The sequence below is a fragment of the Ructibacterium sp. SJQ-7 genome (assembly GCF_054696575.1).
The window spans coordinates 1,730,143-1,787,813 of the sequence record NZ_CP195193.1 but is presented as its reverse complement, the minus strand read 5'-3'; the positions used below and the strand labels follow the sequence as shown (position 1 = coordinate 1,787,813).

Annotated in this window: 44 protein-coding genes, 1 tRNA gene, 1 other RNA gene and 1 riboswitch (2 of these 47 only partly in view); of the genes, 29 read left to right on the top strand and 17 right to left on the bottom strand. The window is 36.5% G+C overall.

Going from position 1 to position 57,671, the window contains the following annotated elements; genetic code table 11:
* A protein-coding gene (locus ACSAMO_RS08180) for an RCC1 domain-containing protein (RefSeq protein WP_499209084.1) crosses the window boundary here: on the bottom strand, window positions 1-7,896 show its beginning. It extends 80,142 nt beyond the left edge of the window; only the first 7,896 of its 88,038 coding nucleotides appear in the window; it begins with the start codon at window positions 7,894-7,896; the stop codon falls past the left edge of the window.
* Between the two features lie 597 nt (window positions 7,897-8,493).
* Between ACSAMO_RS08180 and ACSAMO_RS08175 the strand changes: the two genes are divergently transcribed.
* The 5 genes from ACSAMO_RS08175 to tuf all read left to right on the top strand — a co-directional run bounded on the left by ACSAMO_RS08175 (window position 8,494) and on the right by tuf (window position 13,643).
* Window positions 8,494-8,736, top strand: a complete 243-nt coding sequence (locus ACSAMO_RS08175) for a ribosomal L7Ae/L30e/S12e/Gadd45 family protein (RefSeq protein ID WP_022229807.1) — start codon at window positions 8,494-8,496, stop codon at window positions 8,734-8,736.
* Window positions 8,737-8,801: 65 nt separating this feature from the next.
* Window positions 8,802-9,221: a 30S ribosomal protein S12 gene (rpsL, locus tag ACSAMO_RS08170; RefSeq protein ID WP_022229808.1), complete on the top strand. Its 420-nt coding sequence runs from the start codon at window positions 8,802-8,804 to the stop codon at window positions 9,219-9,221.
* 340 nt (window positions 9,222-9,561) lie between these two features.
* Window positions 9,562-10,032: a 30S ribosomal protein S7 gene (rpsG, locus tag ACSAMO_RS08165; protein WP_022229809.1), complete on the top strand. Its 471-nt coding sequence runs from the start codon at window positions 9,562-9,564 to the stop codon at window positions 10,030-10,032.
* 185 nt (window positions 10,033-10,217) lie between these two features.
* Complete coding sequence (fusA, locus tag ACSAMO_RS08160) at window positions 10,218-12,281, top strand: elongation factor G (RefSeq protein ID WP_412332142.1); 2,064 nt, start codon at window positions 10,218-10,220, stop codon at window positions 12,279-12,281.
* Window positions 12,282-12,437: 156 nt separating this feature from the next.
* Complete coding sequence (gene tuf / locus ACSAMO_RS08155) at window positions 12,438-13,643, top strand: elongation factor Tu (RefSeq protein WP_499209083.1); 1,206 nt, start codon at window positions 12,438-12,440, stop codon at window positions 13,641-13,643.
* A gap of 532 nt (window positions 13,644-14,175) precedes the next feature.
* Here the strand turns inward: tuf and ACSAMO_RS08150 are convergent.
* The 3 genes from ACSAMO_RS08150 to coaBC all read right to left on the bottom strand — a co-directional run bounded on the left by ACSAMO_RS08150 (window position 14,176) and on the right by coaBC (window position 16,721).
* A complete protein-coding gene (locus ACSAMO_RS08150) occupies window positions 14,176-14,427 on the bottom strand; it encodes an AbrB/MazE/SpoVT family DNA-binding domain-containing protein (RefSeq protein WP_022229814.1) in 252 nt (83 codons plus the stop codon).
* A gap of 124 nt (window positions 14,428-14,551) precedes the next feature.
* Entirely contained in the window at window positions 14,552-15,526 is a 975-nt protein-coding gene (locus tag ACSAMO_RS08145; protein WP_499209082.1) for a DNA polymerase III subunit, read from the bottom strand.
* 10 nt (window positions 15,527-15,536) lie between these two features.
* Entirely contained in the window at window positions 15,537-16,721 is a 1,185-nt protein-coding gene (gene coaBC / locus ACSAMO_RS08140; protein WP_412332124.1) for a bifunctional phosphopantothenoylcysteine decarboxylase/phosphopantothenate--cysteine ligase CoaBC, read from the bottom strand.
* A 100-nt stretch (window positions 16,722-16,821) separates the two neighbouring features.
* Here coaBC and ACSAMO_RS08135 point away from each other — a divergent pair, with 100 nt between their 5' ends.
* The 5 genes from ACSAMO_RS08135 (at window position 16,822) to gpmI (ending at window position 21,616) form a co-directional block, all read left to right on the top strand.
* A complete protein-coding gene (locus ACSAMO_RS08135) occupies window positions 16,822-17,385 on the top strand; it encodes a nucleoside recognition domain-containing protein (protein ID WP_337599393.1) in 564 nt (187 codons plus the stop codon).
* 3 nt (window positions 17,386-17,388) lie between these two features.
* A complete protein-coding gene (locus ACSAMO_RS08130) occupies window positions 17,389-17,892 on the top strand; it encodes a spore maturation protein (RefSeq protein ID WP_337599392.1) in 504 nt (167 codons plus the stop codon).
* Between the two features lie 100 nt (window positions 17,893-17,992).
* Window positions 17,993-19,177: a phosphoglycerate kinase gene (locus tag ACSAMO_RS08125; protein ID WP_117964819.1), complete on the top strand. Its 1,185-nt coding sequence runs from the start codon at window positions 17,993-17,995 to the stop codon at window positions 19,175-19,177.
* Window positions 19,178-19,281: 104 nt separating this feature from the next.
* Window positions 19,282-20,034, top strand: coding sequence for a triose-phosphate isomerase (tpiA, locus tag ACSAMO_RS08120; RefSeq protein ID WP_022229820.1), 753 nt, complete (start codon window positions 19,282-19,284; stop codon window positions 20,032-20,034).
* A gap of 64 nt (window positions 20,035-20,098) precedes the next feature.
* A complete protein-coding gene (gpmI, locus tag ACSAMO_RS08115; protein ID WP_308456007.1) occupies window positions 20,099-21,616 on the top strand; it encodes a 2,3-bisphosphoglycerate-independent phosphoglycerate mutase in 1,518 nt (505 codons plus the stop codon).
* Between the two features lie 50 nt (window positions 21,617-21,666).
* Here gpmI and ACSAMO_RS08110 read toward each other — a convergent pair whose 3' ends face one another.
* Window positions 21,667-22,050 (bottom strand): hypothetical protein, encoded by a 384-nt coding sequence (locus ACSAMO_RS08110; protein ID WP_499209081.1) that lies wholly within the window; start codon window positions 22,048-22,050, stop codon window positions 21,667-21,669.
* A 127-nt stretch (window positions 22,051-22,177) separates the two neighbouring features.
* Here ACSAMO_RS08110 and ACSAMO_RS08105 point away from each other — a divergent pair, with 127 nt between their 5' ends.
* The 4 genes from ACSAMO_RS08105 (at window position 22,178) to dapB (ending at window position 26,104) form a co-directional block, all read left to right on the top strand.
* Window positions 22,178-22,990: a stalk domain-containing protein gene (locus tag ACSAMO_RS08105; protein ID WP_022229822.1), complete on the top strand. Its 813-nt coding sequence runs from the start codon at window positions 22,178-22,180 to the stop codon at window positions 22,988-22,990.
* Between the two features lie 66 nt (window positions 22,991-23,056).
* A riboswitch (Lysine riboswitch) is annotated at window positions 23,057-23,230 on the top strand.
* Between the two features lie 73 nt (window positions 23,231-23,303).
* Window positions 23,304-24,407, top strand: a complete 1,104-nt coding sequence (gene asd / locus ACSAMO_RS08100) for an aspartate-semialdehyde dehydrogenase (RefSeq protein WP_022229823.1) — start codon at window positions 23,304-23,306, stop codon at window positions 24,405-24,407.
* 32 nt (window positions 24,408-24,439) lie between these two features.
* Window positions 24,440-25,330 carry a 4-hydroxy-tetrahydrodipicolinate synthase gene (gene dapA, locus ACSAMO_RS08095; protein ID WP_022229824.1) on the top strand — a complete coding sequence of 297 codons (891 nt, stop codon included), beginning with the start codon at window positions 24,440-24,442 and terminating at the stop codon, window positions 25,328-25,330.
* Window positions 25,331-25,345: 15 nt separating this feature from the next.
* Window positions 25,346-26,104, top strand: a complete 759-nt coding sequence (dapB, locus tag ACSAMO_RS08090) for a 4-hydroxy-tetrahydrodipicolinate reductase (RefSeq protein WP_022229825.1) — start codon at window positions 25,346-25,348, stop codon at window positions 26,102-26,104.
* 55 nt (window positions 26,105-26,159) lie between these two features.
* Here the strand turns inward: dapB and ACSAMO_RS08085 are convergent, their stop codons facing one another.
* Genes ACSAMO_RS08085 through ACSAMO_RS08065 form a run of 5 tightly spaced genes read right to left on the bottom strand, consistent with a single transcriptional unit; the run spans window position 26,160 to window position 30,976 of the window.
* Entirely contained in the window at window positions 26,160-26,648 is a 489-nt protein-coding gene (locus ACSAMO_RS08085; protein WP_118446754.1) for an SLOG family protein, read from the bottom strand.
* Window positions 26,649-26,697: 49 nt separating this feature from the next.
* Window positions 26,698-26,862, bottom strand: coding sequence for a hypothetical protein (locus tag ACSAMO_RS08080; RefSeq protein WP_499209080.1), 165 nt, complete (start codon window positions 26,860-26,862; stop codon window positions 26,698-26,700).
* Between the two features lies 1 nt (window position 26,863).
* Entirely contained in the window at window positions 26,864-28,216 is a 1,353-nt protein-coding gene (locus ACSAMO_RS08075) for a Ger(x)C family spore germination protein (RefSeq protein WP_499209079.1), read from the bottom strand.
* Window positions 28,209-29,300 (bottom strand): GerAB/ArcD/ProY family transporter, encoded by a 1,092-nt coding sequence (locus ACSAMO_RS08070; protein WP_118446755.1) that lies wholly within the window; start codon window positions 29,298-29,300, stop codon window positions 28,209-28,211. Before ACSAMO_RS08070 ends, ACSAMO_RS08075 begins: the two co-directional genes overlap by 8 nt.
* A gap of 32 nt (window positions 29,301-29,332) precedes the next feature.
* Window positions 29,333-30,976, bottom strand: a complete 1,644-nt coding sequence (locus ACSAMO_RS08065; protein WP_499209078.1) for a spore germination protein — start codon at window positions 30,974-30,976, stop codon at window positions 29,333-29,335.
* A 181-nt stretch (window positions 30,977-31,157) separates the two neighbouring features.
* On the opposite strand from ACSAMO_RS08065, the gene ACSAMO_RS08060 reads away from it, so the two are divergent.
* From ACSAMO_RS08060 to rnpB, 8 genes are all read left to right on the top strand, one after another.
* Window positions 31,158-31,922 (top strand): ParA family protein, encoded by a 765-nt coding sequence (locus tag ACSAMO_RS08060; RefSeq protein WP_499209077.1) that lies wholly within the window; start codon window positions 31,158-31,160, stop codon window positions 31,920-31,922.
* Between the two features lie 30 nt (window positions 31,923-31,952).
* Window positions 31,953-32,837 (top strand): ParB/RepB/Spo0J family partition protein, encoded by an 885-nt coding sequence (locus ACSAMO_RS08055; RefSeq protein ID WP_022229832.1) that lies wholly within the window; start codon window positions 31,953-31,955, stop codon window positions 32,835-32,837.
* A 2-nt stretch (window positions 32,838-32,839) separates the two neighbouring features.
* Complete coding sequence (locus ACSAMO_RS08050; protein ID WP_117968865.1) at window positions 32,840-33,346, top strand: DUF4446 family protein; 507 nt, start codon at window positions 32,840-32,842, stop codon at window positions 33,344-33,346.
* A complete protein-coding gene (locus ACSAMO_RS08045; protein ID WP_147514764.1) occupies window positions 33,339-33,782 on the top strand; it encodes a hypothetical protein in 444 nt (147 codons plus the stop codon). Before ACSAMO_RS08050 ends, ACSAMO_RS08045 begins: the two co-directional genes overlap by 8 nt.
* Before the next feature lie 18 nt (window positions 33,783-33,800).
* Window positions 33,801-35,072, top strand: coding sequence for a serine--tRNA ligase (gene serS, locus ACSAMO_RS08040; protein ID WP_499209076.1), 1,272 nt, complete (start codon window positions 33,801-33,803; stop codon window positions 35,070-35,072).
* Between the two features lie 789 nt (window positions 35,073-35,861).
* On the top strand, window positions 35,862-36,530 hold the full coding sequence (locus tag ACSAMO_RS08035; RefSeq protein ID WP_499209075.1) for a tRNA (adenine(22)-N(1))-methyltransferase: 669 nt from the start codon (window positions 35,862-35,864) through the stop codon (window positions 36,528-36,530).
* A complete protein-coding gene (locus tag ACSAMO_RS08030; protein WP_499209074.1) occupies window positions 36,520-37,296 on the top strand; it encodes a Nif3-like dinuclear metal center hexameric protein in 777 nt (258 codons plus the stop codon). Before ACSAMO_RS08035 ends, ACSAMO_RS08030 begins: the two co-directional genes overlap by 11 nt.
* Before the next feature lie 31 nt (window positions 37,297-37,327).
* Window positions 37,328-37,655: RNase P RNA component class A (gene rnpB, locus ACSAMO_RS08025), an RNA gene on the top strand.
* Window positions 37,656-38,110: 455 nt separating this feature from the next.
* Here the strand turns inward: rnpB and ymfI are convergent.
* The 3 genes from ymfI to ACSAMO_RS08010 are packed head-to-tail and all read right to left on the bottom strand — an operon-like array spanning window position 38,111 to window position 42,474.
* Entirely contained in the window at window positions 38,111-38,827 is a 717-nt protein-coding gene (gene ymfI / locus ACSAMO_RS08020; RefSeq protein WP_499209073.1) for an elongation factor P 5-aminopentanone reductase, read from the bottom strand.
* 12 nt (window positions 38,828-38,839) lie between these two features.
* Window positions 38,840-40,951 carry an RNA degradosome polyphosphate kinase gene (locus ACSAMO_RS08015; RefSeq protein ID WP_499209072.1) on the bottom strand — a complete coding sequence of 704 codons (2,112 nt, stop codon included), beginning with the start codon at window positions 40,949-40,951 and terminating at the stop codon, window positions 38,840-38,842.
* Window positions 40,948-42,474: a Ppx/GppA phosphatase family protein gene (locus tag ACSAMO_RS08010; protein WP_499209071.1), complete on the bottom strand. Its 1,527-nt coding sequence runs from the start codon at window positions 42,472-42,474 to the stop codon at window positions 40,948-40,950. The genes ACSAMO_RS08015 and ACSAMO_RS08010 overlap by 4 nt, the downstream gene beginning before the upstream one ends.
* Before the next feature lie 189 nt (window positions 42,475-42,663).
* Here ACSAMO_RS08010 and dnaA point away from each other — a divergent pair, with 189 nt between their 5' ends.
* The 5 genes from dnaA (at window position 42,664) to ACSAMO_RS07985 (ending at window position 48,477) form a co-directional block, all read left to right on the top strand.
* Window positions 42,664-43,998, top strand: coding sequence for a chromosomal replication initiator protein DnaA (dnaA, locus tag ACSAMO_RS08005; RefSeq protein ID WP_022229282.1), 1,335 nt, complete (start codon window positions 42,664-42,666; stop codon window positions 43,996-43,998).
* Window positions 43,999-44,272: 274 nt separating this feature from the next.
* Window positions 44,273-45,406 (top strand): DNA polymerase III subunit beta, encoded by a 1,134-nt coding sequence (dnaN, locus tag ACSAMO_RS08000; protein ID WP_022229281.1) that lies wholly within the window; start codon window positions 44,273-44,275, stop codon window positions 45,404-45,406.
* A 10-nt stretch (window positions 45,407-45,416) separates the two neighbouring features.
* On the top strand, window positions 45,417-46,046 hold the full coding sequence (locus tag ACSAMO_RS07995) for an MBL fold metallo-hydrolase (RefSeq protein WP_412644591.1): 630 nt from the start codon (window positions 45,417-45,419) through the stop codon (window positions 46,044-46,046).
* A gap of 3 nt (window positions 46,047-46,049) precedes the next feature.
* Window positions 46,050-47,501, top strand: a complete 1,452-nt coding sequence (hemZ, locus tag ACSAMO_RS07990; protein WP_499209070.1) for a coproporphyrinogen dehydrogenase HemZ — start codon at window positions 46,050-46,052, stop codon at window positions 47,499-47,501.
* Complete coding sequence (locus tag ACSAMO_RS07985) at window positions 47,494-48,477, top strand: ATP-binding protein (protein ID WP_499209069.1); 984 nt, start codon at window positions 47,494-47,496, stop codon at window positions 48,475-48,477. Before hemZ ends, ACSAMO_RS07985 begins: the two co-directional genes overlap by 8 nt.
* A gap of 82 nt (window positions 48,478-48,559) precedes the next feature.
* On the opposite strand, the gene ACSAMO_RS07980 is transcribed toward ACSAMO_RS07985, so the two are convergent.
* Both ACSAMO_RS07980 and ACSAMO_RS07975 read right to left on the bottom strand, forming a co-directional pair.
* Window positions 48,560-49,980, bottom strand: a protein-coding gene (locus ACSAMO_RS07980; protein WP_303693311.1) for an IS3 family transposase whose coding sequence is annotated in 2 segments (ribosomal slippage) — window positions 48,560-49,458 and window positions 49,458-49,980 — 1,422 coding nt in all. Because the reading frame shifts where the segments join, the coding sequence is not laid out codon by codon here.
* A gap of 75 nt (window positions 49,981-50,055) precedes the next feature.
* Window positions 50,056-50,370: a hypothetical protein gene (locus tag ACSAMO_RS07975; RefSeq protein WP_117968698.1), complete on the bottom strand. Its 315-nt coding sequence runs from the start codon at window positions 50,368-50,370 to the stop codon at window positions 50,056-50,058.
* Between the two features lie 168 nt (window positions 50,371-50,538).
* Here ACSAMO_RS07975 and ACSAMO_RS07970 point away from each other — a divergent pair, with 168 nt between their 5' ends.
* Window positions 50,539-51,687, top strand: coding sequence for a copper amine oxidase N-terminal domain-containing protein (locus ACSAMO_RS07970; protein ID WP_499209068.1), 1,149 nt, complete (start codon window positions 50,539-50,541; stop codon window positions 51,685-51,687).
* 888 nt (window positions 51,688-52,575) lie between these two features.
* Here the strand turns inward: ACSAMO_RS07970 and ACSAMO_RS07965 are convergent.
* Window positions 52,576-52,651 (bottom strand) — tRNA-Thr (locus ACSAMO_RS07965).
* A gap of 134 nt (window positions 52,652-52,785) precedes the next feature.
* Window positions 52,786-53,772: a DnaD domain protein gene (locus ACSAMO_RS07960; protein ID WP_499209067.1), complete on the bottom strand. Its 987-nt coding sequence runs from the start codon at window positions 53,770-53,772 to the stop codon at window positions 52,786-52,788.
* A gap of 338 nt (window positions 53,773-54,110) precedes the next feature.
* Here ACSAMO_RS07960 and rpoB point away from each other — a divergent pair, with 338 nt between their 5' ends.
* Window positions 54,111-57,671, top strand: partial view of a DNA-directed RNA polymerase subunit beta gene (rpoB, locus tag ACSAMO_RS07955; RefSeq protein ID WP_499209066.1) — the 5' portion only. The gene runs 228 nt beyond the window's last position; only the first 3,561 of its 3,789 coding nucleotides appear in the window; its start codon is at window positions 54,111-54,113; its stop codon lies off the right edge, out of view.

The following is a 57,671-nucleotide window of genomic DNA, read 5'->3' as shown; positions in this document are numbered from 1 at the left end:
TGTTTCATTTGAAATATCACCGATTTGTCCGCTTTCATTCAAACCCCACGAATATACATATCCATCGTCCTTGATTACAACAGTATGTGAACCGCCTGTACTTAAACCGATTACGTTAATCAAATAATCGTCTGTACTATCAACAGTTATACCTTTATTTACACGAGTCGGTGTCGCATTTCTTGATATATCGTTATTAGCATCTTTGATACCAAGTTGACCGTATTCATTATCACCCCATGTCAAAACGGCAGTGTCTTCACTTCCGTCAAGAGTTGTCATAATTGCAGAATGTTGTCCGCCGGCAGCTATAGTTTTGATTTTTCCCGAAATTGTTATTTTTTCAGGAACAGGAACTATATCCTTTGTGCTTGAAGCAAGTTGTCTGCGATCATTTGCACCCCACGCATATAATGAGTTGTCAAATGCAAGTGCAAGAACATGATTTGCACCCAATGAAATATCTGTTATATTTTCAAGAGGATTACTATTGTTTGTTATAACTTTGACCGGTTGATTTCTTAATCCATTTACATTAATACCAAGTTGACCATTATCATTATTACCCCATGTAACAACCATACCGTTCGACTTTAATGCCGAGCTGAATTCTTTTCCGGCTGAAATTCTTATAATATTTGACAAATATATGTCACTGCTTGCACTACGACCGCCTAAAACTTTTGTAGCTTTTGTTTTATACTTAGCAAGAGATGTAGTTGAATCATATCCATTGCTACCCACGCCAAGTTGACCGTTACCGTTACTACCAAATGAGTAAACATAACCGTCTTCTGTCAAAACTAATGTATGATTGCCACCTGCCGCGATTGCAGAAATTTTTCCGATTTCTTTTCCGTCTTCTGACACGATTGTAACAGGTACACCACTATCCTTAGTTGTGTAATCTGTTTCTGCCGGTGCTGCCGGTGGACCTTGTTCAATTTGCAATATTGGCAATTTGTCATTTTCATCATACTTATTTGTAAATGACCATACACCACTGCCATCTTCAAAATTCCAACCTGCATATATTGAAGAATCTGTCAAATCAGCATTTGCTAAAGATGCGGCAGCCTCATTACCAACACCTACTACTGTTCCATTATTTGTATATGTGTAAGCAATACCATATTCCACACCTGCCTGAGCATCTGCCGATGACTCTGCCATATTAGACGCAGAAATACCTGCAACACCTGATATGTCAGATGTTCCGCTTACACTTCCTGAATTATAAGCACGGAAAATATTGCCAAGGTTTACGGCTGTAATACCACCGGCATATTTTATGCTTACACTTGTTTCACTGTTTACAACTCTAACATCAGCTCTGTTATATACATTTGAAATCGTGCCGTGTTCACCATTATAAGCAACTAAACCACCACTCAAGTTATATGAAGATATTTGACCTAAAACTATACCCGAATTTGAAACAGTTCCGTCATTAAATCCAACAAGACCTGCTGAAATTGAATATGCCGGCACTGACATGTCATTATCTTCCACCTCTAAAGTGGTATTGCTTACTGAAATACTATTAAGAATTACATTTTGAATTGTACCGTTATTTACAGCAAACATTGCTGATACTGATGTTTTATTATCACCAATATTTGTTCCTGTAGCTGATGAAGATACATTTAGATTGTTTATTCTATATCCGTTACCATCGAAAATACCTGTAAATGGTTTGTCAGCGTCACCTATAGGAGCGAAAGCGCTTGATAGTGTTATATCTTTACCAAGAATAAATTTTCCATCAAGAACTTCGCGTACTTTTTCTAATCCTTCTGCCGCATAAATTGTATAGTAACCTGTATTTTCATCAAATTCAACAGCATCATGAACTTCTTCTTCGTCACCTTCGATTGCTGATTCGATACCGCTTGTACCATTACCAAGTTGACCATACATATTGCCGCCCCATGTATACACTTCACCATTTACACTAAGTGCAACTGCGTGAGTATCTCCGGCAGCTACTGCAACAATATTTTTAAGTACACTGTCGCTTGTTCCGCTTACACCTACTACCTGAACAGGTGAATATTGGCTTGTTCCGTCGCCTTTTGTACCATTACCAAGTTGACCGTTCTTATTTTCACCCCATGTCCAAACAGTACCGTCTGATTTTAATGCAACTGAGAAGTTTTCTCCGGCAGAAACCATTGGTTCTGTATAGAAAGCATCTTCTGAAAGGTCATTTACATGTACAACAAACATTCCTACTACACCTGTAGAAGAAACCGCTTTAATTACAGCAATCCCCTTGGAAACTGCTGTAATTGTAGTTCCGTTTACAGAAACTACACTATCATCTGATGATGAATATGTTATTGATGTTGCTTTCTTAACTTCATCGTCATTGACAATAAGATTAAAGCCTCTAAGTGAAATAATGTTTCCGCCATTAGCTTTAATTGTCTGGTTTTTATTTACAGTTACAGTGTTTGGATTTACTATATCTTTAGTGCCACCATCAGAAGTCGGAACTGTTACAGATAATTGAAGAACATCTTCTGCGCCCGATCCAACCAAAACAGGTACACTGCTATCTTCACGAGATAAGTCACCCAACTGACCGTCACTATTATATCCGAACGCCCAAACATAACCATCTTTTTTCATTACAAATCCACTTTGTGAACCTGCGGCTATTGCCTGACCATTCTCTGAGAAATTGTTATTTGATACGGCAACATTTTTACTTCCGCCTACGCTACCCATACCAAGTTGTCCGTGACGATTATCACCAAAATTATAAACATTGCCTTCTGCATCTATAATTATTGTATTATTACCACCGGCAGCAATTCCTGTTACAGTTGTAATACTATCCTTTTTCTCGTCAACAACGTTGTCTGTTACATCACTTGATGCTAAAGGAGTAACGTCTGACAAAAATTTACTTGTGCTGTTACGTCCAAGTTGACCGTATTCATTTGAACCAACTGTATAAACTTTGCCACCTGTACCGTCAACAGAATATTCCAATAGTACAGAATGGTTTTTACCGGCAGCTATTGCTCCGATATTTGTTATGATTGTACCATCGGCTGACAATTCAGTCGGAACAAGTTGATTCCAAGCCTCATCAGAAGGTTCGCTTGAAACTTCACCATCGCCAACTATAATGTCACTACCCATTTGACCATAATTGTTTGCACCCCATGTCAAAACAACACGATCCATATCAGGTACTTCTGTATTTGCTCCAAGTAAAGCCAATGAATGATTTTCACCGGCAGCTACTGCTACTGCACTGTCTATATATGCACTTGAGCCATCTTCTGCCGACGCGCCCTGGATAACTCTTACAGGTGTTAATTCCTTAGACGTACTTGTAATATCATTTTCATCTCTTGTATTACCAAGCTGAGCATGATTGTTAGCACCCCAAGCATAAACCGCACCTGTTGACAAAGCTACCAACGAGTGCTTACCGCCTGCAGCTATATCATTTGCAAGAGTTATAAAACCGTTAACACTACTATGTTCACCACCAAAAACCTTAACAGGTACATTTTGGTTTGTTGTACTGTTATTACCAAGTTGACCGTTATCGTTCAAGCCCCAAGCCAAAACTGCACCATCACTTGTCATAGCAAGTGCATGATATTTTCCTGCTGCAATCTTAAATACACCACTAAGTTTTTTAGTTGCGTCTACTGCCAAAACCGGAATAGGTCCTTGTGAACTTTCAAAGTTACCGTTACCAAGTTGACCATATGTATTATCACCCCAAGCCCAAACACTACCATCTGATTTCAATGCAATTGTGAAATTTTCACCTGACGCAATCATAGGAGTTGTAAATTCATTAGGTGCTTTAACATGAACTTTTAATATTCCATAGAAACCTTCATTTTCAGCTTTGATTTCTACTATTCCTCTTTCTCCACCATTTTCCAAAGATACCGGTGAAACAGTTTCCCAATTAATCTCAACTGTATCAGCAGATACTCCGGCAATTTTTTCATTTGAAGATGAAAAAATTGTAGCTGAAGTAATATCAAATTTTTGATCGTTTTCTATTAGGTTAAATCCTGACTTATAATATTTTTTAATTTCAGGAATTTCAATTTTTACTTTTTGAGCATCAGTGATTGTTATGATTTCAGGCATTGATTCACTGCTCTCATACTCACCGGCAATTTCATTTGTATCAGCAGACACTACTTTTACATGATCCATTATTAGTGAGTTGCTTGCAGCTGTACCTGTAAGAACCGGCAAATCTACTTTTTCATATTCGTAACCGTTACGTCCGTCACCCAACTGACCTAACATATCAGTACCCCATGAATAAACTTTACCGTCTAATCTCAATGCAGTCATATGGTTTGCGCCGATTGCAATAGCAACTATATTTTCAAGTGAGCTTTCTTCATCTTCAGAATTTGTTGCTCCAGCCATTACATTCATCGGCTCGTTAGTTCTCGATGCAACATTTACATTACCAATCTGACCTTCGTCATTTCTACCCCAAGTATAAACTTTACCATCTGATGTTATTGCAGATGAATTATATCTTGCGGCATTGATGCTGATAACATTTTTTATAGATTCAAGTTTTTCTATTTCACTTGAATTGTTATTGTCATCTTTACCTAATGTATTTTCTTCATTATGACCCCAAACATATACACTTCCTGTATTTGTCAAAATCATTGAATGGAATCTTAATTGTTGTTTACCTTCGTCACCTGATGAACCTGATGAATTAGTACCACCGCCGGCTGCTACATCAAGAACTTGTCCGTCAACACTAAGTTCCATTTTGGAAGGTAATGGTAACACATCTTCTGTTGAAGTGCTTACAAGTAATGAGTCACTGTTTGTTCCCCATACATATAAATTACCATCATTTTTCAATGCAAGTACATGAGAAATGCCTGCCGCTATTTTTATGATGTTTGAAAAATCATTTCCGTCAGCGTCAACCGAAATTTCTGTTGCATATACAACGTCACTGTCATATCCATTATTTTCTATTTCATTTCCGCCGTATTGACCGTTACCAAGTTGTCCGTAAATATTTGAACCCCATGAATAAATTTTACCGTCTGCGCTGATAGCATATGAACTAAAATTTCCAGCTGCTACATATTTGATATTTTCAAGCGGAGTATTTGCAGCGGTCAAAACATAAGCCGGATTTGAACCTGTAATTTTATAACCGCTACCTAATTGACCGTTACGGTTAAGACCCCAAGCATAAACTCGTCCGTCACCATTTACTGCAAGTGCATGTGCATCACCGACAGCGATATGTTTGATATTTGTCAACGGTGACAATTTTCCGTTTTCCTTGATTTCAATTTTATACGGAGTATTTTGAGTATCGCCTGTAACTTTCAAGTTACCAAGTTGATGGTCACCTGCAAGACCCCAACCCCAAACTGTACCGTCACTCTTTAATGCCAAAGTGAAACTTCCGTTTGCCACAACCATTGGAACTGCAGTAGGAAGTACGACGTTATTTCTACTTCCATAAACTTCAAGATTGAATATTCTGAACTTACCGCCGATTTGAGCTGTAATTCTTGTACGTCCTTCTTGTACGCCGGTAATTGTAACACCTGATGCGTATGAACCTTCTTGAAGAACTGTTGCCAATCTTGAATCAAGAATTGTCGTGTTTGTTGCTGTAAGTGATGACTGCAATCCTTTGTCCGGTAAAATGTCACCCAAGGTTCTCTTTTCTCCGACACGAATTTCAATCGTATCTATTCCTTCAAGATCGCTTACCGCTGAACCATTGATTATTTCATTTGGATCACTCACCGCTGAAGTTCCACCGCTGTCACTCAAAACTGAAATGTTATAATTTGCAACAAGCTTTTCATTTATTTCTGTTATATCAACTTTTGCTAACGACTCCGAAGTTTCAGATGTCTGTTTCGGCTCGATTGCATACATTGTTGTTGATGAATTGCTTGTTGATGTAACTTCTGTTGTTGATTCAGCCGGTGTGATTGTTTCTGTTGTTTGTGAATTATCATTTGCATTATCGTCTGACGCAAATTCAATAATTTCATCAACATTAATCTTGTCATTTGAATTTACGTTTTCAGTGTTTTCTGAAATTGTTTCATTCTTATTGACTGATTCATTATTTGCTGAGTCAACTGTAACTTCTTTTTCGACAACATTTGTTACTGTTTTTTCAACTTCTTTTCCTGTAACATTTTCAACAGTATCTGACGATGAAGAAGTTGATGTTGATGTCTTTGTTTCTGTGCTCGGCATTTCTGTTGTTGTATAATCTCTTGAAGATGTTGATGTTGAATTATCAACTACCTTTGATGAAATTACATTGCCTTTTTCATCTGTAACAGTTTCTGTTGTTGTTGTTTCTGTTGTTGTTGTTTCTCTTACTGTATATTGAGTTTCGATTGGTGTTTCTTCTTCAACCGTTTCTTCTACTGTTTCATAAACAGTTTCAACAACAGGAGTTGTGATTGTATCTTCGATTGTTTCTGTAACAGTTTCTGTTTCTCCGTTTTCGTTAACTATTTCACGCTCGACCTCACGCTCAACAGTTTCCTCAACGTTCTTAGTTACTTGTTTAGGAACTTGTTTTTCAACAGTCTTTGTAACCGTACCGCCTGTTTGCTCTGTGCTAAGTATTTCTGTTGATACAGTTTGCTTAACAACAGTTTCGCGATTAACATTTTGTGTGCTCTTTTCTTGAACAGTTTCTGTTACTGTTTTTGTTTCAACTGATGTTTCTGTTTTAGTCTGTTTTTCTTCACTATCAGAAGTGCTATTATAATAGGAAGAAACTCTGTCATTTTCGTTTTGATTTTCTGATTTTTCATCATCAGAAGTTGTTGTATTTTCTACATTTTCTGTTGTTTTTTCTTCTGAATTTGATTCATCATTTTTTACTTCATTATTTTCTGTGTTGTTTTCTTCCGATAATTGATTTTCTTCTAACTTTTGTGAAATTTTTTCTGAATCAAATAATTCCAATGATGTACTATTTTTTCGCTCTGTTTCTTCACTGTTATTTTCTTTATTTTCATCACTTAGTTTTGAAAGGTCGTAATCCGAATTTTCTTGTGAAAGACCTTCTTTTTGCATTTCTCTTAGGAATTCTTCTACTTCCGGCGATTCAAACTCTCTCTTTAATTCTTTATTTTCGTTTGTATCGCTTTGCTCACTGCTTGAATTATTATCAAACAGCATAGCTGTACCTTCTGTGTATTCGTCAGGATCCGATTTTAATCCTGCAAAGAATTTTGTTGTTTCTGTACCGCCAATCCATTCAATTTGAGCTGTACTGTTTTTTCCGTCAACAGATGTTGATTTTATAAGCAATATTGTAGGATCTGCAACTCTCCAAACTATCTCGTCATCCTTATTTTCTGCAAGCGACGCTGTAACAGATACAACATCACCCACTTTAGTAAATCCTATCGCTTGCTTATCCAATGTTATAAAATCACTAACTCTGTTTCCGGCAGTAAGCGGATTTTCAGTTATAGAAGTCTCTGAACTGTCATAATCACCATTGTATGAAGAATAACCATTATTATATGAAGTTTCTCGGAAAGAATTTGAGTTGGCAGCATTATTTTGTGATGAACCACTTGTGTTATTTGATGTTTGTTCTTCAGAATTTTCCTGAACACCACTATTAGACGCAGCCCCTGTCTCTTCATTTTGAACAGGTTCTGCGCCTTCTGATTGTTCTGATTCATCCGGGACGGTATTTTCAGTCCCTTCTTTATTATTGTTTCCATCCTTATCTGTATATGATACGGATAAGAACATTCCGTTTTTCACCGCAGCAATTACATCCACTTGCGGTAATGATGTCGATGCCATTGCTGCCAGCAATGCTATTGATATAGCTCTGCTTGTTTTTTTGCCAAGTCTCATTATTTTCTCCCCTAACTTCATGATGTGACTTTATGCAATTTTCATAATAGAATTTACCTTTATGGTAAAATTACTCAGTTTTATTTTAAGTCATTATGACAAAATAGTCAATAGTTTTTTTCAAAATTGTTTCAAACCGCTTATAATTATGTCAAAAATCATAGTTTTTCGTCTTTTTTGCTCAATATTTTGATTGTTTTACCCTTCTTTGTACCAAATATTGTATTGTGCAAGTTAACCAAAGATTACAAGTACATTACAAGCAAGTAACGGTTCTGAAACATTCTTTAAACGTATGTAACATTTCTACTCAAAATCGATTTCGACAGATTTACAATAATAATACTAAAACCTATTTGTTATCTTTTTTTAATATTATCAAAATAAAAACGACATTTTTACAGTTTTCTTGTCACATTTTGTAATAAAGTTACAAATATTACAGACTCATTTAAAACACTTTGTAAAATCAACGATTTTCTTTTAAAAAACTATTGACAAATGTAGTTTTTTTATATATAATCTGATAAGTTGAGTGTGTCATAAATAATACACTTGACAAAGTACAATTTTTCAGATACGGAGTGTGACAAAACCATGATTGGTGATGCCGAAAGGTCAAAGTTGCAGGTTGGTTATAAACAAGCTGTAAGAGCTTTAAATGAAAACAAAGCCTCTAAAGTCTTTGTTGCCGAAGACTGTGACGACCATATTAAAGACGGAGTAAGCAAAATTGCTATGCAAAGCAATACTCCTGTGTTCTTCATTTCTACAATGAAGGAATTGGGGAATATGTGCAAAATTGAAGTCGGTGCAAGCTGTGCCGTCGTATTAAAGTAGTTTATTACATATCTTAATGATATGCGATAATATATAAAATTTTATGAAAGGAAGTGTAACACGATATGCCTACATTTAATCAATTGGTTAGAACAGGTAGAAAGACATCAAAGAAGAAATCTACTGCTCCAGCTCTTCAAAAGAGTCTAAACTCTCTAAAGAAGAAGACTACTGACAAGAGTTCACCTCAAAAAAGAGGCGTATGTACAGCTGTAAGAACTGCTACACCTAAGAAGCCTAACTCAGCTCTAAGAAAGATTGCCAGAGTTAAGCTTACAAACGGTATCGAAGTAACAGCTTACATTCCGGGTATAGGTCACAACCTACAAGAACATAGCGTTGTGCTTATCAGAGGTGGAAGAGTACGTGACCTTCCTGGTACAAGATACCACATTATCAGAGGTACTCTTGATGCTCAGGGTGTAAACGGACGTCTTCAGTCAAGAAGTAAGTATGGTGCCAAGAAGCCAAAGGAAAAGAAATAATGTCGCGTAATTAACTAATACGCGCATATCACAAGTGCATATCGAGTTATATTATTATATATTCGAATAGCACCACGGGGTTTTGAAAGAATAAACTCCGAGTACCTGTGATGTCATTAAGGGGAAAACATATATTATATTTGTTTTCTGTCACAGTAGTTTTCCGTCGGAAAATATCGCTGAAAAGACGCAGATGAAATTTGATAAATATTAAAGCATAAAACGCAGGACTACTTTGTGTATTCCGAGTATTTGTAACGCCGATATTTGCAAATTGCATCAAGTATTTGCAGTGAGATTTGACAGAGGAAAACGCTAATTTATGAAGGAGGGAAGTAAAGTGCCAAGAAAAGGTTTTATAGCAAAAAGAGAAGTGCTACCTGATCCGATATACAATAACGTTGTTGTAACAAAGCTTATAAACAACATTATGCTTGACGGTAAAAAGGGTGTTGCTCAGAAAATAGTTTATGATGCATTCAATATCGTAGCAGAAAAGACAGGTAAGGACGCACTTGAAGCATTCCAGGAAGCTATGGATAACATCATGCCGGTTCTTGAAGTAAAAGCAAGACGTGTGGGTGGTGCAACATACCAAGTTCCTATGGAAGTTCGTCCGGAAAGACGCCAAACATTGGGTCTAAGATGGCTTACTCGTTACTCAAGAGAACGTAACGAAAAGACAATGAAGGAAAGACTTGCAAACGAAATCGTTGACGCTATCAACGGTACAGGCGGTTCAGTTAAGAAACGTGAAGATACTCACAAGATGGCTGAAGCTAACAAGGCTTTCGCTCACTACAGATGGTAATTTGTTTTTTAAACAAATCGCTTAACTTTGAAATTTAACCCGAAAATCGCATATAATAGGGGACAAGCAGTTTTGCATTGCCCCTATGCGGATTTCGACAGATACACTATTTTTACCTTTGTTGAAAGGAGGAAATTATTTTGGGTAGACAATATTCACTTGAAAATACAAGAAATATCGGTATCATGGCTCATATCGATGCCGGTAAAACTACTACAACAGAAAGAATTCTGTACTACACAGGTATCAACCACAAAATCGGTGAAACACACGATGGCGGTGCTACTATGGACTGGATGGCTCAGGAACAAGAGCGTGGTATTACAATTACGTCAGCTGCTACAACATGTTTCTGGCAACCAAAAGAAGGTCCTTTTAAGGGTATAAAGAACAGAATTAATATCATTGATACCCCTGGACACGTTGACTTTACAGTTGAAGTTCAAAGATCTCTAAGAGTTTTGGACGGTTCGGTAACAGTTATGTGTGCTAAGGGCGGTGTTGAGCCTCAGTCAGAAACTGTTTGGCGTCAAGCTGATGATTACAACGTACCTCGTATGATTTTCGTTAATAAGATGGACATCATGGGTGCTGACTTCTATAATGTTGTAAACATGGTACACGAAAGACTAAACGCTAACGGTGTGCCAATCCAGCTTCCAATCGGTGCCGAAGATACTTTCGTAGGTATCATCGACCTTATGAACATGGACGCTGAAATTTATGATGATGAACTTGGAACAAAGTTCCATAAGGACGCTATTCCGGCTGATATGCAGGAAAAAGCTGAAGAATATCATCAGGCAATGGTTGAAGCAATCTGTGAAACAGATGAAGCTTTACTTGAAAAGTTCCTTAGCGATGAGGAAATTTCAGTTAACGAATTAAAGGCAGCTTTGAGAAAAGCTACTATCAATAATGAAATCGTTCCTATGCTTTGCGGAACAGCTTACAGAAACAAGGGTGTTCAAATGCTTCTTGACGCAGTTATTGAGTACATGCCTTCACCGGTAGATGTACCTGCTATCAAGGGTGTAAATCCTGATACAGACGAAGAGGACGAAAGACCGTCATCAGACGACGCTCCGTTCGCTGCTCTTGCATTCAAGATTGCAACTGACCCATTCGTTGGTAAGATTTGTTTCTTCAGAGTATACTCAGGTACTCTTGAAAAGGGTTCATATGTATTGAACTCATGCAAGGGTAAGAGAGAAAGAATGGGTAGAATTCTACAAATGCACGCTAACCACAGAGAAGACCTTGATATAGTTTACTCAGGTGATATAGCTGCAGCTGTTGGTCTACAAAATACAACAACAGGTGAAACACTTTGTGATGAAAAGCACCCAATTATCCTTGAGTCTATGGACTTCCCTGAACCGGTTATCCGTGTTGCTATCGAGCCTAAGACTAAGGCAGGTCAAGAAAAGATGGGTATCGCTCTTGCAAAACTTGCAGAAGAAGATCCAACATTCAAGACTTACACAGATGAGGAAACAGGTCAAACAATCATCGCAGGTATGGGTGAACTTCACCTTGAAATTATCGTTGACAGACTTCTTCGTGAGTTTAAGGTTGAGGCTAACGTTGGTGAACCTCAGGTTTCTTACAGAGAGGCTATCAGAAAAGCAGTTAATATCGAACATAAATATGCTCGTCAATCAGGTGGTAAAGGTCAGTACGGTCACGTACTTCTTAAACTTGAGCCGCTTGAAGAAGGTGCTGGTTATGAATTCGTTAATGCAATCGTCGGCGGTGCTATTCCTAAGGAATATATCCCTGCTGTTGACGCAGGTATCCAAGGTGCTATGCAGTCTGGTGTACTTGCAGGTTACAACGTAGTTGACGTTAAGGCAACTCTATATGACGGTTCATACCATGAAGTCGACTCATCAGAAATGGCATTTAAGATTGCCGCTTCTATGGCGTTCAAGGAAGGTATGAAGAAGGCTGATCCTGTTATTAAGGAGCCTATCATGCTTGTTAATGTTATCGTTCCTGACGAATACCTTGGTTTCGTTATCGGTGACCTTTCATCAAGACGTGGTATGGTTAAACAGCAAGAATCACGCAGCGGCGGTGTTACTCAGGTAACAGCTGACGTGCCACTTGCAGAAATGTTTGGTTATGCTACAGTTCTTCGTTCAGGTACACAGGGACGTGGACAGTACTCAATGGAACCTTCACACTACAGCGAAGTTCCGAAGTCTGTTCAAGAAAAGATTATGAACGAACGTGCAAAGAACTAATTGAATTTTATACGGTAAGTAGGATCTTTTCCTACTTTCGCCGTTTAAATTTTAACAATTTATAAATTTATTGAAAAAATACTTGATTTTTTCACCAAAAGATTGTACAATAAGTTTATTAATGTATATAAAATATTTTAAGGAGGAATTTCTACAATGGCAAAAGAGAAATTTGAAAGAACTAAGCCGCATGTTAACATTGGTACTATCGGTCACGTTGACCATGGTAAGACAACTCTAACAGCTGCTATCACAAAGGTATTGGCTCTTAAGGGTCAGGCTCAATTCGAAGCTTACGACATGATCGATAAGGCTCCGGAAGAAGGAGAAAGAGGTATCACTATCTCAACAGCTCACGTTGAGTACGAAACAGACACACGTCACTATGCTCACGTTGACTGCCCGGGACACGCTGACTACGTAAAGAACATGATCACAGGTGCTGCTCAGATGGACGGCGCTATCCTTGTTGTTTCAGCTGCTGACGGTCCAATGCCTCAGACAAGAGAACACATCCTTCTATCAAGACAGGTTGGCGTTCCTTATATCGTTGTATTCATGAACAAGGCTGACCAGGTTGACGATCCTGAACTTATGGAACTTGTTGAAATGGAAATCAGAGAACTTCTTAACGAATATGACTTCCCTGGCGACGATACTCCAATCATTTCAGGTTCAGCTCTTCAGGTACTTGAATGTGATTCAACAGATCCTAACGCTCCTGAATACAAGTGTATTCTTGACCTTATGGACGAAGTTGACAGATATATCCCAACTCCTGAAAGAAAGTCAGACCTTCCATTCCTAATGCCTATCGAAGACATTTTCTCAATCACAGGTCGTGGTACAGTTGCTACAGGTAGAGTTGAAAGAGGTCAGCTAAACCTTAACGACGAAGTTGAAATCGTTGGTCTTACAGACGAAAAGAGAAAAGTTGTTGTTACAGGTATCGAAATGTTCAGAAAGCTTCTTGACTACGCTGAAGCCGGCGACAACATCGGTGCACTACTTCGTGGTGTTCAGAGAAACGAAATCGAAAGAGGTCAGGTTCTTTCTAAGCCTGGTACAATTCACCCACACACAAAGTTTAAGGGCGAAGTTTACGTACTAACAAAGGACGAAGGTGGCCGTCATACACCATTCTTCAACAACTACAGACCTCAGTTCTATTTCAGAACAACTGACGTTACTGGCGTTATCACACTTCCAGAAGGCACAGAAATGTGTATGCCTGGCGATAACGTAAAGATGGAAGTTGAACTTATCACTCCAATCGCTATCGAAAAGGGTCTACGTTTCGCTATCCGTGAAGGTGGTAGAACAGTAGGTTCAGGTGTCGTTTCTGAAATCGAAGAAGCGTAAGCTTTACTGATTTGATTATTCAAAAAGATGTTACTTCGGTAACATCTTTTTTTGTGTTCTTTTATTATTGATGTCAAGATAGGGGAGAGTATCTGCTTTACAGACTCATAGGATTTTAAAACAAGAGATTATATAAGAGCCACCCCTCAGTCGCAATGCGACAGCTCCCTTGTGTATTGAGGTAATGTGTGCGTAGGGGCGACCATTGGTCACCAGCTTTGTATATCTTATATAAAGCCACCCCTCTGTCGTAATGCGACAGCTCCCCTCAAGGGGAGCCTTATGTATTGAGATAACATTTGTAGAGGCGACCATTGGTCGACAGCTTTATATATTTTATAAGAGCCACCACTCAGTCGCGAAGCGACAGCTCCCCTCAAGGGGAGCCTTTTGTATGTTGGTATGGAATGTTGTATTTTAACGTTTTATCAACATTAAACCGTACTAAAAAATACTTTATCCACAATTTAAAGTTATTATCAACACAAAAAAAGAACCGCATCAGACTAAGCGGTTCTTTTTTCTGATATGATTATTCAGCTACATAGCCGTTAATCTTTTTAGCACACTCAGGGCAAATATTCTTACCGTTGAATTGGAATATATTCTTTGCATCGCCACAGAATATGCATGAAGGTTCATACTTCTTTAGGATTATACAGTTATCTTCTGTATAAATTTCCATTGAATCCTTAATGTCGATTCCAAACTTTCTCCTTAGTTCTACCGGAATGACAATACGGCCAAGTTCATCAACCTTTCTAACGATTCCTACAGATTTCATTAAAATTTTCCTCCTTATCTAATATTCTTTTAAACGGTAAATTTATTATACCACATATGTAATAAATTGTCAACAAAAACAGAAAAAATACTAACAAAAATAATTTTTATAGAAATACCGCGTTTTATGCGGATTTTAGCGACAACCACAGCGAAATGGCTTTTAAACTCACATATCGTGCCAACATATTTTTTGCTTTTATTACACGCTTTGACATATTCATCAAATAATCGGTATCATACTTAGCCGCAAGCTGTCTTAATGTATCTTTTTTATCAATATTAATAATCATATTCGGTGCTTGCGATTGCATAAGAATTATATCACGCAGATATGCAAGCCAAAAAACGAATATATTTTCAGCCTTATCTTTATTTTCATCAAGATACTTCTTCACAACGAATGCCGAACTTCTGTCTGTTGACAATACCGAAAATAAATTTTCAAGTGAGGATGTTCTCACTGTTTCAAAGTTTTCATCATTTATAATATTATCAGCCACTCCCGGCACACCTGCACAATACTTAATCAAAAACGGCAAGCGTTCCTTTTCTTCGGGATATTTTCCGCTTATATACTTCTCCATAATCGCGTCAGACACAGACGGAAAATGCACAAGCGTAAAACGTGATAAAATTGTCTGCAATAGGGAAGCGGAGTTTTCTGTTATCAAGATGAATACTGCGTATTCCGGCGGTTCTTCAAACGTTTTTAAAAACGTGTTTTGTGCCTCCTCGGTAAGCAAAGATGCGTCCTCAAATATATAAACCTTATGCTTTGAATTAAACGGCTTTACAGCCACATCCTCCTCAAGTTTACGCATATCTTTTGCACCGATACTTTTTTTATCGGCTTTCGGTCGAACATAAATTATATCGGGGTTTGTGTCCGCTTTTGATTCCACGCAATTTTGACAACTTCCGCAAGGTGCGACACCCGTATTTTCGCACGTCAATGCCGCCGCAAAAAGTCGAGCGGAATTGAGTACACCCAAGCCTTTTTCACCCTCAAATATATACGCGTGTGAGCTTACGCCGTTATGCACCGATTCTATTAAATTTTTCATCAAATCCTCGTGGAACGTTTCGTATCCGTACATAATCTACTTCCTATCTACTCAAAATGAAATCAAATATCTTTTCCGCAACTTCATCTTTTGTCATCTTTTCAAGCTGAACTTCATCATCTTTTGTTATAAGCGTCACGATATTTGTATTACCGCCAAAACCTGCACCGTCTTGTTTAAGATTATTTGCGACAATCATATCACAATTTTTCTTTTCAAGTTTTTTTCTTGAATTTTCAAGCATATTTTCTGTTTCCATAGAGAAACCGCAGATAAATTGACCGTTTTTTCTTTCACCGAGAGTTTTTAATATATCGTCCGTACGTTCAAGCTCAATCGACATATTACCGTCCTGTTTTTTTACCTTTTCACTGCTTACGTTCTTAGGTCTGTAATCAGCCACTGCCGCCGCCTTAACGATTATATCCATACTGTCGGCACGTTCTATTACCGCGTCATACATATCTTTCGCACTCTGCACCTTAACCGTATTCACAAACACAGGAGGCTCACTGTCGCATTTACCCATAACAAGCGTCACATCCGCACCTCTTAGCATTGCGTTCTTTGCAAGTGCAAAACCCATTTTTCCGCTCGAATGGTTTGTTATGAATCTCACAGGGTCGATAGCCTCTACAGTTGCACCGGCTGTAACAAGCACTTTTTTACCTGTCATATCTTTTTCAAATGCAATCTCTTTAACAATGTATTCAAACAAAAGCTCTTCATCAGGCATTCTGCCGTCACCCATATCACCGTTTGCAAGCATACCGTGCGCCGGTTCAACTATTTCATAGCCGTAATGCTTCAGCTTTTCAATGTTATCCTGCACGATAGGGTTATGGAACATATTATGATTCATAGCAGGTGACACAATTTTCTTGCAAGGACAAGCCATAACAGTGGTTGTAAGCATATCGTCGGCGATACCGTTTGCAATCTTGCCGATTACATTTGCACTCGCCGGTGCAATCATAACCACGTCCGCCGCTTTTGCAAGTGCAACGTGTTCAACGCTGAATTCAAAATTACGGTCAAATGTATCTATAAGGCATTTATGCTTTGTCAATGTTTCAAAAGTTATGGGATTTATAAAATTAGTTGCGTTCTGCGTCATAAGCACGTGTACTTCACAATGCTGTTTTACAAGCATTCTTGCAAGATTTGCGATTTTGTACGCCGCAATACTTCCCGTAACTCCAAGCACGACTGTTTTTCCTTTGAGCATACTAATCCTCCGTTCAAATTATATTTATATACATTCTTCTATTATAGCACAATTTTTCATATAAATAAATATCAAATTCACAAGAAACGGAGGAAAGTATATGAATTATATTTGGTGCTTGATGATTATTGTGTCGATAGTTGTGTCAATTTTTAACGGCACTGTCGACCAAACTATAAACGGTGCGTTTGAGGGTGCGAAAAGTGCCGTTTTTACGGTATTGTCATTTGCGGGAGTTATGTGCTTTTGGACGGGTATTATGAAAATTGCCGAAAATGCGGGATTGTCACAGAAATTAGAGAAATTATTAAAACCTATAATAAACTTCCTGTTTCCCAATGCAGGTCAAAACGCAAAAAAATATATTGCCGTGAATATGAGTGCCAACATGCTCGGAATGGGCAACGCCGCAACGCCTATGGGCATAAAGGCTATGCAATGTCTTGACAAGGAAAACAACAATCCGCTTTATACGTCAAAAAATATGTGTATGCTTGTCGTTTTGAACACCACGTCCGTACAGCTTATACCCACAACAATAATCGCTCTGCGTGTTGCGGCAGGCTCTGTAAATCCGTTTTCGGTTATTCTGCCGATTTGGATTTCTTCATTCACCGCCGCATTTATTGCTTTAACACTGACAAAATTACTATATAGGGAGTAAAATATGATTTATGTAATACCGCTCATAATTGCACTTTTTCTTATAACCGCAATGATAAAAAAACTTCCGTCATACGAACTTTTTATAGATGGGGCAGAGGAGGGAATGAAAATAGTATCAGGCATATTTCCGCCGCTTGTAGCGGTGCTTACCGCCGCATATATGCTCCGTGCGTCAGGCACGCTTGACCTTATAGTATCACTTCTTTCACCTATCACAAATTTAATTTCTGCCGAAGTTATGCCTTTGGCACTTATCCGTCCAATATCGGGCAGCGGTGCAACGGGCATACTTACCGAAATTTTAAACAATTACGGTGCCGACAGCGAAGTCGGTCGAATTGCCTCCGTTATAATGGGTTCGACTGAAACAACTTTCTACTGTCTTTGCGTATATTTTGCGAAAACAAGGGTAAAACATAACTTGAAAGCTGTTCCTTTTGCGGCTGTCGGTGACATAGTTGGCATATTGACGGCGGCTATTTTGATTAAGTTGGTAAAATTTTAACGAATTTTAATTATATACTTGAAAAACAGATAATTTTTATATATAATATAATCAAGAAAAATCGGATAATTTTGTCCGCATAAAAAAGGAGAAATTGACTATGTACAACAAATTAACAGTTGAAGATGTTGACGTAAAAGGCAAAAAGGTTTTAGTACGTTGTGACTTTAACGTGCCGCTTGACGCTGACGGTAATATCACAGACGAAAACCGTATTGTAGGTGCACTTCCTACAATTAAGTATCTTATAGATAACGGAGCAAGAGTTATTCTTTGCTCACATATGGGTAAGCCAAAGGGTGAGCCTGTTCCATCACTTTCTCTTGCACCTGTTGCAAAGAGTCTTTCAGAAAAGCTTGGCAAAGAAGTTGTTTTTGCCGCTGACGATAACGTAGTAGGCGACAACGCTAAAAAGGCTGTTGCAGAAATGAATGACGGTGATGTTGTTCTTCTTCAAAACACTCGTTACAGAAAAGAAGAAACAAAGAACGAAGAAGCTTTCTCAAAAGAACTTGCTTCACTTGCTGATTTGTTTGTAAATGACGCATTCGGTACAGCTCACAGAGCTCACTGCTCAAACGTAGGTGTATCTTCAATTCTTAAGCCGGCTGTTGCAGGTTACCTAATCGAAAAGGAAATCAACTTCCTAGGTAACGCAGTAAACAATCCTGTAAGACCGCTTGTAGCTATTCTTGGCGGAAGTAAGGTTTCTTCAAAGATTTCAGTTATTGAAAATCTTCTAAAGAAAGTAGACAAGCTAATCATCGGCGGCGGTATGGCTTACACATTCTTCGCAGCACAAGGCAAGACAACAGGTACATCACTTCTTGAACCTGATTACATCGACTATGCTAAGAAAATGCTTGACGAGGCAGGCGACAAGCTACTTCTTCCTGTTGATACAGTAGTTGCTAAAGAATTTGCAAACGACGCTGAATCACAAGTTGTTGAAGGTGACATTCCTGACGGCTGGATGGGTCTTGACATCGGTCCTAAGACAATCGAACTTTACAAGAATGCTCTTAAAGACGCAAAGACAGTTGTTTGGAACGGTCCTATGGGCGTATTTGAAATGCCAAACTTCGCAAAGGGTACAAATACAATAGCTCAGGCTCTTGCCGATCTTGACGCTACAACAATCATCGGTGGCGGTGACAGTGTTGCTGCAGTAAACCAAGCAGGTCTTGGCGATAAGATGAGCCACATCTCAACAGGCGGCGGCGCATCAATGGAATTCCTTGAAGGTAAAGAACTTCCTGGTATCGCAGCTTTGACAGATAAATAATTATTGTGACAGGGCGGTCATTGACCGCCTCTCCACCATATTTTAAATATTCCGTAGAGTGACTGTCTGTCACTTATAATTAAACTACAAAAGGAGAAATTACAATGGGAAAATATATAATTGCCGGTAACTGGAAGATGAACAAGCTTCCGTCAGAAACATATGATTACATCAAAGAAGTAATCGACGCAACAAAGGGTTCAGAATGTGAAGTAGTTTGCTGTACACCGTTCGTATGCCTACCACAGGCTGTTGAAGCCGCTAAGGGTTCACACGTTAAAATCGGTGCTGAAAACCTACACTTTGAGGACAAGGGTGCTTTCACAGGTGAAGTAAGTGCAGAAATGCTTAAAGACCTTGGTGTTGACTATGTTATCATGGGTCACAGCGAAAGACGTGAATACAACAACGAAACTGATGAAACAGTTAATCTAAAGGCTAAAAAGGCTCTTGAAAAGGGTCTTATTCCTATAGTTTGCTGCGGTGAAAGTCTTGAACAGCGTGAAGCCGGTATCACAATGGACTGGATTGCTATTCAAATCAAGAAGGCATTTGCCGGAATCAGTGCTGACGACGCTAAGAAAGTTGTCGTTGCATACGAGCCAATCTGGGCTATCGGTACAGGCAAGACTGCTACTGACGACCAAGCTGAAGAAGTTTGCGGCGGTATCAGAGAATTACTTGAAAACCTTTACGATACTGAAACAGCAAAGGCTATTACTATTCAATACGGCGGCAGCATGAATCCTAAGAACTGTGCAGGACTTCTTGCTAAGCCAAACATTGATGGTGGTCTTATCGGCGGTGCATCTCTAAAGAGTGCTGACTTCGCTGTTATCACAAAGGCAGCTAAATAATGATTTTACAAAAGGGCAGGCATTATTGCCTGTCCTATTTTTAAACATAAAGGAGTAATTACTTATGGCAAAGAAACCAATCGCATTAATTATTATGGACGGTTACGGCATTAACCAAAATACAGAGGGTAATGCTATCGTAGCGGCAAAGAAACCTCATCTTGACAAGCTTTTAGCCGAATACCCACATTCACAGCTTTCTGCAAGCGGTCTTGACGTCGGTCTTCCTGACGGTCAAATGGGTAACAGTGAAGTAGGTCACACAAATATCGGTGCCGGCAGAATTGTTTATCAAATGCTTGTTAAGATTTCAAAAGACATTAACGACGGTAAAATTTATGAAAACAAGGCTCTTTCAGACGCTATGGACGCCGCTAAAGCTAACGGCAAGTCACTTCACCTTATGGGACTTCTTTCAAACGGCGGTGTACACAGCCACAACGAACACCTTTACGGTCTGTTAAAGATGGCTAAGAAAAAAGGTATTGAAAACGTATATGTTCACACATTCCTTGACGGTCGTGACGTTCCTCCTACATCAGGTGCCGAATTTATGGCTGAACTTGAAAAAGAAATTAAAGAAATCGGCGTAGGCTCTGTCGCTACAATTATGGGCAGATTTTACGCTATGGACAGAGATAACGCTTGGGACAGAGTCGAAAAGGCTTACAAAGCTATGGTTGACGGCGAAGGCATACAGGAAACAGACGCTGTTACAGCCGTTAAAAACTCATACGCAAATGACGTTACAGACGAATTTGTTATTCCGACTGTTGTTGACAAAAACGGTATGATTAAAGAGGGCGACAGTGTTATTTTCTTCAACTTCCGTCCTGACAGAGCAAGACAGATTACAAGAACTTTTGTTGACCCTGACTTCACTGGCTTTGAAAGAAAGTATTTTCCTGTAAACTTCGTTTGCATGACTCAATATGACGAATCAATGCCAAATGTAACTGTAGCATATCCGCCGGAAACTCTTGAAATGACATTCGGAGAATACATCAGTAAGAAAGGTCTTACACAGCTTAGAATTGCCGAAACACAGAAGTATGCACACGTTACATTCTTCTTCAACGGCGGTGAAGAAAAGCAATTTGACGGTGAGGAAAGAATACTTATCAAGTCACCTGACGTTGCAACTTTCGATATGAAACCTGAAATGAGTGCTTATGAAGTTACTGACGCAGTTGTTGACGCAATCAATTCGGACAAGTTTGATGTTATCATTCTTAACTATGCTAACTGTGATATGGTCGGTCACACAGGTATTATGGAAGCGGCTGTTAAGGCGGTTGAAGCCGTTGACGAATGTGTAGGAAGAATGGTTGACGCTATTCTTGCAAAGGGCGGACAAGCTATCATCACTGCCGATCACGGTAACGCTGACTGCTTAATCGACCCTGTTACAAAAGCTCCGTTTACAGCTCATACAACTAACCCTGTTCCTATGATTCTTGTAGGTGCAGGCGATGTTAAAGTTAAGAACGGCAGACTTTGTGACCTTTGCCCGACTATGCTTGACCTTATGGGACTTGAAAAACCTGAACAAATGACAGGTGAGAGTCTTATTGTAAAATAATCGGATAATAAAAAACGATGTATTCCGTAACAGGTAATACATCGTTTTTATTATGCAAGCTTTTCTTTTATTCTTCTTAGTTCATTTTCCATCATATTAATTCGGATAAGTGCCATTTCTTTTTCATTCTCAACAGTTAAAGCTTTATCAAGTTTTCTTGACAAATCAAGATGTCCCTCTGCAATAATTTTGATATTACGGTTTGTTTCATTTTCAAGTGTAAGACTGATTTCTCTTATTTCATTTTTCATTTTTTGAATATCAGTTTTCATTTCTGATATTTGTTTAGTTTCATCTTTAACATTTTGAATATCTGTTTTCATTTCTGCAATTTGATTATTAATATCGTCAAATTGTTTATTCATATTATTTAGAGTTGAATTAATATTTTTAACATTTTCAACTAATGAAACTAACATTTCTTCTGTTGTCATAGCCTACACCTCCTTGTATATCTTAATAATAACACAATACAATAAAAATTACAAGCACATTTCTTTAAATTTCCACTTGTTATATTGTTGTTTATACTATATAATTAGCGGTAAGGAGGGATATGATATGAAAAAACTAACAGCACTTTTTTTATCACTGATGATTATGTCACCGACGGTTTTTGCCGATGACGATATAACGGTATATCTAAACGAAGATGAATTAATATTTGAGCAGTCACCAATAATACAAAACGATTCAACGCTTGTACCGTTCAGAGCGATATTTGAAAATCTTGATATGGTTGTACAGTGGTTTGGCGACGAACAGCGTGTAACGGCTCAAAAAGACGACTTAACCATAACTTTGTTTATAAACGAAAATACGATGTATGTCAATGATACGTCTGTCGAGCTTAATACGCCCCCTATAATCTACAATGATTACACCCTTGTACCGTTAAGGGCTGTATCGGAATCGGCCGGTGCAGAGGTATTTTGGGACGGTGACACGCATACAGTTTATATTGAAACTGATAATGAAAGTGATTTTGATGATTGGGGATATGAAGTTCTAAATCTCGTAAACGAAGAACGTGCAAAATATAATGTTGCACCGTTAAAATGGGACGATTCGCTTGCCGCTCTTGCCGAAAGTCACTGTGAAGATATGATAGACAGAAACTTTTTTGCACACAATACTCCCGACGGACAAACTCCGTTTGACAGAATGAAAGCCGCAGGAATAACATATTCTTCGGCAGGGGAGAATATAGCCGCAGGTCAGTCTTCACCGCAAAATGTTATGGATTCTTGGATGAATTCACCGGGACACCGCAAAAATATATTAAATCCCGATTTTGAATATATAGGCGTAGGACTTGCACGAGGAGGATCATACGGTATTTATTGGGCACAGGAATTTGCAACGTTTAAATAATGTAATAAAAAAATAATATTTTTCCTATTGACACATACAATTAATAGTGGTAGTATAATAATATATAAGCAAGGTAGAGGTGCGCTTGTGTATCAGTATGTATACGGAGATATGCAATTATCTTTGATGTATACGGAAAGGACACAGTGCCGAAGTTTGAATATTATTGCGGATATTCATTCTGGGCATATCGTTAACAGCGGTATGACTGTCATCGTAAGGTGGGGAGCTATCGCTGTTTTTGTTATATGCAAACATAGCAGTAGTTTCTGACTACTGCTTTTTATTTTATAAAAAACAAAGGAGAGTCAAAATGAAAGACAATTACAAAGTAGGTATTATAGGTGCAACAGGTATGGTTGGACAGCGTTTTATTACACTTCTTAACGACCACCCATGGTATACAATCGAAGTGCTTGCAGCATCTCCGAGAAGTGCCGGCAAGGCTTATAAAGACGCCGTAGGCGCTAAATGGGCTATGGACGAAGAAATTCCTGCATCAGTAGCAGATATGGTTGTTATGGACGCTACAAACGACGTTGAAAAAATTGCAGAAAAGGTAGATTTCGTATTCTGTGCAGTTGATATGAAAAAAGACGAAATCAAAGCTCTTGAAGAAAGATATGCTAAGGCTGAATGCCCTGTTGTTTCAAACAACTCTGCTCACCGTCATACTCCTGACGTTCCGATGATTATTCCGGAAATCAACCCTCAGCACATTGAAATTATTCCTGCTCAGCGTGAAAGACTTGGTACAAAGAGAGGTTTTATCGCAGTTAAGTCAAATTGCTCTCTACAATCATATTTGCCTGCAATGGCTGTTGTTAATATGAAGTACCCAATCGACCACGCTCTTGTAACAACTTATCAAGCTATTTCAGGTGCAGGTAAGACTTTTAAGACATGGCCGGAAATGGTTGACAACCTAATCCCATACATCGGCGGAGAAGAAATGAAGTCAGAAGTTGAGCCTAACAAGGTACTTGGTAAAATTGAAGGTAAAGAAATCGTTCCTTCAACCGAATTGCAAATCGAATGCCAAACATACAGAGTTCCTGTATCAAACGGTCACACAGCCGCTATATTCTTCTCATTCAAAGACAGTGCAAACAAGCCGTCTGTAGAAGAAATCGAAAAAATGTGGGCAGAATACAAAGGTGTTCCTCAGGAACTTAACCTACCTCACGCTCCAAAGCAGTTTATTCACGTTTACACTGAAAAGGACGCTCCTGATCAGCCTCAAATTAAAACTGCCCGTGAAATCGACGGCGGTATGGCTATTTCATGCGGACGTTTGAGAGAATCAACACAATACGATTATAAGATGGTTTCTATGAGCCACAATACTCTAAGAGGTGCTGCAGGCGGTGCGGTTCTTCTTGCTGAACTACTTACAGCTAAGGGTTATATGGATTAATTTTAAATTTTATTGAAAGGAATTGATTTAATATGTCTAAGACATTACCTTTTACAGGTTCCGGCGTTGCCATTATTACGCCGTTTGACGGCTTAAAGACAAATTATGATGAACTTGGAAAATTAATTGAATATCATATTGAAAACAATACAGACGCAATTATAATTTGCGGTACAACAGGTGAGGCATCTACTATGCCTGACGAAGAACATCTTGCAGCTATCAAGTACACTGTTGAAAAAGCGGCAGGCAGAATTACTGTCATTGCCGGTACAGGTTCAAATGATACTGCTCACGCAATCGAGCTTTCAAAGAAAGCCGAAGAATACGGCGTTGACGGAATTCTTTCTGTTACTCCGTATTACAACAAGACTACTCAAAAGGGACTTATTGCTCACTTTACGGCTATTGCCAATGCAATCAAAATCCCTGTTATCCTTTACAACGTTCCGTCAAGAACAGGTATGAGCTTTGCTATCGACACTCTAAAGGAACTTGCAAAGGTTGAAAACATAGTTGCTATCAAAGAGGCAAGCGGAAACATCAGTTATATGGCTAAGGTTGCCGCAGAAGTACCTGATTTATACATTTATTCGGGTAACGACGATATGATTGTTCCTACACTTTCGCTTGGCGGTAAGGGTGTTATATCTGTTGTTGCAAACATTCTTCCTAAGGAAACTCACAACATATGTGAATACTACTTTAACGGAGAAGTGGATAAGTCAAGAGATTTACAATTAAAAATGCTTGACCTTATCAACAACCTATTTATCGAGGTTAACCCTGTTCCGATTAAGACTGCTATGAATTTGTTAGGCTTCAACGCAGGCAACTTGCGTATGCCTCTTGTTGATATGGACAGTGCAAACCTTGAAAAACTGAAAAAATCTATGACTGATTTCGGTATGAAACTTGCATAAAGGAGCAACGGACTAATGACGAAAATTATTATGAACGGTTGTAACGGTAAAATGGGGCAGGTTATTACCCGTCTTGTCAGTGAGGACAATGAATGTGAGATTGTTGCAGGCTTTGACGTAAATGATTCTATTGAAAATACTTATCCTGTTTTCACAAATCCAGATGAATTTACAGGCGACGCCGATGTTATAATCGACTTTTCACACCCATCTGCTCTTACAACTGTACTAAACTACTGCAAAAAGAGAAAATTACCTGTTATTCTTGCTACAACAGGTTATACTGATGAGCAGAAAAAGGAATTTACAGAGGCATCTAAAGAAATTCCTGTATTTTTCTCTGCAAATATGAGTCTTGGTATCAATCTTATCATTGCTCTTGCAAAGAAAGCTACAAAACTGCTTGAAGGAAACTTCGATATTGAAATTGTTGAACGTCATCACAATCAAAAAATTGACGCTCCGTCAGGTACTGCTCTTGCTATTGCTGACGCTATTGACGAAACACTTTCTTATCCGGCTGAATATGTCTATGACAGACACGCAGTTCGCAGAAAGAGAAAGCCTACCGAAATAGGTATTCACGCAGTTCGCGGCGGTACTATTGTAGGTGACCATGAAGTTATCTTTGCAGGAACTGATGAAGTTATCGAATTAAAGCACAGCGCTCACAGTAAAGAAGTTTTTGCAGTCGGTGCAATTAAGGCTGCAAAGTTTATGAGTGACAAACCTGCCGGAATGTACAGCATGAATGATTTAATCAGCACACTTTAAGACAGCAATAAATTGTCATTTTTACTACAAAAAAAGAGGCTTTCGAGCCTCTTTTTTAATACATTTCATCAGCTATATTTACAATTTCAATACCAACATTTTCCGCATTACGAAGCGTAAAACCTGTTCCGCTTTTCTGCATAAGACAAAATGCAATACAAAATGATGAATCTTTAATCATCTTCAAATTTCTCAATTTCATACAATCGTCCGTATACACGCTTTCGGTAATATAAATTATCTTATCGGCTTTTGAAAGTACCATTCTGTATCTGAATTGTTCGCTCTCTTTCCACATTTTACTCTGACCGTAACAGGGAAGGTACATAACAAGTTTTATATTCTGATATTTCTCACGCATTTCAATTACAGTTTCTGCGGCTATTGTATCAAAACCAAGTGCACCGCCGTCTATAAACGTATTAACATCGTATTCGGTAATCATTTTTTCTATATTCTCGGCAAGTTGTGCCTTTACAATTTCAATTTTTGATTGTGCTATTTTTCTGTGTCCCGTAAAAAAGCACGTCTTGCTCTTATCCACAAAATCACCTCTGAAATATTATACACTTATGATATGATTTTTTCAAGTGTTATCTTGCCAAAAAATACATTGAGCCGACAATCGTTACAAACGCAAGAACAAACAAACTTATACCGCCTAATTTATTATTATCCTTTAAATTATATACTCCGTAGCTGACTACTGAAGTAGTACATACTAAAATTACCATTATAACCAATACATTTCTTACCATTTTATTCCCTCACAATCAATCCTGTTCTTCTGACTTTAAAGTTGGTACACACAGAGAATTTGTATTCGCTCCAGCCGACGTTTTTTTTGAACCAATTATATTGATTATTTGTTAAAAACTTGTATTTTACCTTTTCATTTAATTTTAAAATGTCACTATTATACTTTTTTGTAAAGTTATTTATAAATTCTGTACAAGCACTGCTCGTATAATTTGCTACATCTCTTTCAAAATCTTCGATTTTATTTTCTACATTATAGTCTGCCGGCAGGGAATAAAGGTCACTTTCTATATACAACTCTATATCAACGGTCTTTTTATCAGTATCAATTTTGTATTTTGGCTTTTTCTGTTGGGTTGTTTTTACGGTTATCGGAATATCGGGAGTATCATTATTATAATAAGTAAGATAACTATAGGTATAGTCACCTTTTAATATCTTACATATTTCAGTTTCAACTTCACCAAGTTCACCGACCATTTTATCCTTTTCAAACACAGCCGCACCTATTGCTTCAGCTTTATTTTTCTTTTCAATAGCTGTCTCACCGCCAACATAGTTTTTTATATCATATTCATACTTACTTGTGTTTTTTTCTGCATCTTTTTCTTTCTCATTTTCATCTTTATCATCTGAACTTTTACTTTCAAAACTGTCCAAGCTCTCCGAACTACCCTCCGAGCCTTCATTTTGACCGTCTTTTGACTGTCCTTTATCATCATTTTGACTGTTACCGCCTGCTCCCTCAATTACACCCGCAACAGGCAATATACTATCATAGTTATCTGTATATAAACCCGTAAAAAACTCTCTTAATTGACCGTCAGGAATACCTACAAGCTGATTTTTTTGGTATATTAGCTGATAATATTGTGCAGGGTTTACCTCCATTTCAGGATTTACCGATGTCAAATAGTCATTTGCGGTCGTATTTGCCACCGCTATGAACACATCAGGTCTGATTTCTTCACTTCTCACAAGTGTTTCTATCATATCTTTAACGCCCTTTTCGGCTATTTCTTTTGAAAATACTATCAATTTTGCATGTGACATAGAAAAGCTTTTACTTACTATATTATTCGCCAAGCCGACACCGGCGTATATATTAGGTGCCTCAATAGTTACGTTGTCAACTATTTCACTGCCTGCTTTTCCGCCTGATTCCGACGCTCCTCCGCTTATTTGAGTGGTGTTCGCATACTGAATTGTTATTTTATAATTATCGTCATCTGTACTGTCTATACCAAGTGCAACCACATATGCGATTTCATTCGGCTCTTTTCCTGTACAGCCTGTGAGGAGTGTTGTTAAAACAACTACTATAATAGTTATAATTATTCGTATTCTACTCACTTTCACCACTCTCCTCATTTACAGTTCGTTTGTTATATATCTTTTTTGAATAAAATCCGAACAAAATAGGCAATAAAAATGCCACGGGGTATACTATTATGTTTTCCAACCGTTCAGATTTAACCAAATCCACAACAGAACTCGGCAATACAGCCACAATTCCGCTTATTATCACAACAGGAAGTATAAGTGGTTTATAATATTTAAGGTCAAATGTTATCTGCCACACATAACATAATGCATATACGTAGATTGATGAATATATAAGCACAAGAATTGACCATATAAATTGGAATATTACCTCAAATCTGCTGAAAAAATTACCCAAATATATCACTCTCGACAGTTGATACACGGGAATCATAAATTCTCTTGAAACCGGATAAGGATAAATTAAGCAATATGACAGTAAAATGACTACTCCAATAGTTGCACTTATATAAATTGCTCTCCAACCACTCTTTTTTGCTTCTGACGTATTCTCACAATAGGGAAGCAAAATGTTCAACAACAATATATCCGAAAACAGTGAAATTGTATTTATTCCTTTGACCGTTATACTATAAATGCCATTGCCGAGTATCGGAAATATGTTATTTATATTGAAATACGGTATCAAAAGTATCAACGACAGCAGCAACACTATTCCGGCAAGCGGCATAAACATATTATTTACTCTTGCTATCGGTTCAAGACCTATATATGCACCTATTCCTATAGCAAGCATAAAAATCGGTATTATAAATTCTATTTTGAAGTCCTGCAATAGTACTATTTTGACTGTTTCGGGGAAAATTCTTATAATTGACGAATAATTTATCAATAAAACTACAAAAACAACAACTCCGACTATTATTTTAAGCCACTTTTTACCTATCATTTCAGCAAGCTGTATTATATTTTTATTACTTCTGTATAGTTTTGTTGTAATCCAAAACAGTCCTATTACAATCAACGTATTGTATATACACTCTATCCATGCCGCATTTCCGCTGTTTATAATCATTACTTTAGGAAATGTCAAGAGCATTTTTACCGATATTACATTAATGAGCAGTGTCGTCATTTTCTTTCTGTCTATCATAACTACTCCTTCTAATGTTTCACGTGAAACATTTATCGTGTATTCTTTTTAATTTTCCAATTACGGCTTATCTTCGGTTCTTCTGCATTTTTTTTAGTTTTTAGAAAATCCGGACGATATTCTTTCTTCCAAATAGGATTTTCAAATATAGAATTAGTCATACTTCTGTTATTAACCTTTGGAATAGGGGATAAATATGGTATTCCAAAACTTGTTTGCTTTGCAACATACAAGCTATATATAAAAATACCTATTGCAATTCCGTAAAACCCCATTACAGCTGCCAAAGCTATAAAAACAAGTTTTAAAATTCGATAACCCCAACTAAGTGAATAATCAGACGTTGCAAATGAACCGATACCTGTTATAGCGATAATTATAATCATAATAGGACTTACTATTTTTGCACTGACTGCGGCTTGTCCTAAAATCAAACCTCCGACAATACCCAGTGTTGAGCCTATAGGGTTTGGCATTCGTATTCCTGCCTCTCTTATCATTTCAAACGATATATCCATTAACAAAAATTCCACTATACTTGGAAAAGGTACGTTTTCTCTTGCCGCACTGATTGAATATAACAAATAAGTCGGTATGATTTCTTGATGAAACAGGGTTATAGCAAGGTATAATCCGGGAAGCAGAATAGAGAAGAACATTGCTAACATTCTGATTATTCGTGACATATTTGCATACGGTACACGCAAGTAATCATCAGAAACTGCGTGAGTAAGTTCAAAAGCGTTTGTCGGCATTATCAATGCTCTCGGACTGCCATTTAAAATCAGTACAACACGACCTTCGGTCAATGCTCTTGCTGCTCTGTCCGGTCGTTCCGTTGCAAAAATGTGGCTTGTAAGTGAAAAAGTCTTATCTTCAAGCATCATTGCAACTTCTTCGATTGCAATTACGTACTGTAAATTGATACTGTTAAGCCTTCTTCTCACTTCGTCAACAATATCATTGTTAGCAATATCGGAAATATACAAAATTACACCTCTTGTTTTACTGACACTTCCTATTTTAATGCCTTCCGCAATAAGTTTTTCACTTTTAATTATTTTTCTGACAAGAGCAGTATTATTTCTAAGCATTTCTGCAAATGCCTCTTGCGGTCCGTAAATAGACTGTTCATTTTCAGGTTTACCGATACTTCGCGTACCCCATTCACGAACATCAAGTGAAAAACCTTTTGAAAAACCGTCTACAAACACAGCACAACCACCAAAATTAACTTCTTCAAATATAGTATCCATACTGTTTGTAGTTATTGCCTGCGAATGTGCAATAAATCTGTCTATTATTTCAGTTTCATAACTGTATATCTTGTCATCTGAAAAATAGGGGATTTCAAGCAATGTCTTTATTATCGCCAAATCAACCATATCTGTACTTACCATACCGTCGATAAATACGATAAATGCTTTGCGTCCCTCTTTTAAAACAAGCTCGCGTATTACTATATCGTTATTAATAGGTACGTTAAATCTGTTTCGTACGTACGAAAGGTTTTCTTCATAGCTTTTTGATACAGTATCATTTGCTGTTGTTTCGGTTTTTTCATTTCGCACATCGTATTCTATATCGTTACTTTTATTTTTTAACTTAAAATCATTTTCTTGAGCAGTAGGAGAGAATATTACATAATCTTTTATTTTTCTAAATAAACTGTTCATTTTAATCCTCCGTTAAATATATCATATATATTATGGTATCACTTTTTGAAAATTATACATATGTTTCACGTGAAACATTACATTTGTGTTAAATCTTCAATATGTTTCACGTGAAACATTTACAAATAAAAATTTTATGATATAATGATATATAGAAATAAATTAAAAAGTGGAGATTATTATGACAAAAATAATTGCAATAACAAATCAAAAGGGTGGTGTGGGTAAAACAACCACTTCTGTTAATCTGTCATCATGTCTTGCATATGAAAATAAAAAAACTCTGCTTATAGACTGCGACCCTCAAGGTAATTCGACAAGCGGTCTTGGTATTGAAAAAGATGATTATGAATTATCAATTTATGATTGTTTTGTTGACAGTTCTAAAACAAAAGATGCTGTAATCAAGACAAAATATAATAATTTGTATATCATTCCGTCATCTTCAGACCTTTCTGCTGCTGAAATTGAGCTTGCATATGAAGATAAGCGTGAGTTTTTCTTGAAAAATGCCATTGATATGATTAAAGAAAACTTTGACTATATTATAATAGATTCACCTCCTGCACTCGGAATGATTACTATTAATATTATGACTGCGTCAGATTCCGTATTAATTCCGATACAATGCGAATACTATGCACTTGAGGGTTTAAGTCAGCTTATTACCACAATTAAGACAATCAAAAAGAAACTTAATCCGCAAATTGAAATTGAGGGTGTTCTCGGAACTATGTATGACGGTAGAACAAATCTTTCAATACAGGTGCTTGATGAAGTTAAAAAATACTTTCCGGATAAGGTTTATAAAACGATTATTCCGCGAAATGTTCGTTTAAGTGAATCACCGTCTTTCGGTGAGCCTATAATAAACTATGACAGAACCTCTAAAGGTGCAGACGCATATATGGCTCTGGCAAAGGAAGTTATACGAAACAATAAATAACTTAATTAATGTCAGTAAAGGAGTGAGCATATGGCTAAAAAAGGTTTAGGCAAAGGGCTTAATTCTCTTTTTAATGAAGAAGATATTGAAGAAGTTACTTCCGATATTACTAAATCTTCAGAGGGGGACATAAAAAAAGTGCGTATGTCCCTGATTGAGCCTAACAAAAAACAACCGAGACGTCATTTTGACGAAGAAAAAATAACGGCTCTTGCAGATTCTATTAAGGAACATGGACTTATTCAACCTATTATAATAACACCGTCCGACAATAATATGTATAAAATCGTTGCCGGTGAAAGACGTTGGAGAGCCGCAAAAAAGGCAAATTTAAAAGAAATTCCGGCAGTTATACGAAAATACAGCGAAGAACAAGTTGCTGAAATTGCTTTGATTGAAAATTTGCAGCGTGAAAATCTAAATCCGATTGAAGAGGCTATCGGTTATAACTTATTGATGGACGAATTTAATCTTACTCAAGAACTTATAAGTCAGAGAGTAGGAAAGAGCAGAAGTGCAATCGCCAATTCATTAAGACTTTTGTCACTTGAGGACGAAATTCAGAAAATGCTTATTTTAGGTACTTTAACAAGCGGTCACGCACGTGCGATACTTTCGCTTGATGATAAAGAACTGCGAATAGCACTTTCAAAACGTATTATCGAAGATAACTTAAATGTAAGACAAGCCGAGGCTCTTGCAAAGCAACTTCAAAAGAAAAAGCCACAGAAGAAAAAAACTGAAAAAACGGCTTATGACATTGAAATTGAGAAGATACAAAATACATTATCTTCTGCAATGGGTACAAAAGTAAGAATCAATCATACCGCTAAAAAAGGTAAAATTGAAATTGAATATTACGGAAACGAAGATTTAGAACGTGTTCTTGGATTTTTTAATATAAAAGGAGAATAAGAATGAATATTGATACAAATACACTTATTTTTATTGCTCTTGCAATAATGATGATACTTATAGTTATTTGTTTCATCTGCAACAGCATTAATTCATCAAAAATCAACACACTTATGGATTATTCCGATGAAGGCGATATTATAGGTGCTTTAAAAGATTACTACGATAAAGTTGATGATTTATCAAAGACTGTAAATGATACATCAGACGCGGTTTTGATGTCGCGGCTTGCAAATTGTGAAAATGATTCTAATATTTCACTAAAAAAGGTAGCTGTTGTTAATTTTGACGCATTTGACGATGTTACAGGAAAACTAAGCTTTGCACTTGCTATTTTAAATAACAACAACGACGGTATCATTTTAACATCGCTTTACGGACACAATTCATGCAATACATATGTGCGTGAAATTGTAGGCGGTCAGACACCTATAAAACTTCTTGATGAAGAAAATGCTGCACTTGAAAATGCAAAAAGTAAACTAAAGAGGACTGAAAACAATGGCTAATAAGAATGATAACAAATCTATGTTTCTCTACACCGCTTTAATATTTATAGTTGCGGTATTGCTGATTATTTTTTCATTTTTAGGTCAGACAAATATGCAAAAAAATCAGCCTCAAGTTAGTGAATCACCGGATAAAGAAATGAGTATTTCCGAAAAGGCATCAATACTTAGTGAAGAAAATACAGTTTTACTTGAAAACAACAATAATCTAAAAAAAGAAAATCAAGAATTATCCGAAGAAAATATACAGCTTAAATCGGATAATGAATCACTTACACAAAAACAGTCACAAAATGATTTATTACTGAGTGCAAACGGTTATTTTACACTCGGTAATAATTCAATGGCACTTGAAACACTTGATAAAGTTAATTACAACGATCTTTCAAGTGACCAAAAAATTATATACGATAACATTAAAAATAATATAAATTAAAGAAAGGATAAATTTAAGATGTTAGACATTAAAGTATTAAGACAAGAACCTGAACGTATAAAGGAGGCTTTAAAAAAGCGTTTCAATCCGCTTGATATTGAACCTGCTATAGAACTTGATAAGCAAAGACGTGCAATTCTTGCAGAAGTTGAACAGAAAAAAGCTAAACAAAACGAAATTACAAAGCAAATTCCTCAAATGAAGAAAAACGGTGAAAATACAGACCAAATATTTGCCGAAATGAAGAAATTGAGTAATGATATTAAAGCTGACGATGAGAAGGTAAGGGATATTGACGAACAGTTAAGAAACTTTATGCTAAGGATTCCTAATATTCCTAATCCTGAAGTTCCGGTAGGTAAGGACGATACAGAAAACGTTGAACTTAGAAAGTTCTCTGAACCGAGAAAGTTTGATTTTGAACCAAAGGCTCACTGGGATATCGGTACAGATCTTGATATTCTTGATTTTGAACGCGGTACAAAAATTGCCGGTACTCGTTTCACAGTATATAAAGGTCTTGGTGCAAGACTTGAAAGAGCCGTTATTCAGTTCTTCCTTAATACTCACACAGGAGAATCGGGCTATACTGAAATCTTCCCACCGTATATGGTAAACAGAGCATCAATGACAGGTACAGGTCAGCTGCCTAAATTTGAAGAGGACGCATTTAAGGTTGTAAACAACGGCTTTTTCCTAATTCCTACGGCAGAAGTTCCTGTAACAAATCTTCACAGAGATGAAATTCTAAGCGGTGACCAACTTCCTATTAAATATACTGCTTATTCGGCTTGTTTCAGAGCAGAGGCAGGCAGTGCAGGCCGTGACACAAGAGGTCTTATCAGACAGCACCAATTCAACAAAGTTGAACTTGTTAAGTTTGTAAAGCCTGAAACAAGCTATGACGAACTTGAAAAACTTACAAACGACGCTGAAAAGCTACTTCAAAAGCTTGGACTTGCTTACAGAGTTGTATGCTTGTCAACAGGTGACCTTGGTTTCTCATCGGCTAAGACATATGATATTGAAGTATGGATGCCAAGCTACGGCAGATATGTTGAAATTTCTTCATGCTCAAACTTTGAAGATTATCAGGCAAGACGTGCCAATATCAAATATAAGGAAACACCGAAGGATAAGGCTCAATTTGTTCATACACTTAACGGCTCAGGTCTTGCAGTCGGCAGAACTGTTGCCGCAATTCTTGAAAATTATCAGAATGAGGACGGTACTGTAACAGTTCCTGAAGTTCTTGTTCCTTATATGGGTACAGATAAGATTTCTAAGTAATTTTGATTTTGTAAATAGGCAAGCCATGGCTTGCCTCAGCGTGTAGACAAAAGTGTCTACACGCTGGCAGAGGTCGAGAAATTAGTTCGAATTTTGTGAAAATGAACTCGTCGGCGTACGTTGGTACGTTAGAGTTTATTTTCGCAAAAAGTGCACAGGCAAGCCGTATATCGAAGATAGGCTTGTCTGTTATTTGTTATAGCTAAAAATTAAATTATAAAATATAAAAAATAATGTTTTGCACGTTCCGGACAATTTGTCGACAGTCTGAGGCAAGCCATGGCTTGCCTATTATTGTATTTATCAACATTACAAAACAGTCAAAATTAATTTTTCCACGTTTGTGTTGATAACCTATATTGTGTTTGTAATATTTCTGTAACACAAGATATAGTTGTGGTATTATGTAAACTAATTTATGGTTAAATTTGACTTATCAACACCTTAATTTTACCACTTATCCACTCAAAAATGACGTAGACAAGCCATTTATTTTGAGTTATCCACGTTATCCACACAGTTATCCACACAGTGTGTGAACATTACCGTTTATAAAAAATCGCGTAGATATGCGATTTTTTAAGGTTTACATTTTAATATTACACTATTGTTACAAATATTACGCAAATATGTGGAAAAAGTGTGGATAACTGATGATAACTCACCGCAAATTACGGTTTTAAGGCGTTTTTTGGTGTTTATAACACCTTGAAAGTTATCCACACTGTGTGTATAACTTGTAGGATAACCGTATAAACTAATTTATTTGAATCTCGGAGGTAATTATTTATGATTACACCACGTTTAAAATGTATAATAGACCATACAAAAGGGAATAGAATCGCCGATATTGGTACTGACCACGCATATATTCCTATTTATCTTGTTGAAAATGATTTAGCCGAATACGTTATTGCAGGCGATGTAAGACAAGGACCGGTTGATATTGCAAAGGCTAATGTTGAAAAGCATAAACTTTCTGATAAAATTGAGGTAAGACTTGGCAGCGGTCTTTCAGTTATTAAAAAAGGTGAGGTTGACACCGTTATAATTGCCGGTATGGGCGGTCAGCTTATCAGTGAGATTTTAAGTGCAGATATAGAAAAGGTGAGAGAATGTAATCTTGTACTTCAACCGATGAATGCACAATATGAGCTTAGAAAGTATCTTATTTCAAACGGCTTTTCTATTACGGACGAAGATATTGCCATTGAGGGATTTAAGGTTTATAATGTAATGAATGTTATAAACAAACCTCAAAAGGAATTTGATAACGATATTGAATATCATTTACCGAAATATCTTGTAAATCATAAGTATTATAAAAATCTCTATGATAAAAAACATCGTGAATTTGTCAAGGTTATAACAGGTCTTGAAAATTCAAAAGACGTTGATGAGGATAAACTCAATAAATATAAATACTGGCTAAAGGAATTGAATAAATATGAAAGCTAAAGAAATAATTAAAATAATTGAGAATGTATGCCCCGAAAGATTGGCGTATTCATGGGATAATGTCGGTCTTTTGTGTGGTGATGAAAATAAGGACGTAAAAAAGGTATTTGTAACGCTTGATACTAATATCAATACCGTTAAAGAGGCTATATCAAAAAATGCCGATATGATTGTTTCACATCACCCAATACTGCTTGGCGGTATAAAGAGAATTGATTATTCCACATCTGTGGGACAAATGCTTAAATTGCTTATTGAAAATAATATACCTCTTTTTGCCGCTCATACTAATATGGACACAGCTAAAGGCGGTATAAATGATAAAATTGCCGAAATATTTGAACTTACAGATGTTAAAATACTTGACCAACATACCGATGATTCTTCGGCAGGTTTGGGACGATACGGCAGACTTGAAAAAACGATTAAATTCGGTGATTTTGCAGAACATTGTAAAAAGATACTCGGCACACCTTTTTTGCGTGTTTCCGGCAATTTTGAAAAGGATATTAATACAGTTGCAGTTGCATCGGGCAGCTGCAGTGAAATTATTCCGATTGCATTTGAAAAAGGTGCGGACGTTATTATAACAGGTGATATGAAGTATCATAATATGATTGATATGACCGAACTTGGAATATGTGTTATTGACGCAGGTCATTATCCTACTGAAATATGTGTTATGGATATATTTGAAGATATTTTGAAGGATAATGATATTGAAATAATAAAATCAGAAAATAAGGATATTTTTAAACTTGTTTGACATAATTTAAAATATATTGTATAATATTTTAAGAGTAAGTCAGATAATCGCGCCGTTTACGGTGAGGAAAGTCCGGGCTTCACAGAGCAGGGTGCCGGCTAACGGCCGGTAAAGGTGACTTTAAGGATAGTGCAACAGAAAATAAATGCCTTGATTTATTAAGGTGATTGTGGAAATGTGCGGTAAGAGCGCACAGGGAAGATGGCAACTGAATTCCCGTGTAAACCCCACCTGAAGCAACTTTGGGAATGTTAAGCTTGCTCGGCGTATTCCCTTGAAAGGCTTGAGCGTATAGGTAACTGTACGTCGAGATAGATGATTATCTAATACAGAACCCGGCTTATAGATTTGCTCATTTTAAGAAATGCCTTTAGGCATTTCTTTTTTTATTCCACCACTCCGTCACTTCGTGACACCTCTCCTCAAGGAGAGGCTTTTGTCTACCATCATATTCTTCGTAGGGGCGATCATCGGTCGCCCCTTTTCTAATTTCACACGGGCGGCCAATGACCGCCCCTACTAACATTTTTATAACGCCATTCCGCTTTTGGCTCCCATTGAGGGGAGCCGACAACGCAGTTGACTGTGGGGTGGCTTGTTATAACTTTCATACGAGCTTAATCATTTTTTGTCATAAATATATCATTCTTATAGGGCGGCTTCATTAACGTCCCTTTTTATCTAACCTTTTTCTTTCCGTAGGGGCGATCATCGGTCGCCCCTTTTCTAATTTTACACGGGCGGCCAATGACCGCCCCTACGATTATTTTTACTCCACGAAAAAAAAGGGATTATCGTAGATAATCCCTTTTAATCATATCACCATACCGCCGTCAACGTTGACAACCTGACCTGTTATAAAATCCGCATTTTCGCTTGCAAGAAATCTTACCGTCTTTGCAATCTCCTCCGGTTTACCGAGTCGTTCAAGCGGTGTTTCTTCACAAAGGCAATCAAAATCTTCTTTTGTCAAATGGCCGTTCATTTCAGTTTCAATAACTCCGGGTGCAACACAATTTACACATATACCCGACGGTCCCAGTTCCTTTGCAAGTGCTTTTGTAAAGCCTATAACCGCCGCCTTTGCGGCACTGTAATGAACCTCACAGCTGCCTCCGGTAACACCCCACATTGACGAAATATTAATAATTTTACCGCTATGTTTATAAATCATATCATCAACAAAAGCCTTTGTAACGAGATACATACTTTTCATATTCACATCAAACATTCTGTCCCAATCATTTTCAGTTATATCTGTAAACAGTTTTTGTTGTGAAATACCTGCATTATTCACAATTACATCTATTTTACCGTAATTTGTGTGAATAAATTCAGCCATATCATTTACTTGTTTAGAGTCTGAAACATCTGCTTTTACTATAACCGCACCTGTTTCATTTTTTATCTTTTCCGCCTCATCACTGCTTTTGTTATAATTCAAAAAAACTCTGTATCCGTTATTTAAAAATTCATATACACAAGCCTTACCTATTCCGCGACTTCCGCCTGTTATCAAAACATTTTTCATAATCTTTCCTTCTTATTCTTCTTCCGGTTTCATTTTAGGTATAAACACCCTTGATGTCTTTTTTTCAATAACCTTGTTTGCACGTTCAACAGCCTGTTCCATACAATATTCCTGACAGTCAAGTTTTTTCTTTCCGCGTCTGTCTTTTGTATAAACACCGTCATGCTGAATATGTGCACGCATTGTATCGCTAAGCTGTACATCAAGCACGTTTATAACTTCTTTTTTCAAATTTTCATCATCAATAGGGAACATTATTTCAACACGTCTGTTAAGATTTCTCTGCATCCAATCGGCACTTGCACAGAACACATTTTCTTGACCGTCATTATAGAAATAATATATTCTTGTATGTTCAAGGTATCTGCCGACAATAGAACGAACCGTAATATTTTCCGACAAATCCTTTACACCTGCTCTCAAGGCACAAATTCCGCGCACAATCAAATCAATCTTAACACCGCTGCAGCTTGCTTTATATAAAAGTTCAATAATTTTAGGGTCAACAAGCGAATTAACCTTTGCAACTATTCTTGCTTTACGTCCTTCTTTTGCGTGTTTAATTTCACGTTCAATCATTTCTTCCGTCTTTTTTCTTAGCCATAGAGGTGCAAGAATAAGTTTGTTCCAGTGTGACGGCTCTGAAAAGCCCGAAATCATATTAAAGAATGCACCGGCATCATCACCGATTGGTTTTGAACAAGTCAAAAGTCCCATATCGGTATAGAAATTGGCGGTTATATCGTTATAGTTACCAGTTCCGAGATGAACATATCTTCTGATACCGTCCTCCTCACGTCTTACTATTTCGGTAATCTTTGAATGTGTTTTAAGTCCCAAAAGTCCGTATATAACATGACAACCGGCTTTTTCAAGTTTTCTCGCCCAAATAATATTATTTTCTTCATCAAATCTTGCCTTTAATTCAACAAGTACGCTCACTTGCTTACCGTTTTCCGCCGCACGCGAAAGCGCCTCTATAATAGGCGAATTTCCGCTTACTCTGTACAATGTCTGTTTAATTGCAAGCACATTTTCATCAACTGCCGCCTGTTTTATCAAATCAACTATTGTTGAAAAACTGTCATATGGGTGATGAAGAAGTATATCGCCCTCACGGATTTTTTCAAATAAATCAACATTTTTAAGTTCAGGTCTTACCTGTGATTTAAACGGCTTATATTTATACTTGTCAAATCCGTCCTCCGAATACAGCTTATTCAAGAAAGTAAAATCAATAGGTCCGTTGATTTTATAAATATCATCATTCTTAACTTTCAATTCTTTCTTTAAAATTGAAAGCAATTCACTTTTAACCTTACTGTCCACTTCAAGACGGATTACACCGCTTCTTTCACGTTCCTTAAGGCTCTTTTCAATTTCAATAAGCAAATCTTCACTGTCGTCCTCATCAATAGGAATATCCGCGTCACGCATAACTCTGTATGAATACGAGCAAAGCACGTCATAACCCATAAACAGCATAGGCAAAAACTCCTGTACTATTTCTTCAAGCAGAATAAATTGTTTTTTACCGTTTTCTGACGGAAGTTTTACTATACGTTTAAATACTGACGGTATCTGTACCGTTGCAAAAGCCTGCTCCTTGTTTTCCTTTTTGATAAGTGCACAAATGTTAAGCACCTTATTTTGAATAAGCGGAAACGGTCTTGACGAATCAACTGCCATAGGCGTCAAAACAGGGTATATTTCATTTTTGAAATACTTTTCAATAAACTCCTTTTGTTCTTCCGAAAGCTGATTTCTGTTTAAGATTGATATGTTTTCAACAGCCAGCTGCGGCAGAAGTAATTTTTCATATGTACTATACTGCATATCAACCATATTATGAGTTTTTTCAGATATTTTTTCAAGCTGTTCGTGAGGTGTAAGTCCGGACGCGTCTTTTTTCTTATAGTCGGAAATCTCCATATTTTTAAGTGACGCAACACGTACCATAAAAAATTCATCAAGATTTGAGCTTGTTATGGCAAGAAATTTAAGTCTTTCAAATAACGGATTTTCTTTATCCCTTGCTTCATGCAATACACGCAAATTAAAATCAAGCCAAGAAAGTTCTCTGTTTATATAGTTTTCGCTTTTATTATAGTCCTGCATAATCATTTCAATCCTTTCTTCAAAAGTACGGCTTTGATACCAAACACTTCTTCAAAAAATTCCTGTGCTATGTTAAATTCACGTTCTTCAAGACTTATATCACTGTCCGTATAAGCGGTTATCGTAAGTATTCCGTTTCTTATTGATGTTTTGATTTCGTCTATTTTTTGATTGTATTCAACATCAAGTGACTTGGCAAGTGAAAGTATTGCCGCAAGTTTTGAAATAAGCAATCTTCTGTTCTTTGAATATACGTTGTATTCATTAAAATCAAAAATACCGTTTTGGAACAGCACCGCACCCGATATTACTTCGTGTTCCTTTTGTGACAAACCTATAATAGGATTTGATTTTACAATGTCGTATGAATATTTGCTGTAATCGTTTATATTTATATAGTAACCCGTATCCGCAAATATTGACGCAACTTTAAGCAATACCGCGTGACGCTTTGAAAGTCCGAACTTTTTAGAAAGCGTTGCCATTATATTTACTCCGAACTCCATAATTTTAGTATAATGGCGGTGGCTTACATCATATTTGCCTGCATAATATTTTGCACTTGATATAATATCATCTGTAAATATATGCTTTGTATGCGTATAAGCATTTTTTTCGACATATTCGACAAGTATTCCGTCAACAAGTGATATTTCAGGTGCAATGATTATCTGATTTTTGTCTTTTGACATAAACATCTTATAGAAAAGAATTGACGGCATCATCAGCTTTGCAATATCATAAGGTACTTCGTACTTGTCCTCCACATATTGCGGACCGTATTCAGATATAATCTTGTATACATCATCTATATTTTCTTCTGTTATGCTGTCCGAACTTATACCGCAGATTTTTTTGATATATCTTACTTGATTACCCATTATTACGAAATACTTATAGTTTGGATTTTTGTAGAATACCTTTTTATAGTTATTGATACCCGCCTTAATAAAATCCTCAAGCACACTTGAAAAAGAGGTTGTACTGTTTTTAACCGTTGAAAGATTTTCAAGTACACGAAGTGAACCCATAGGCAGGTTTTGAGAAAATTGAAGTTTGGACTGCTCATAATGTGATACCTGCACACTTCCCGACGCAACGTCAACCAAAACAGCACCTGCCTCGATAATATCGTCAAAATAGCTGTTGTTAAGTGCAAATGCCTTGTTATGCAAAAATCTTTCCTCTTCATTCGATATAATAGTGACCTTTATCCCCGTTCTTATATTAATCTGGTCAATTATATACTCACTGTTTGACGCCTCTCTTACGGCAGTAGTTGCATAACAGACATATTCGTCAACTCCGTAGCTCTTCATTATCCTTAAATATTCTTCAAAGCAGTTACATATCTTGTCCACAAGGTTATAGCTTATTTTTCCGACTGCATACGATTCTTTGCCTATCGACAAATCATATTTAACTGTATCAAGCACTGAAATACCGTTTTTCTTGGAAACTTCCGCTATTTTCATTGTTATTTCCGTAGAACCCAAGTCTATTGCCGCAAAAACTTTATATCTCGGCACATTTCATCATTCCTTCCTATAGTTTTGTATTAATTTCATTATACATAAAACTTAAAAAAATCTCAATATTTTTCTTGATTAATTTACTTAAATTTGATATTATAGAGTGTAGACTTAAATATAATGGCGATATGTTTGATTTTAATACAATTTGTTAACAATAATGAAAAAAGGAGGAAAATAATAGATATGGATATGTTAGAGATTTGGAATCAAGTTCTTGAAAATCTTGAAGGCAATGTATCTCCTGTCGGATTTAATATACATATAAAAACAGCAGTTCCCGTATGTTTTGAAAACTCGACTTTTACTATTTCCGTAGCTACTTCTATTAATAAAAATCTTGTAGAATACCGTTACAAAAAATACATCGAATCATCACTTGAAAAAGTTACGGGTGCTAAAATTTCACTTGCTGTTTTGGTCGGTGACGCAAACGAGTTAAAGCAAGAAATCGAATCAAAACAAAACTCGGAATATGACAACAGTGAAATAATAAGCAGTGACGGTTTAAATTCAAAGTATACATTTGAAAATTTTGTACAGGGTTCTTCAAATTTATATGCGTATACCGCCGCAGAGCAAGTTGCCAATCATCCGGGTGAAAGCAATAATCCTCTTTTTATTTACGGTAACAGCGGACTTGGAAAAACACACTTAATGCAGGCAATCGGTAATAAGATTAAAGCTAATAATCCAAATGCAAAGATAATATATGTTTCAAGTGAAAACTTTATGAATGAATTTATCACATCAATCAGAGAAAAAACAGGCGATAAATTCAGAAGTAAATACAGAGCCGCCGACGCACTTTTAGTGGACGACGTTCAATTTTTGAAAAATAAAGAGGCTACACAGGACGAATTTTTCCATACCTTTAATGAACTCTTTAATTCAAAGAAACAAATTGTTTTGACAAGTGACCGACTTCCGAACGAACTGAAAACTCTTGAAGACCGTTTAAGAACAAGATTCGGACAAGGTCTTACCATTGATGTATCCGTACCTAACTTTGAAACAAGAGTTGCAATTCTTCAGCAGAAGGCTTTGGAACATAATAAAGAAATTGACGAAGACGCATTATTATATGTAGCGGAGCATATTCGTTCAAGTGTCCGTGAACTTGAAGGCGCACTGCTTAAAATCATATCAATGTCGGAATTTAAAAAATGTAAAATAACAAAAGATTTTGCGGAAGAAGTTCTGAAAAAATTAATTCCGAAGAGCGAAACAGTAACTCCTCAGAATATTATAAAAAAAGTTTCTACTTATTATAATATTTCAGAGTCTGATATTACCGGTAAAGTTAAGACAAAAGAAATAGTAGTTCCAAGACAAATTTCAATGTACCTTTGCCGAAAGATTTTAAATATGAACGATACAAACATAGGTAAAGAGTTCGGAAAAGACCGAACAACAGTAGGACATAACATTGAAAAAATAGAGGAAAGCATCGATACTAACAGTACGATTAAATCAGATGTAAATTACATATTAAAAGACCTAAATTATAACGAGGGATAAATGTAGGGATAAGTTGTTGATAACGTGTGGATTTCTGAAGAAGGAAATTTCAGTAAAAAATCAGATTTTGATTATCCAAAGTTATCCACCGACAATACATACTGTATGTGTTGATAAAATATGGCTTGTCTATGCACTCTGAAATGACTTTTCCATCAATCCACGCTCTCTACTACTACTACTATTATATTATATATTATTTATATATAAATATATATGCAAAACGAAATTGCAGTGATATGTTGATAAATTTATACACAAGGAGATAATTAAAATGAAATTAGTATGCAGTAAACCACAACTTGTTGATATAATAAATACTGTTCAAAGAGCTATTGCTCCAAAGACATCTTTACCTATACTTGAATGTATTAAGATTGATGCTAACGGTGACGGTAATGTTGTGTTTACAGGTAACAATATTGATATATGTATAGAATATAATACCGAATGTACAGTTACAGAGGGCGGTACTATTGCACTTGCTTCAAAGATGTTCGGTGAAATTGTAAGAAGACTTCCTGACGGTGATGTTACTATAAGTGTTAATCCGTCTAACTATGTTACTAAAATAAAGAGCGGTTCAAGTGAATTTAATATTCAGGGTATTGCTCCGGATGAATTTCCGGACGCACCTATACTTGAAGAAAAGTTCAGATTTTCAATTACACAGGACGTACTTAAAAAGCTTATAAGAAAGACAATAGCGTTTGTTTCTCAAAATGAGGGTAAAAAACCTGTTTTGACAGGTGCATTGTTTGAGATTAAAAACAATTATCTTAATGTTGTTGCGTCAGACGGTCACAGACTTGCTGTTGTTAAAGAAGAAATAAATGATAATGTTGAAAACAATAAACTTGTTGTTCCGGGTATGACACTCCGCGAACTTTTGAAAATTCTTAAAGATGATGAAGAAAATGTTGATATTATAGTATCGGACAGAACTGTTTTGTTTGATTTCGGATATTATCAGGTTTATTCAAGATTGCTTGACGGCGAATTTTTGAAGTATGACGCGATTATATCGGTGGTAAATACGTTAAACGTAGTTGTTGAAAAGAGCCTTATTACCGACAGCTTGGAAAGAGCGTTGCTTTTGATTAACGATGATATATCGGCAAAATCTGAAAATAAAGTTCCTGTACGTTTTAATATCGGCTATGATAAGATTGACGTTTCTTGTATAACAGGTAAGGGACAGGTTAATGACACAGTGCCTGTTGAACTTGACGGCGATAATCTTTTGATTGGTTTTAACTGTAGATTTTTGCTTGACGCATTGAGTGCTTGTGACGAAGAAAAGGTTAAGATGGAATTTTCTGCTCCGACAAGCGGTTGCTTTATAAAGAGCGTAGAGGGTGACGACTCTTATATTTATATGATTCTTCCTGTAAGACTTTATAACTAAGAGGTGCTTTATGAAGATTAAGACAGTCAATAATTATTATACAGATGAAAATACTTATATAGTTTATGATGAAAATACAAAGAACGGTCTTGTGATTGATCCGGGATATAAGTGTGACGGAATATTGAAAGCTGCTCAGGACGACGGAGTTAATATAAAATATGTGCTTATAACTCATTGTCATTATGACCATATTTCAGATATGGAACAGCTTCGTGAAAAAACAGGCGCTAAACTTGTTTCCGGCGATAAGGCAAGCATAAATATAACAGACCCGGACATTAATTTGTCGTATTCGGGACTTGGTTATGAATTGTCGGCTGAAAAATCTGATATTGTTTTGAAAGATAATGAAGAACTTAATATTGACGGACTTAATATCAAATGTATCTATACGCCCGGTCATACAAATTGCGGTGTATGTTATTTGATAAATAATGAAAAATTGTTTACGGGCGATACATTGTTTTTAAGAAGTGTCGGCAGAAGTGATTTGCCGACAGGTGACGGAGATACTCTTGTAAAATCAATAAAGACAAGAATATATACGCTTGATGATGATACAGACGTTTTTCCGGGACATGGCGGACAGAGTTCTGTTGGGTACGAGAAAAAGTATAATATGTATATAAAGGACTAAAAAATGTTAATTATTCAAAACGGTTATAAATGTGATTACGAAATGAAGCTTTTTTATAAGCTTTATTTTGATATGAACGAAGATATATATGTGTATTCAAACTTTGAATATAAGGATAAAGTTATAAACGTGTATACGGAGATTATCTATAACGGCGATACATATTTTGACGATTTCTATTATGATTTTGATACTGAAAATCAAAAGGCACAGTTTATAAAAAAGATATTTACCGCGTCATGTACAAAGTCGTTTTGTCACGCGGCGGAAAAGATTAAGCATATAAATCTTCCTTGGGGAGTAATGTGCGGTATTCGTCCGGCTAAAATTGTCCGTGAACTTATGGAAGAAGGTCACAGTGACAGTGAAGTTGTTGAAATATTAAAGAAAATTTATGAAGTGTCCGATGAAAAGATTGACCTTGCATATAAGGTTGCAAAGAATGAAAAGATTTTGCTTGATGAAATCGGCGAAAATTCAGTAAGTATATATATCGGCATACCGTTTTGTCCGACAAGATGTTTGTATTGTTCATTTGTTTCAACAGATATACGCGTAAGCGGAAAATATATGGACCCGTTTGTGGATAAATTGCTTTTGGAGATTGATAAAACTGCGGAAGTAATTGATAAAATGGGTGCATATGTTGAAAATATATATATCGGCGGCGGAACACCGACAACTCTTGAACCGCATCACTTAAAAGCAATATTTGACAGATTGAAAGCAAATTTTGATTTTTCAAAAATAAAGGAATTTACTCTTGAGGCAGGCAGACCGGATACAATAACAAAGGATAAATTGTATGAGGCAAAACAGGGCGGTGTCAACAGAATAAGCATTAATCCACAGACTATGAACGAACAGACTTTGAAAAGAGTAGGCAGAAAGCATACTCCCGATATGGTGCGAAAATGCTTTGAAATGGCGAGAAAAATGGGCTTTGATAATATTAATATGGACCTTATAGCCGGTTTACCGGAAGAAACGGTTGATATGTTTAAGTACAGTCTTGATGAAGTAATTAAACTTGATCCTGAAAATATAACCGTTCATTCAATGTGCGTAAAAAGAGCGGCTTCACTCAGATTTTCAGATGCGGAGCTTGCAAAAGCAAATGATATGAATGAAATGCTTTCATATACTCAAAAACATATGGAGAAAACAGGCAGAAAACCTTATTATATGTATCGTCAAAAAAATATTTCGGGTAATCTTGAAAATGTCGGTTATGCAAAAGACGGCTGTATGAGTACATATAACATAAACATTATGGAGGAAAAACAGACTATTATTGCACTTGGCGGCGGCGGTTCTACTAAAATTGTTATGGACGACAGAATTGAGAGAGTATTTAATTTTAAAGACCCTCTTGAATATATAAGACGTTTTGATGAAATATTGAAGAAAAAAGACGAAATACTTGATATATTGGCAGGTGAAAAAAATGGCTGACGAACAAACTTTAAACCATATAATGAATGAGTACGAAGAACTTCGTATCAGTGCGGCTAATGAAAGAAAAAAACGTATTGACGAAGTTAATAAAAAAATTCCGCGAGTGGCTGAAATTGACAGAGAGATTTTTCAATGCGGTATGGAAAATACTAAAAGAATATTTAAAAATCCCGATAAGGCTGATGAATATAACAGGGATTTTAAAGAAAATCTAAGAAAACTCGAAAATGAAAAGAGTAATCTGCTGAAAGTAAACGGAATTTCTGCCGATTATAATAAATATAAATATAAGTGTGAAAATTGCAGTGATACAGGCTATGATAAAAACGGTAAAAAATGTCAGTGTTTCAAACAGAAACTTATAAATGCTGCATATTCAGTGTCAAATATTGAAGAAACAATAAAAACACAAAATTTTGATACATTTTCGTTTGATTATTATTCAAAAGATGTCGGTGAAAACGGTGTTTCGGTGTATGATAATATGACGAAGATATATAATAACTGTAAACGTTTCTGCGATAATTTTGATAATGAAAACAAAGGCCTTGTTTTTTACGGCTCGACAGGTTTGGGAAAAACATTTTTGTCAAGTGCCATTGCAAAAGAACTTATGGATAAGGGCAAAATGGTTATCTACATAAGAGCGACAAAACTGTTTTCAATAAATGAAGATTATAAGTTCGGCAGAAATACCGATAGGTCTGTTATTGACAATATATATAAGGCTGATTTGCTTATAATTGACGATTTGGGTACAGAGCCGTTCAATAAAAATAATCTTGCGTTTTTATTTGACGTTATTAACGAACGTACAGCAAATAATAAAAAGATTATTATTAATACTAATTTGCAAATAAGCGAAATTACAAAAATGTACAGTATGCGTTTTACTTCAAGATTGTATGAATATTTTATGATGTACAAATTTTACGGGGAAGATATACGCATACAAAAGCTAAGACGAGGATAAAATAAAGGGACTGCAAAGTGATGTGACCCCCAAAAGTTAGACTTTTTATAGCGTAGTAGTTTTAACGACTGCTACGCTATTTTTATGCAGCCAAGGTGTTGAGCCGATACTCAACCGGACTCATCCACCCAAGTTTTTCTTTTATTCTTTTCTCGTTGTAATATTTTATATATCTTTCAATAGCATCTTTAAGCTCTTCAAAGCTGTAATATGTAGTTCCATAATACATTTCCTGCTTTAATATTCCAAAGAAATTTTCCATCACAGAGTTATCATAACAATTTCCTTTCCGAGACATACTTTGAAATATTTTGTTTTCTTTAAGAACAGAGGAATATGCACCCATTTGATATGCCCAACCTCTGTCTGAATGGAATGTTCTTCTGTATGGGCAATCAGATGTTATTTCTATTGCTTGTTTCTGTGCCGATAAAACACTTGCCGCTGATGGAGTTTTGCTTATACCATAGCTTAACACTTCACCATTAAACATATCAAGAAATGGGTCTAAATACAATTTCTTAATTACCATTCGGCCTTTGTTGTCAATCTCATAATACTTAAATTCGGTCGTGTCAGTAGTTATCTTTTGATGCGGTACAGATGTATTAAATCGCCTGTTAATTCTGTTTGGTGCTATTTTACCAACATTGCCTTTGTACGAATTATATCTGCGACTTTTTCGAGTAAATGATGTGACCTGGAAACATAATTTTTGCATGATTCTTTGAACTTTCTTTTTATTCACAAAAATCTTTCTGTTTCGTAATTCTCTATATACCCGTCTGTAACCGTAATCCTTGTTTTCTATATGGATTTTAGTGATTTCATCCTCCAACTGTTTATCAGGATTTTCTCTGTCAAATCGTTTTTGCCAATACATATATGTTGCCTTTGGAAAACCGACTACTGCGAGAATGTCTTTTAATTTGAACTGTCCTCGGAGACTGTGGACAATTCTCGCTGTTTTTTCAGAAGAGTTTCCTCCTCTAAACGCAGTCTCCTCAATTCTTTTAAATATGCATTTTCTATTCTAAGTTTAAGTAGTTCGTCTTCAAGTTCTTTGACATGCTCGGCACTTGTATCCACGGGTTTTTCTCCGTCATATTTAGAAGGCTTTTTACATTCTCTTATATCCAATGTTTTCTTACGACCTTTCTTTTTAGGTCTCAAAGCATCAGGTCCGGCAATTCTGAAATCATTGACCCATTTTACAATCAATGATGGATTACTAATTCCTTGTGATAGTGCTAATTCCTGATATGAGACCTCACTTGATAGATACAATTCTACCATAGAAAGCTTAAATTGAAAAGTATATTTCTTATTTTGTCTCGAACGCATTAACCCTTCTTCACCAAATTCTCTGTATGCGTGTACCCATTCTTCAATTCTCCTCTTTGCAGGAATGTTATATTTACTTGCTAAATATCTATACCCACCTTCAGCATTTAGATATGCCTGCACAACCTCCATTTTAAATTCAAAACTATATTTTGCCATGAAAAAACCGACCTCCCAATAGTTAGATTTTTGGTCTAACTTTTGGGGGTCGGTTCAAAGCAGTCCCTTTAATGATTATTTGCCGTTGTTGTTTGCGTCATTACCGCCTACGGCGTCACTTACACCCTCAGCAACATCGGCTGCTGCATCACCGACACCTTCGACAACGTCGCCTGCCGCGTCACCGACGTCTTTAACTGCGTCGCCTGCCGCATTACCTGCGTTATCTACATCGTTTGAAACATTGTTATTGTCATTTTTATTTTCATTATTTGTATTTACCGTTGATTCCGGTGATGGTGAAGTATTGTCATTTGTATTATTCATACCGCATGATGTAAGCATTGCGGCAGCCATAAATGATAATAAAATTAATTTTATACCTTTCATTTTTATGCCTCCATTATTTATTAATATAACCTTAGTATTGTCATTATTTTTGATTTTATAAGTTTATTAATAAAAAATTCATATTTTTTTTGGAACAAAAGTGATGTTGTATACGTCTAATAAATTGCAAACAGATAAATGCAAATAATTTTAAAGGAGATTATAAAAATGAAAAAAAATCTAATCGCAATAATTGCACTAACAGCAGCACTTGCTGCAAGTACATCTGCTTTTGCAGACACAGTACAAATTTCAGAAGAAGAACTTAATAAGCCTGTTTCGACATATGCACCTGATGCTATGCCGACACCGGAAATTCAAGGCGACATTATGGTTTTGAACGGTGAAGAAACAGACGTAGCAGCACCTGTTGAAACTGCAAGCTATATTTCTGTAGACGTAACAGTTGTAAAAACAGACATCGACGTTGACGGAATTATCAAAACAACAACAGACGTTAATAACAAGGACGATCAAAACAATACTGTAAATCTAAAGATTACAGATGATACACTTGTATATGACAATTTGGGTAATAAAAAGGCTCTAAGTGATTTGACTGATGGTTCAAAAATCACTGTATTTACAGGCTCATATGAACCGACTCCGCTTATTCTTCCTGTTCAGTACACAGCAAATGTAATTATCATCAACGGTGACAAAGAAGGTAATGTAAATGTAGATACATACCTTGCTGATGAAGAAGGATATACAAATGCCGCAAATAATTTGAACATTGCAGCAGCTGACGATACAAAGATTGTTGATAAGGACGAAAAAGAATATAAGGGTGATTTGGATAAGAATGACCTTATTGTATTCTACGGTGCGTCAACAAAGAGTATCCCTGCTCAAACAACACCTACAAAGGTTGTAGTTCTTGGTGAAAACGAATTTGCTCTAAAGCAGATTGAAGCTGCTAAAAATGCTACTCCGGCTCCTACAGCTGCACCTGAAGTAACAGAAGCTCCGCAAGTAAGCTATGCAGGTCTTGTAAATGTTGTAATCGGTGATAAGAATGTTTCAGATGTATATGCAAAGGATAATACAACAATGGTTCCTCTAAGAGAAGTTGCAGAAGCCGCAGGTTTCACAGTAACTTGGGATGCAGAAAACAGAGCAGTTATTCTTAATGACGGTGTTTACAGTCTAAAGATTGGCGAAAACAGCTATGTTAAGGGTAAGATGATGCCACTAACACTAAGTGCCGCACCTGAAATTGTTAATGATTTGACATATGTTCCTGCTGAATTTTTCGCAGAAGTAACAGAATCAGCTACAGTTGACGGTACATCACTTGTCGTAACAGCTGAATAATTTTTGAAAATATAAAAAAGATGTTCGTGAGAACATCTTTTTTTGTTTTATTAATTGTTTTTTCATAATAAAATCCTTTCTCTCTATATGTATTTTTGCTGCAAATGACGGTTTGCACCCCGCTTCTCCTTTCCGTCAATATTTCCACATATTAAAAAATGCGTGGTATAAAATTCTATACCACGCATAAAAACGAGGCTTAGAATTTGTTACCACACATTTTCTGATATATGAAAAACTTTAATTTTGCAGCGAAAATAACAGTATCTCAATATATAAAGCCTGCGTTTTATACAAACACAAACTGTTATTATATGTACTGCAAAAAAGGAATATTCCTAAAATTGAATACTCTGAATAAAGTTATAAAAATGTAAAGTTATATATATCATATAACAGAAAAAATGTGGTATTTTTATTATATCATATTTTGAATATAAATCAACAATTATTTATAGAATATATAGAAAAAAGGTAATTTGAAATAAAATAATATTGACATTGATTAATATTTTTGATAAAATACAAGTAGATAAAAGAGTGACTTAACGGTTGTTCTGCTAAATTTTATGTTTTTTTATGTAGATGAAATTAATCTACCAAAGTCGCCTATTGTATCAGAATGGGCGGCTTTATTTTTTTATCATATACACAAGCAAAAATACAATTACTAAGGCAAATGTAAATTCACTCATTATATTTGTTCCTTTCCCGTAAGTCAGAACAACCGCCCGGTCACTCTAATACTACAAGGGATTAAATTGCTAATCCACTAAAAATTATAACATATGATTAATCTTACAGTCAACAATAATACAAATTTGAAATAATATTGAAAACAAAAAGCCCCCAAACAAAGCTATATAGCCAAATTCGGGGACAATTCCTTGGAGCTAACGAGCGGAGTCGAACCGCCGACCTCTTCATTACCAATGAAGTGCTCTGCCTACTGAGCTACGTCAGCATTATTACAATACTGTATAAAATGCGTTACACACATATTTCATCTGTGTTTTAGTAACTATATTATTATATTATACAAAAAAGAGTTTGTCAATACAAAAACATTAAAAAAAGGAGATTGAATTTCAATCTCCTTTACATCTTATCACGCATTATTTCTTCAAGTTCATCATAATTAATATTATTATCATCATAAACGCTCAAATCTTTTTGAGATTTATTTTTTGTTTTAAAATCTTCGTGGTCTTTCTTTGCGTCGGCAACATTATGAATATTAAGTTCGTGCCAACGTTTTAAAATTGAGTTGATATATGGAAACGAGAGTTTTGTTGTTTGCATAATGCAATACTCATATGCAAGTTCAACCATATCTTCATCCATCAAAAATTTATCGTGCCACGTTTTTAGATAAGTTTCTTCTGTTTTTGAAAGGTTTCTGTTTTCAATACCGAAAAGCTTTCTGATTTTATAAGAGTAGCCGTTTTTCTCTTTTTCTGCGGTTATGAATTTATCGGCAGCGTCTATAGTGAATATACCGTTTTTATTCCACGATATAGCTACTTTTTCGATATAGTTCATATTTTTTTTTCCGTTTGAAACACAGTATTCAAGCAATATTGTTATAACCTCCGGTGAAAGCTGAAGTTCATCATAAAAATAATAAAGTGTTTCAATTTCACTGTTTGTAAGTGTTTTACCGAGTATTTCCTGTGCAAGTAAGCATAAATCGGCAAGTTCTTTATTTTGAGTCATAGCATTTGAAACTTGGTCTATACTCTTTTTACTTGGACTGCTTTCTGTATTTTGAATAGGCTCGGCTTGTCTTGTGGGAATGCTTACGTTGATATTTTCTTCTTTAGCAGAAAAACTGATATTTCCGCTGTCTTTATCATATTTTAAAGCACCTTTTTTATTCCAATAGTCAAATGCGTTTATAACGTCGCTTTCAAGCAAATTAAGCTGACTTGCAATACTGCTTGCGGACATTTCATATCCGTAAACCGCAAGAGACAGTGCAAGCAGGTATACTTTAACATAAGCACCGTTTGCCTCAGGCATATAATTTTCTATAAAATCCACCGATACGGGGATATAATCAATATTACAACTAAATTTAAGCATAACTAAAAATCTCTCCATATAAGTTATTTGGGCTGATGAAAAACTGTCACCGGCCTTATTTATATATTATATATCAGTTTGGGTCAAAATGCAAAGATTTATGAAAAAAATTCTAAAATAATACGGTATGCCCCTTGACATACCGTATTATTTGTGATAATATAATAAACTGTATCTTAGACTTAAAATCGGGATACTATCCAATAAATTTCACATTATCATTGTATGTATTATAGCATGAATATATACAAAATGCAACCCCAATTTTTTGGAGAGAAATTTAGGATAAAAGGAAAAATACTTAAACTACTATTATGATGATGAGGTGATTTAAGAAAATGGTGCATGAAGTAGAAGTAGGAAAAAATGTGCGTCTAAGCTATTCAAAAATTAAAGAAGTTTTGGATATGCCTAATCTTATAGAGGTACAGAAAGACTCCTATAAGTGGTTTCTTGAAGAAGGTCTAAAGGAAATATTCCACGATATTTCTCCTATAACAGACCACGCCGGTAAGCTTGTACTTGAATTTTTTGATTACAGATTGGATTACAATTCAAAGTACAGCGTTGAAGAATGTAAGGAAAGGGATACAAAGTATGCCGCTCCTTTGAGAGTAAGCGTAAGACTTATCAACACTGAAACAGGCGAAATCAAGGAACAGGAAATATTTATGGGTGATTTCCCTCTAATGACAGAGCAGGGAACATTCGTTATTAACGGTGCTGAACGTGTAATCGTCAGCCAGCTTGTACGTTCACCGGGTATTTATTACGAATTTGAACGTGATAAGACAGGTAAACCGCTTTACAGTTCAACAGTTATTCCTTACAGAGGTGCATGGCTTGAATATGAAACAGATTCAAACGACGTTTTCTCGGTAAGAATAGACAGAACAAGAAAACTGCCGGTAACAGTTCTTTTAAGAGCAATGGGACTTGGTTCAAATGCCGAAATACTTGACGTATTCGGTGAGGATATAAGACTTCTTGCAACATTTGAAAAAGATACTACGGAATCAAGAGAAGAAGGACTTCTTGAAATTTATAAAAGACTTCGTCCGGGTGAACCTCTTAACGTAGAAAATGCAGAATCACTTATAATGAATATGTTCTTCGATCCGAGAAGATATGATCTTGCTAAGGTCGGAAGATATAAATTTAATAAAAAGCTTGCTATTTCGGCAAGAATTAAAGGCAAAACACTTGCAGAACCTGTTGCAGACCCGAGAACAGGCGAAATAATCGCTAATGAGGGTGACGCAATAAGTGCGGATTTGGCTATGCAAATCGAAAGAGCAGGTGTAAATCAGGTTGAATTGTTTGTTGAAGGTAAAAAGGTAAGAGTATTCTCTAACAATATGGTTTACCTTGACGAGTATGTTGACTTTGAAGTTGAAGATTTTCCTGTTAAAAAGGTTAGAAAAGCAATTATTGAAGAAATACTTGAAAATGCCGAAACAGAAGATGAAATCAAGGAACAGCTATGGGCAAGAATTGATGAACTTGCTCCTAAGCATATAATTATCGACGATATGTTTGCGTCTGTAAACTATTGTCTAAACCTTGCTAACGGCATAGGTAATGTTGATGACATCGACCACCTTGGAAACAGACGTGTTCGTTGTGTTGGTGAACTTCTTCAAAACCAATTCAGAATTGGTCTTGCTCGTATGGAAAGAACAGTAAGAGAAAGAATGTCAACACAGGAACTTGAAATTATAACACCTACATCATTAATTAATATAAGACCGATAATTGCGACAATAAACGAATTTTTCGGTTCATCACAGTTGTCACAGTTTATGGACCAGAACAACCCTCTTGCCGAACTTCGTCATAAGAGAAGAATTTCAGCACTTGGTCCGGGCGGTCTTTCAAGAGAAAGAGCCGGATTTGAAGTTCGTGATATTCACTATTCTCACTACGGCAGAATGTGTCCTATCGAAACTCCTGAAGGTCCTAACATCGGTTTGATTACATCACTTGCAACATTCGCAAAGATTAATCAATACGGATTTATTGAGGCACCTTACAGAAAAGTTGATAAGGAAACAGGTCGTGTAACAGATGAAATCGTTTATATGACAGCCGATACCGAAGATGAATTTGTAATCGCGCAGGCGAACGAACCTCTTGATGAGGAAGGACGTTTTATAGATAAAAAGGTTTCTGCCCGTTATAGAGATGAAATCTTGGAAGTACCGGGTTCAAGAATTGACTATATGGATATTTCGCCGAGACAGCTTGTATCGGTTGTTACGGCTTGTATCCCATTCCTTGAAAACGATGACGCTAACAGAGCACTTATGGGTTCTAACATGCAGTGTCAGGCAGTGCCTCTTTTGACAACGGATTCTCCTATCGTCGGTACAGGTATCGAACATAAGATAGCTAAAGACTCCGGTAGTGCCGTACTTACAAAGGAAGACGGTGTAGTTGAAAAAGTTGCCGCAGACCAAATCGTAATTAAGGGTGACAGCGGTATCAGACATACGCACAAACTTATTAAGTTTGCACGTTCAAACCAAAGCTGTTGTATCAACTACAGACCTATCGTTAAAGAGGGCGAAAGAGTTAAGAAAAACGACATAATCGCCGACGGTCCTGCTATGGATAACGGTGAACTTGCACTAGGTAAGAATATTCTTATCGGTTTTATGACTTGGGAAGGTTATAACTACGAGGACGCTGTTCTTATCAGTGAAGAACTTGTTAAAAATGATGTGTTCACATCAATTCACGTTGAAGAATATGAATGTGAAGCACGTGATACAAAACTTGGTCCTGAAGAAATTACAAGAGATATTCCTAACGTATCGGAAGATACTCTAAAGGACCTTGACGAACAGGGTATTATCAGAATCGGTGCGGAAGTACACGCAGGTGATATTCTTGTCGGTAAAGTTACACCAAAGGGTGAAACAGAGCTTACAGCAGAAGAAAGACTTCTTCGTGCAATTTTCGGTGAAAAGGCAAGAGAAGTAAGAGATACATCACTTCGTGTTCCACACGGTGAACAGGGTATAATTATAGATGTTAAGAAGTTCACAAGAGAAAACGGCGATGAATTGTCACCGGGCGTAAATGAAGTTGTACGTTGTGTTATCGCTCAAAAGAGAAAGATTTCTGTCGGCGATAAGATGGCAGGCCGTCACGGTAATAAGGGTGTCGTTTCAAGAGTATTGCCGCAGGAAGATATGCCATTTCTTGAAGACGGTACACCACTACAAATCGTTCTTAACCCTTTGGGCGTGCCTTCTCGTATGAATATCGGTCAGGTGCTTGAAATGCACTTGGGCTACGCATACAGATGTCTAAGCTTAAAGACTCGTGAACAGCTTGAAAATACAATTATTGACGATAATTTCAGACAAAATATAATTGACGCTAAGTCAAAGGCAAGAGAAGGAAGATTTATTAAACTTGCAACTCCTGTATTTGACGGTGCACAGGACGAAGATATAAAACTTGCATTTAAAGAAGCAGGTTTAAGACCTGACTTTAAGTCAGTCGTATATGACGGACGTACGGGTGAAAAGTTTGATAACCCTGTTACAGTCGGTGTCATGTATTACTTGAAACTTCACCATCTTGTTGATGATAAGATTCACGCACGTTCAACAGGTCCTTACTCACTTGTTACTCAACAGCCTTTGGGCGGTAAAGCTCAGTTCGGCGGTCAGCGTTTCGGTGAAATGGAAGTTTGGGCTTTGGAGGCTTACGGTGCCGCTTATACATTGCAGGAAATCCTGACAGTTAAATCTGACGATATTGTCGGTCGTGTTAAGACATACGAGGCAATCGTTAAGGGTGAAAATATTCCTAAGTCAGGTATTCCTGAATCATTTAAGGTACTTGTTAAGGAACTTCAGTCACTTGCACTTGATATTAAGATTCTT

Excerpts from the sequence above, each read along its gene's own strand:
- dapA (WP_022229824.1), top strand. The coding sequence starts at position 24,440 with ATGTCTAAGACATTACCTTTTACAGGTTCCGGCGTTGCCATTATTACG.
- ACSAMO_RS08110 (WP_499209081.1), bottom strand. The coding sequence starts at position 22,050 with ATGACAACAGAAGAAATGTTAGTTTCATTAGTTGAAAATGTTAAAAAT.
- ACSAMO_RS08065 (WP_499209078.1), bottom strand. The coding sequence starts at position 30,976 with ATGAACAGTTTATTTAGAAAAATAAAAGATTATGTAATATTCTCTCCT.
- ACSAMO_RS07970 (WP_499209068.1), top strand. The coding sequence starts at position 50,539 with ATGAAAAAAAATCTAATCGCAATAATTGCACTAACAGCAGCACTTGCT.
- ACSAMO_RS08015 (WP_499209072.1), bottom strand. The coding sequence starts at position 40,951 with ATGATTATGCAGGACTATAATAAAAGCGAAAACTATATAAACAGAGAA.
- coaBC (WP_412332124.1), bottom strand. The coding sequence starts at position 16,721 with ATGCTCAAAGGAAAAACAGTCGTGCTTGGAGTTACGGGAAGTATTGCG.
- ACSAMO_RS08135 (WP_337599393.1), top strand. The coding sequence starts at position 16,822 with ATGAATTATATTTGGTGCTTGATGATTATTGTGTCGATAGTTGTGTCA.
- rpsL (WP_022229808.1), top strand. The coding sequence starts at position 8,802 with ATGCCTACATTTAATCAATTGGTTAGAACAGGTAGAAAGACATCAAAG.
- ACSAMO_RS08105 (WP_022229822.1), top strand. The coding sequence starts at position 22,178 with ATGAAAAAACTAACAGCACTTTTTTTATCACTGATGATTATGTCACCG.
- ACSAMO_RS08130 (WP_337599392.1), top strand. The coding sequence starts at position 17,389 with ATGATTTATGTAATACCGCTCATAATTGCACTTTTTCTTATAACCGCA.
- tpiA (WP_022229820.1), top strand. The coding sequence starts at position 19,282 with ATGGGAAAATATATAATTGCCGGTAACTGGAAGATGAACAAGCTTCCG.
- ACSAMO_RS07975 (WP_117968698.1), bottom strand. The coding sequence starts at position 50,370 with ATGAAAGGTATAAAATTAATTTTATTATCATTTATGGCTGCCGCAATG.
- ACSAMO_RS07995 (WP_412644591.1), top strand. The coding sequence starts at position 45,417 with ATGAAGATTAAGACAGTCAATAATTATTATACAGATGAAAATACTTAT.
- ACSAMO_RS08070 (WP_118446755.1), bottom strand. The coding sequence starts at position 29,300 with ATGATAGACAGAAAGAAAATGACGACACTGCTCATTAATGTAATATCG.
- dapB (WP_022229825.1), top strand. The coding sequence starts at position 25,346 with ATGACGAAAATTATTATGAACGGTTGTAACGGTAAAATGGGGCAGGTT.
- serS (WP_499209076.1), top strand. The coding sequence starts at position 33,801 with ATGTTAGACATTAAAGTATTAAGACAAGAACCTGAACGTATAAAGGAG.
- dnaN (WP_022229281.1), top strand. The coding sequence starts at position 44,273 with ATGAAATTAGTATGCAGTAAACCACAACTTGTTGATATAATAAATACT.
- gpmI (WP_308456007.1), top strand. The coding sequence starts at position 20,099 with ATGGCAAAGAAACCAATCGCATTAATTATTATGGACGGTTACGGCATT.
- ACSAMO_RS07985 (WP_499209069.1), top strand. The coding sequence starts at position 47,494 with ATGGCTGACGAACAAACTTTAAACCATATAATGAATGAGTACGAAGAA.
- ACSAMO_RS08055 (WP_022229832.1), top strand. The coding sequence starts at position 31,953 with ATGGCTAAAAAAGGTTTAGGCAAAGGGCTTAATTCTCTTTTTAATGAA.
- ymfI (WP_499209073.1), bottom strand. The coding sequence starts at position 38,827 with ATGAAAAATGTTTTGATAACAGGCGGAAGTCGCGGAATAGGTAAGGCT.
- ACSAMO_RS08035 (WP_499209075.1), top strand. The coding sequence starts at position 35,862 with ATGATTACACCACGTTTAAAATGTATAATAGACCATACAAAAGGGAAT.
- ACSAMO_RS08150 (WP_022229814.1), bottom strand. The coding sequence starts at position 14,427 with ATGAAATCTGTAGGAATCGTTAGAAAGGTTGATGAACTTGGCCGTATT.
- tuf (WP_499209083.1), top strand. The coding sequence starts at position 12,438 with ATGGCAAAAGAGAAATTTGAAAGAACTAAGCCGCATGTTAACATTGGT.
- hemZ (WP_499209070.1), top strand. The coding sequence starts at position 46,050 with ATGTTAATTATTCAAAACGGTTATAAATGTGATTACGAAATGAAGCTT.
- asd (WP_022229823.1), top strand. The coding sequence starts at position 23,304 with ATGAAAGACAATTACAAAGTAGGTATTATAGGTGCAACAGGTATGGTT.
- ACSAMO_RS08080 (WP_499209080.1), bottom strand. The coding sequence starts at position 26,862 with ATGGTAAGAAATGTATTGGTTATAATGGTAATTTTAGTATGTACTACT.
- ACSAMO_RS08060 (WP_499209077.1), top strand. The coding sequence starts at position 31,158 with ATGACAAAAATAATTGCAATAACAAATCAAAAGGGTGGTGTGGGTAAA.
- ACSAMO_RS08030 (WP_499209074.1), top strand. The coding sequence starts at position 36,520 with ATGAAAGCTAAAGAAATAATTAAAATAATTGAGAATGTATGCCCCGAA.
- ACSAMO_RS08175 (WP_022229807.1), top strand. The coding sequence starts at position 8,494 with ATGATTGGTGATGCCGAAAGGTCAAAGTTGCAGGTTGGTTATAAACAA.
- ACSAMO_RS08145 (WP_499209082.1), bottom strand. The coding sequence starts at position 15,526 with ATGTACGGATACGAAACGTTCCACGAGGATTTGATGAAAAATTTAATA.
- ACSAMO_RS08050 (WP_117968865.1), top strand. The coding sequence starts at position 32,840 with ATGAATATTGATACAAATACACTTATTTTTATTGCTCTTGCAATAATG.
- dnaA (WP_022229282.1), top strand. The coding sequence starts at position 42,664 with ATGGATATGTTAGAGATTTGGAATCAAGTTCTTGAAAATCTTGAAGGC.
- fusA (WP_412332142.1), top strand. The coding sequence starts at position 10,218 with ATGGCTCATATCGATGCCGGTAAAACTACTACAACAGAAAGAATTCTG.
- ACSAMO_RS08125 (WP_117964819.1), top strand. The coding sequence starts at position 17,993 with ATGTACAACAAATTAACAGTTGAAGATGTTGACGTAAAAGGCAAAAAG.
- ACSAMO_RS08045 (WP_147514764.1), top strand. The coding sequence starts at position 33,339 with ATGGCTAATAAGAATGATAACAAATCTATGTTTCTCTACACCGCTTTA.
- ACSAMO_RS07960 (WP_499209067.1), bottom strand. The coding sequence starts at position 53,772 with ATGCTTAAATTTAGTTGTAATATTGATTATATCCCCGTATCGGTGGAT.